Source organism: Sphingomonas sp. Leaf407 (assembly GCF_001425385.1).
Taxonomy (GTDB): Bacteria; Pseudomonadota; Alphaproteobacteria; order Sphingomonadales; family Sphingomonadaceae; genus Sphingomonas.
Window position 1 is genome coordinate 1 of record NZ_LMQO01000004.1, and the last position, 57,671, is coordinate 57,671.

At 66.1% G+C, this 57,671-nt stretch carries 47 protein-coding genes and 5 pseudogenes (1 of these 52 running past the window's edge); 27 read left to right on the forward strand and 25 right to left on the reverse strand.

The annotated features are described in order from the left end of the window. On the reverse strand, positions 1–219 hold a 219-nt coding region (locus ASG37_RS17365; protein WP_156460580.1), incomplete at its 3' end, for a serine hydrolase. 320 nt (positions 220–539) lie between these two features. On the opposite strand from ASG37_RS17365, the gene ASG37_RS12405 reads away from it, so the two are divergent. Continuing rightward, on the forward strand, positions 540–1,607 hold the full coding sequence (locus ASG37_RS12405; RefSeq protein ID WP_055760638.1) for an alpha/beta fold hydrolase: 1,068 nt from the start codon (positions 540–542) through the stop codon (positions 1,605–1,607). 340 nt (positions 1,608–1,947) lie between these two features. Beyond that, positions 1,948–3,070: pseudogene (locus ASG37_RS17380) on the forward strand (IS3 family transposase). A 349-nt stretch (positions 3,071–3,419) separates the two neighbouring features. Here the strand turns inward: ASG37_RS17380 and ASG37_RS12420 are convergent. The 3 genes from ASG37_RS12420 to ASG37_RS12430 form a co-directional block, all read right to left on the reverse strand. Beyond that, positions 3,420–3,743, reverse strand: a complete 324-nt coding sequence (locus ASG37_RS12420) for a hypothetical protein (RefSeq protein ID WP_055760641.1) — start codon at positions 3,741–3,743, stop codon at positions 3,420–3,422. A gap of 79 nt (positions 3,744–3,822) precedes the next feature. Continuing rightward, a complete protein-coding gene (locus ASG37_RS12425) occupies positions 3,823–4,269 on the reverse strand; it encodes a PaaI family thioesterase (RefSeq protein WP_055760644.1) in 447 nt (148 codons plus the stop codon). Then, a complete protein-coding gene (locus ASG37_RS12430; RefSeq protein WP_055760647.1) occupies positions 4,266–4,850 on the reverse strand; it encodes a TetR/AcrR family transcriptional regulator in 585 nt (194 codons plus the stop codon). The genes ASG37_RS12425 and ASG37_RS12430 overlap by 4 nt, the downstream gene beginning before the upstream one ends. Positions 4,851–4,955: 105 nt before the next feature. Here ASG37_RS12430 and ASG37_RS12435 point away from each other — a divergent pair, with 105 nt between their 5' ends. Genes ASG37_RS12435 through ASG37_RS12445 form a run of 3 tightly spaced genes read left to right on the forward strand, consistent with a single transcriptional unit; the run spans position 4,956 to position 7,877 of the window. Continuing rightward, on the forward strand, positions 4,956–5,735 hold the full coding sequence (locus ASG37_RS12435) for an SDR family NAD(P)-dependent oxidoreductase (protein WP_055760650.1): 780 nt from the start codon (positions 4,956–4,958) through the stop codon (positions 5,733–5,735). Positions 5,736–5,766: 31 nt separating this feature from the next. Then, positions 5,767–6,867: an alkene reductase gene (locus ASG37_RS12440; protein ID WP_055760653.1), complete on the forward strand. Its 1,101-nt coding sequence runs from the start codon at positions 5,767–5,769 to the stop codon at positions 6,865–6,867. Further along, positions 6,864–7,877 carry an NADP-dependent oxidoreductase gene (locus ASG37_RS12445; protein ID WP_055760656.1) on the forward strand — a complete coding sequence of 338 codons (1,014 nt, stop codon included), beginning with the start codon at positions 6,864–6,866 and terminating at the stop codon, positions 7,875–7,877. Before ASG37_RS12440 ends, ASG37_RS12445 begins: the two co-directional genes overlap by 4 nt. Positions 7,878–8,014: 137 nt before the next feature. Here ASG37_RS12445 and ASG37_RS12450 read toward each other — a convergent pair whose 3' ends face one another. Both ASG37_RS12450 and ASG37_RS18080 read right to left on the reverse strand, forming a co-directional pair. After that, complete coding sequence (locus ASG37_RS12450; RefSeq protein WP_156349189.1) at positions 8,015–8,218, reverse strand: porin; 204 nt, start codon at positions 8,216–8,218, stop codon at positions 8,015–8,017. A gap of 369 nt (positions 8,219–8,587) precedes the next feature. After that, positions 8,588–8,776 (reverse strand): hypothetical protein, encoded by a 189-nt coding sequence (locus tag ASG37_RS18080; protein WP_156349190.1) that lies wholly within the window; start codon positions 8,774–8,776, stop codon positions 8,588–8,590. Between ASG37_RS18080 and ASG37_RS17840 the strand changes: the two genes are divergently transcribed. Beyond that, positions 8,754–8,900 (forward strand): hypothetical protein, encoded by a 147-nt coding sequence (locus ASG37_RS17840; RefSeq protein WP_162233470.1) that lies wholly within the window; start codon positions 8,754–8,756, stop codon positions 8,898–8,900. The genes ASG37_RS18080 and ASG37_RS17840 overlap by 23 nt on opposite strands. A gap of 397 nt (positions 8,901–9,297) precedes the next feature. Here the strand turns inward: ASG37_RS17840 and ASG37_RS18085 are convergent. The 7 genes and pseudogenes from ASG37_RS18085 to ASG37_RS12470 form a co-directional block, all read right to left on the reverse strand. Beyond that, positions 9,298–9,685, reverse strand: a pseudogene (locus tag ASG37_RS18085) (recombinase family protein); the annotation flags it as partial. 180 nt (positions 9,686–9,865) lie between these two features. Further along, the gene (locus ASG37_RS17395) at positions 9,866–10,231 is read right to left on the reverse strand and encodes a hypothetical protein (protein WP_235525233.1); all 366 of its coding nucleotides are present in this window, start codon (positions 10,229–10,231) and stop codon (positions 9,866–9,868) included. Between the two features lie 54 nt (positions 10,232–10,285). Further along, positions 10,286–11,266 carry an L-lactate dehydrogenase gene (locus ASG37_RS12455; RefSeq protein WP_235525234.1) on the reverse strand — a complete coding sequence of 327 codons (981 nt, stop codon included), beginning with the start codon at positions 11,264–11,266 and terminating at the stop codon, positions 10,286–10,288. 577 nt (positions 11,267–11,843) lie between these two features. Continuing rightward, a pseudogene (locus ASG37_RS17400) lies at positions 11,844–12,005 on the reverse strand (recombinase family protein); the annotation flags it as partial. A gap of 158 nt (positions 12,006–12,163) precedes the next feature. Next, on the reverse strand, positions 12,164–13,258 hold the full coding sequence (locus ASG37_RS12460) for a site-specific integrase (RefSeq protein WP_055760665.1): 1,095 nt from the start codon (positions 13,256–13,258) through the stop codon (positions 12,164–12,166). Next, complete coding sequence (locus ASG37_RS12465; RefSeq protein WP_055760666.1) at positions 13,255–13,644, reverse strand: type II toxin-antitoxin system VapC family toxin; 390 nt, start codon at positions 13,642–13,644, stop codon at positions 13,255–13,257. Before ASG37_RS12465 ends, ASG37_RS12460 begins: the two co-directional genes overlap by 4 nt. After that, on the reverse strand, positions 13,637–13,885 hold the full coding sequence (locus ASG37_RS12470) for an AbrB/MazE/SpoVT family DNA-binding domain-containing protein (protein ID WP_055760669.1): 249 nt from the start codon (positions 13,883–13,885) through the stop codon (positions 13,637–13,639). Before ASG37_RS12470 ends, ASG37_RS12465 begins: the two co-directional genes overlap by 8 nt. Before the next feature lie 270 nt (positions 13,886–14,155). Here ASG37_RS12470 and ASG37_RS12475 point away from each other — a divergent pair, with 270 nt between their 5' ends. Both ASG37_RS12475 and ASG37_RS12480 read left to right on the forward strand, forming a co-directional pair. Further along, a complete protein-coding gene (locus tag ASG37_RS12475) occupies positions 14,156–14,434 on the forward strand; it encodes an AbrB/MazE/SpoVT family DNA-binding domain-containing protein (RefSeq protein ID WP_268795746.1) in 279 nt (92 codons plus the stop codon). Beyond that, positions 14,431–14,817, forward strand: coding sequence for a type II toxin-antitoxin system VapC family toxin (locus ASG37_RS12480; RefSeq protein WP_055760672.1), 387 nt, complete (start codon positions 14,431–14,433; stop codon positions 14,815–14,817). Before ASG37_RS12475 ends, ASG37_RS12480 begins: the two co-directional genes overlap by 4 nt. 77 nt (positions 14,818–14,894) lie before the next feature. Here ASG37_RS12480 and ASG37_RS12485 read toward each other — a convergent pair whose 3' ends face one another. After that, on the reverse strand, positions 14,895–17,138 hold the full coding sequence (locus ASG37_RS12485) for a TonB-dependent receptor (protein ID WP_055760675.1): 2,244 nt from the start codon (positions 17,136–17,138) through the stop codon (positions 14,895–14,897). Positions 17,139–17,393: 255 nt separating this feature from the next. Here ASG37_RS12485 and ASG37_RS12490 point away from each other — a divergent pair, with 255 nt between their 5' ends. The 5 genes from ASG37_RS12490 to ASG37_RS12510 are packed head-to-tail and all read left to right on the forward strand — an operon-like array spanning position 17,394 to position 24,523. Further along, a complete protein-coding gene (locus tag ASG37_RS12490) occupies positions 17,394–19,595 on the forward strand; it encodes a TonB-dependent receptor (RefSeq protein ID WP_055760678.1) in 2,202 nt (733 codons plus the stop codon). Then, positions 19,595–20,767 (forward strand): ABC transporter substrate-binding protein, encoded by a 1,173-nt coding sequence (locus tag ASG37_RS12495; RefSeq protein ID WP_055760680.1) that lies wholly within the window; start codon positions 19,595–19,597, stop codon positions 20,765–20,767. The genes ASG37_RS12490 and ASG37_RS12495 overlap by 1 nt, the downstream gene beginning before the upstream one ends. After that, positions 20,764–21,798, forward strand: coding sequence for a FecCD family ABC transporter permease (locus ASG37_RS12500; RefSeq protein WP_055760684.1), 1,035 nt, complete (start codon positions 20,764–20,766; stop codon positions 21,796–21,798). The genes ASG37_RS12495 and ASG37_RS12500 overlap by 4 nt, the downstream gene beginning before the upstream one ends. Then, positions 21,798–22,565 carry an ABC transporter ATP-binding protein gene (locus tag ASG37_RS12505; protein ID WP_055760687.1) on the forward strand — a complete coding sequence of 256 codons (768 nt, stop codon included), beginning with the start codon at positions 21,798–21,800 and terminating at the stop codon, positions 22,563–22,565. Before ASG37_RS12500 ends, ASG37_RS12505 begins: the two co-directional genes overlap by 1 nt. Further along, on the forward strand, positions 22,562–24,523 hold the full coding sequence (locus ASG37_RS12510) for a TonB-dependent receptor (RefSeq protein ID WP_082448428.1): 1,962 nt from the start codon (positions 22,562–22,564) through the stop codon (positions 24,521–24,523). Before ASG37_RS12505 ends, ASG37_RS12510 begins: the two co-directional genes overlap by 4 nt. 55 nt (positions 24,524–24,578) lie before the next feature. Here ASG37_RS12510 and mntR read toward each other — a convergent pair whose 3' ends face one another. Continuing rightward, entirely contained in the window at positions 24,579–25,010 is a 432-nt protein-coding gene (gene mntR / locus ASG37_RS12515) for a manganese-binding transcriptional regulator MntR (protein ID WP_055760690.1), read from the reverse strand. Positions 25,011–25,110: 100 nt separating this feature from the next. Here mntR and ASG37_RS12520 point away from each other — a divergent pair, with 100 nt between their 5' ends. Then, a complete protein-coding gene (locus ASG37_RS12520) occupies positions 25,111–27,138 on the forward strand; it encodes a TonB-dependent receptor (RefSeq protein ID WP_055760694.1) in 2,028 nt (675 codons plus the stop codon). Between the two features lie 86 nt (positions 27,139–27,224). On the opposite strand, the gene ASG37_RS12525 is transcribed toward ASG37_RS12520, so the two are convergent. Beyond that, a complete protein-coding gene (locus ASG37_RS12525) occupies positions 27,225–28,205 on the reverse strand; it encodes a DUF6607 family protein (RefSeq protein WP_055760696.1) in 981 nt (326 codons plus the stop codon). 11 nt (positions 28,206–28,216) lie between these two features. Next, the gene (locus ASG37_RS12530; protein WP_055760699.1) at positions 28,217–30,511 is read right to left on the reverse strand and encodes a TonB-dependent hemoglobin/transferrin/lactoferrin family receptor; all 2,295 of its coding nucleotides are present in this window, start codon (positions 30,509–30,511) and stop codon (positions 28,217–28,219) included. Between the two features lie 76 nt (positions 30,512–30,587). On the opposite strand from ASG37_RS12530, the gene ASG37_RS12535 reads away from it, so the two are divergent. The 7 genes from ASG37_RS12535 (at position 30,588) to ASG37_RS12565 (ending at position 35,398) form a co-directional block, all read left to right on the forward strand. Then, positions 30,588–30,821, forward strand: a complete 234-nt coding sequence (locus tag ASG37_RS12535; protein ID WP_055760702.1) for a hypothetical protein — start codon at positions 30,588–30,590, stop codon at positions 30,819–30,821. 11 nt (positions 30,822–30,832) lie between these two features. Beyond that, positions 30,833–31,297: a hypothetical protein gene (locus ASG37_RS12540; RefSeq protein ID WP_156349191.1), complete on the forward strand. Its 465-nt coding sequence runs from the start codon at positions 30,833–30,835 to the stop codon at positions 31,295–31,297. 47 nt (positions 31,298–31,344) lie between these two features. Then, positions 31,345–31,713 carry a hypothetical protein gene (locus ASG37_RS12545; RefSeq protein ID WP_156349192.1) on the forward strand — a complete coding sequence of 123 codons (369 nt, stop codon included), beginning with the start codon at positions 31,345–31,347 and terminating at the stop codon, positions 31,711–31,713. A gap of 322 nt (positions 31,714–32,035) precedes the next feature. Beyond that, positions 32,036–32,944: an ABC transporter ATP-binding protein gene (locus tag ASG37_RS12550; RefSeq protein ID WP_082448430.1), complete on the forward strand. Its 909-nt coding sequence runs from the start codon at positions 32,036–32,038 to the stop codon at positions 32,942–32,944. Next, entirely contained in the window at positions 32,941–33,693 is a 753-nt protein-coding gene (locus ASG37_RS12555) for an ABC transporter permease (protein ID WP_055760713.1), read from the forward strand. The genes ASG37_RS12550 and ASG37_RS12555 overlap by 4 nt, the downstream gene beginning before the upstream one ends. A 32-nt stretch (positions 33,694–33,725) precedes the next feature. After that, on the forward strand, positions 33,726–34,796 hold the full coding sequence (locus ASG37_RS12560; protein ID WP_200909804.1) for a sensor histidine kinase: 1,071 nt from the start codon (positions 33,726–33,728) through the stop codon (positions 34,794–34,796). After that, entirely contained in the window at positions 34,793–35,398 is a 606-nt protein-coding gene (locus ASG37_RS12565) for a response regulator transcription factor (protein ID WP_055760716.1), read from the forward strand. The genes ASG37_RS12560 and ASG37_RS12565 overlap by 4 nt, the downstream gene beginning before the upstream one ends. A 62-nt stretch (positions 35,399–35,460) precedes the next feature. On the opposite strand, the gene ASG37_RS12570 is transcribed toward ASG37_RS12565, so the two are convergent. Beyond that, positions 35,461–37,848 (reverse strand): TonB-dependent receptor, encoded by a 2,388-nt coding sequence (locus ASG37_RS12570; RefSeq protein WP_055760719.1) that lies wholly within the window; start codon positions 37,846–37,848, stop codon positions 35,461–35,463. Between the two features lie 175 nt (positions 37,849–38,023). Between ASG37_RS12570 and ASG37_RS12575 the strand changes: the two genes are divergently transcribed. Together ASG37_RS12575 and ASG37_RS12580 are read left to right on the forward strand one after the other, a co-directional pair. After that, positions 38,024–39,811: an arylsulfatase gene (locus ASG37_RS12575; RefSeq protein ID WP_082448432.1), complete on the forward strand. Its 1,788-nt coding sequence runs from the start codon at positions 38,024–38,026 to the stop codon at positions 39,809–39,811. Then, on the forward strand, positions 39,808–40,650 hold the full coding sequence (locus ASG37_RS12580) for an SUMF1/EgtB/PvdO family nonheme iron enzyme (RefSeq protein WP_082448435.1): 843 nt from the start codon (positions 39,808–39,810) through the stop codon (positions 40,648–40,650). The genes ASG37_RS12575 and ASG37_RS12580 overlap by 4 nt, the downstream gene beginning before the upstream one ends. A 254-nt stretch (positions 40,651–40,904) precedes the next feature. On the opposite strand, the gene ASG37_RS12585 is transcribed toward ASG37_RS12580, so the two are convergent. The 4 genes from ASG37_RS12585 to ASG37_RS12600 all read right to left on the reverse strand — a co-directional run bounded on the left by ASG37_RS12585 (position 40,905) and on the right by ASG37_RS12600 (position 47,957). Beyond that, the gene (locus ASG37_RS12585) at positions 40,905–42,905 is read right to left on the reverse strand and encodes a glycoside hydrolase family 97 protein (protein WP_055760724.1); all 2,001 of its coding nucleotides are present in this window, start codon (positions 42,903–42,905) and stop codon (positions 40,905–40,907) included. Between the two features lie 18 nt (positions 42,906–42,923). Continuing rightward, the gene (locus ASG37_RS12590) at positions 42,924–45,407 is read right to left on the reverse strand and encodes a TonB-dependent siderophore receptor (RefSeq protein ID WP_055760727.1); all 2,484 of its coding nucleotides are present in this window, start codon (positions 45,405–45,407) and stop codon (positions 42,924–42,926) included. 193 nt (positions 45,408–45,600) lie between these two features. Then, complete coding sequence (locus tag ASG37_RS12595) at positions 45,601–46,641, reverse strand: LacI family DNA-binding transcriptional regulator (RefSeq protein WP_055760731.1); 1,041 nt, start codon at positions 46,639–46,641, stop codon at positions 45,601–45,603. A 47-nt stretch (positions 46,642–46,688) separates the two neighbouring features. Then, entirely contained in the window at positions 46,689–47,957 is a 1,269-nt protein-coding gene (locus ASG37_RS12600; RefSeq protein WP_055760734.1) for an MFS transporter, read from the reverse strand. A gap of 264 nt (positions 47,958–48,221) precedes the next feature. Here ASG37_RS12600 and ASG37_RS18230 point away from each other — a divergent pair, with 264 nt between their 5' ends. Then, complete coding sequence (locus ASG37_RS18230) at positions 48,222–48,449, forward strand: IS3 family transposase (protein ID WP_082448441.1); 228 nt, start codon at positions 48,222–48,224, stop codon at positions 48,447–48,449. Here ASG37_RS18230 and ASG37_RS12605 read toward each other — a convergent pair. Then, positions 48,376–49,509: an ROK family transcriptional regulator gene (locus tag ASG37_RS12605; RefSeq protein WP_082448444.1), complete on the reverse strand. Its 1,134-nt coding sequence runs from the start codon at positions 49,507–49,509 to the stop codon at positions 48,376–48,378. The two genes, ASG37_RS18230 and ASG37_RS12605, sit on opposite strands and share 74 nt — an antisense overlap. A 218-nt stretch (positions 49,510–49,727) precedes the next feature. Between ASG37_RS12605 and ASG37_RS12610 the strand changes: the two genes are divergently transcribed. From ASG37_RS12610 to ASG37_RS12620, 3 genes and pseudogenes are all read left to right on the forward strand, one after another. Beyond that, positions 49,728–52,361 carry a TonB-dependent receptor gene (locus tag ASG37_RS12610; protein ID WP_055760740.1) on the forward strand — a complete coding sequence of 878 codons (2,634 nt, stop codon included), beginning with the start codon at positions 49,728–49,730 and terminating at the stop codon, positions 52,359–52,361. Further along, positions 52,343–53,491, forward strand: a complete 1,149-nt coding sequence (locus ASG37_RS12615; protein WP_156349193.1) for a hypothetical protein — start codon at positions 52,343–52,345, stop codon at positions 53,489–53,491. Before ASG37_RS12610 ends, ASG37_RS12615 begins: the two co-directional genes overlap by 19 nt. A gap of 17 nt (positions 53,492–53,508) precedes the next feature. Then, positions 53,509–54,204 (forward strand): annotated as a pseudogene (locus ASG37_RS12620) (Tn3 family transposase); the annotation flags it as partial. Between the two features lie 264 nt (positions 54,205–54,468). Here the strand turns inward: ASG37_RS12620 and ASG37_RS12625 are convergent. Both ASG37_RS12625 and ASG37_RS12630 read right to left on the reverse strand, forming a co-directional pair. Continuing rightward, positions 54,469–55,797 (reverse strand): annotated as a pseudogene (locus tag ASG37_RS12625) (IS701 family transposase). A gap of 371 nt (positions 55,798–56,168) precedes the next feature. Further along, positions 56,169–57,671, reverse strand: partial view of a TonB-dependent receptor gene (locus tag ASG37_RS12630; RefSeq protein ID WP_055760745.1) — the 3' portion only. 897 nt of this gene lie beyond the right edge of the window; 1,503 of the gene's 2,400 nt are visible here — the last part of the coding sequence; the start codon falls outside the window, past its right edge — the gene reads right to left on this strand; it ends in the stop codon at positions 56,169–56,171.

A 57,671-nucleotide genomic window follows, 5' to 3' on the forward strand; every position in this document is an offset into this window, starting at 1 on the left:
CCACCGGCGGCGGCAGGTGCTGCAACGGCAGGACACCAGTCGCAGGATGACCTCCGCCGTGAGCGGCTTCGTCAGCGAGGCGAGATTGTAGGGCGTGGAGGCAGTCGCCGCGCGGTTCGGCCCCGCCATGCCCCAAGCCCCGATCGAGACGATCCGTCCGTTGCGGATCACGGCGATCGACGCGCTCTCCACGCGCTGTTCGCGCAGGATTGGGGTCATATCCGGCAGCGCGGAGTTCGTTCCGGCGTCCGCCACAGAGGTGCAAGTCATCAGCGCGACCAAACCGCCGTACACTGCCTGCCTCAGCACACCGACTGTATTATTCATATGCAACAGTTAGCGGCGTCTAGGTTTGGCCGCAACCTGGATCATATTTTCCATCGACGTGACGGACGTGAGAACCGCCATGAGATTGTCGAAATACCATCCCAACGGAACGATGGACAGACTCCTCCGCTTGGAGGCGGCCGTATGATGGCGCATGATGCCGGAACGGTCGGTGCGGGGGGCGGAGCATGGCAGAGGGGAAACGTTCAGGGATGATCGCGCGGGCCCTGCTGCTGGTCCCGGCGGCCTGGATGGCAACCATCTTGCATGGGCAGATGCCCGGCACGCCCGGTGTCGTCCACGCCGGCAGCAGCAGCGTGCCGCCAAAGAGTCCGCACGAAGGGTGGTGGCGCGAGTATATGGTCGCACCGCGGGTCCGCCTGCCGGATGGTCGACGGCTGACCTTGTTCTGCCAGGGCAAGGGGAGGCCGGTGGTGATCCTGGATATTGGGCTGGGCGGAGGCGCCTGGGGCTGGGCCACGGTGCAAGGCGAGATGGCGAGGCAGACACGCGTCTGTTCGTATGACCGGGCGGGCTATTCGAACAGCGATCCGGCGAGGACGCCGCGCACCTTCTATGCGCTCGAAGCGGATCTGGCTGCGCTACTGTCGGCGGCGCGGCTTCGTGGCCCCTATGTGATGGTGGGACAATCGTTGGGCGGAGCGATCGTCGGCCTGTACGCGCAGCGGCATCCCGGGAAGGTGGCCGGGCTGGTGCTGGTCGATCCCGCGGTGGGTCGGCAGGTGGCGCGGATGGCGGCCATCGCGCCGGACGCCGACCCGACGGCCTCTAGGCTCGCGGCCGCGAGGGACTGCGCGCGGGCGGCGAACGACGGCACCCTCCTTCCGGGCAGCAAGGCGGAGACGTCATGCGTGGCGCCCGACCGGCCCGGCTTCGAGCCGCCCGTCTTTGCCAGCGATGCGTATCGCCGGTGGCAGCGCAGCTCCAACCTGCACGCGAAGCTGGCGGAGACCGAAGGGCTCGACTTCGCGACGCTGTCGTGGCCGCGCGGTGCGCGGACAGAGGCGCGCGTCCTTGTCCTGACGCGCTCGTTCAGCCCGACCGGGCATCCCAGGAGCCGCGCGATGTGGGCGCTGTGGAACACGATGCACGACGAGGTGGCAGCCAGTTCGGTCGATGGCGTGAATTGCGTCGTCCCGCGATCGACCCACAGCATGATGTCCTCCAGACCGGACGTCGTGATCGACGCGGTATCGACGATGGTCGACGCCGTGCGCGGCCACCGCCGGATCGGGACCCGCTGCCGCTATTCGGACTGAGGTGGGCCAGTGGGGCGCAGATGGCATGATCCCGCCAGCGACCCATGCTGCTCTTTCCCGTTTCCTGATCGCAACAGGAACGTCGTCAGTACGATAGGAACGCCGCCAGTGACGTTGCATCCGTAGCGCAGTGCCCGCCATAGAGCGGATGCCACTCGGTCCTGACGCCGCGTTTGCGCGCCACGTCGGCAAGCCGCTGTGTGCCTTCGAAATTGCCGTAAACATCATACAGGCCGTTCGACAGGTAGAGCGCCGGATGACCTGAGCCCTCCGGATTGGTCCATTCTTTGTGAGAAATTCTCGGTTAGGTTTGGCAGGTGCCGGACGAGGGAATCCGCCAATGAAGAAGTCGAGGTTCAGCGAGCAGCAGATAGCGTTCATCCTCAAGCAGGCCGAGGATGGAACAACCGTCGAGGAGGTTTGCCGGAAGGCCGGCATATCAATCCAGACCCCGGCCTTCGCCGGGGCAGGCTCTACTACCGATGGCGTAGCAAATACGGAGGGTTGATGCCATCGGAGATGAAGCGCTTGAAGGTGCTGGAGGAGGAGAACGTCCGGCTGAAGCGGCTGGTGGCCAACCTCAGCCTGGACAAGGAGATGCTGCAGGACGTCATCCGCCGAAAAATGTAGGGCCTGGTCGAGCCCGGGAGATCGTCGGCTATTTGCAGGCGAGCTACCAGGTCAGCGAACGGCGAGCCTGCGGCGCGTTTCCGATCAATCGATCGACCCAGCGCTATCAGTCCCACCGCCTCGATCAGGCCGGCCTTAAGATGCGGATCAAGGAGTTAGCTGCGACCCGTGTTCGCTACGGGTATCGCCGCATCCATGTGCTGCTCCGGCGGGAGGGCTGGGAGATCAACCACAAGCGCACTCATCGGCTGTATCGCGAACTCGGGCTGCAGCTGCGCAACAAGACACCCAAGCGCAAGGTGAAAGCAAAGCTGCGCGATGACCGGACGCCGGCGACGGCACCCAACGAGTGCTGGTCGATGGATTTCCTGTCGGATCAGCTCTTCGACGGGCGCAAGATCCGCGTGCTGTCGATCGTTGACAATTTCACCCGTATGTCGCCAGCGCTCGACGTGCGGACAAGCTACCGCGGCTCTGACGTGGTCGAGACGCTCGACCGCATTGCCGCGGTACATGGTCGCCCAAAGCGCATTCGTCTGGATAATGGCCCGGAATTCATCTCGAAGGATCTCGACCTGTGGGCGTATCAGCATGATGTGGTGCTGGACTTCAGCAGGCCTGGAAAGCCAACCGACAATGCGTTCGCGGAGGCGTTCAACGGCCGGGTGCGGGCCGAATGCCTCAACGCATAATAGTTCTTGAGCCTGGACGACGCACGGGTAAAATGTGAGGCGTGGCGGCGCGATTACAACGAGCACCGTCCACATAGCTCCCTCGGCAACCAGGCCCCGATGGAGCGCGCTTTTTCGTCAGGGCAGGCATGCCTGCCCTGACGAAAAGAGAGCCGGTTTTCTCATCAAGACCGGACCAGAGACGGGGTGAGGCTCAAGACAACAATGCACTAACTATCAACCCGGACCACCCGGTGGGGGCCACTCACCAGATCGAAGTGCAGAACCGCTCGTGGCTATTGAAAAGGCCTCACCCTCCCCCAGTCGGCCGTCTTGTAAGGAATCCTCATTGGGACTGCTGTTCGCGCTCTGGTTCGACGAGTGCGAGCCTTTTCGATCAATACTTGAACTGGCTGCCGTTCAGGCATGACCTGCATCGCTGAAGTGCCCACCGAACCACGGTAACACGGCCGTCTCGACCACCACGTACCCAAGGCACGACCGCTCATTCTTAATTCAGCGCGTAACATTCCGATGTCGCGACGTTCTGATCGGTCGCGGGGTTGGTCCCCTGCAACAGGCAGATCATGAACCTCTTGCGCAGGCGCAGGGTCACGACCGGTCCGGTCGGCGCGACATAGGAGCTGACGATCGTACCGCCGGCATCCAGCAGGGCGGTCAGCGACTGCGATACCGGTGCCAGCTTCGTCGGCATGGACAGCGCCTTGTCGGGCGACTTGCCCCCCTCGCCAAGCGGCCAGCGCGTCTCCTGCGCAGGGAGCGATGCCGCCGACAGGCCAAGGATCAACGCAAGAGCAAGAGGAAGCGGTTTCATGGACGGACTCCGTGGCGATTGTCGGCGGCTTGATCGTGGTTCGGGCCGGCATCGCCGTCCGTTGTCAGGCCCTGCTGGCTCACAGGGGAAAGATCAACAGGGTGGACGTCGCCGACGCACATAACCGTCCCTGCGCGTCGACCAGCCGCGCTTCGGAAAAACCGACACGTCGGCCCAGCGACACGACCTTTCCCTCCGCCCGCACCGGTCCGCTCGTGTCGGTCAACGCCCGGTGATACGACACCTTGAGTTCGAGCGTCGTATAGCCCTGTCCTGCGGGCAGGCTCGAATGCACCGCGCAACCGCAGGCGCTGTCGAGCAGCGTCGCGGCATAGCCGCCATGGACCGATCCGATCGGATTGAAGACCTTGCGCGAGGGCGAACCCTCGAACACCACGCGGCCGCGTTCCAGTTCGACCAGCGCGAATTCCAGCGTCTCGCCGATCGGGGGATGGCGATTGGCCGCCATCAGCGCCGCCAACTGGTCGTGCCCGTCCAGTCCGGCATGGTCGATCAGGACGTTCATGCGTCGGTTTCCTCCTTCTGTGGGGTGCGCGCATTCGGCTGCGTCGCCGCGATCCACGCGCGGGTTTCGCGCAACAGTTCGTCGGACAGCGCGGTGTCATCGACCGCGCGGGCCAGGACGACGGCGCCGACCATCGCCGCCCACCGCCCGATCGCGGAACGGCGCCGTGCCGCGTCGTCATCGCCGGGCAGTGCCTGCGCGAAGCGCTCGAGATGCGCGTCCAGCCCGCGCGCCATGGCGGCCCGGGCGTCGGACGTCTGGTGTCGCATCAATCCGGCGAGGCTGGCCATCGGACACCCCTGGTCCGGGTTCTCGCGGTGCAGCGGCGACAGATAGGTATCGGTCCACGCTTCGACGTCGGTCATCGCCGAGCCTTCCCCCGCCAGCGTGTCGGCGATGGTCGCGGCGATCAGCTCGTCCTTGGAAGCGAAGTGGCCATAGAAGCCGCCATGCGTCTGCCCGGCGGCCTTCATCACATCGGCCACGGTCACGGCGGCAAAGCCGCGGTCGCGAAACAGCCGACTGGCCTCCTGCAGGATGCGGCGACGGTTCTCCACCATCTGCTCGCGACTGACCTTCATCGAAATAATCTCCGTTCGCCCGTTGACGTTTCATGATGACCATCACATTTAGTCATTCATGACGACTGTCATCAATATAGTGACTCGATCCGAAAGGGCAATCCAATGACCAAGCCTGCCGTCCTCATCACCGGTGCTTCCTCTGGGATCGGCGCGACCTATGCCGATCGGTTCGCCCGTCGCGGGCATGATCTGGTCCTCGTCGCGCGCGATGCCGCCCGTCTCCACGCGCTGGCGTCGACGCTGACCGCCGAAACCGGCGTCGCCATCGACGTGCTGCCGGCCGACCTGACGAACCTCGATCAACTGGCGGCGGTTGAAGCGCGGCTCCGCGACGATGATCGCATCGGCATCCTCGTCAACAATGCCGGTGCCGCGCTGGGCGGCAGCTTCGTCGAGCAGCCAACCGAGGCGGTCGATCGTCTGATCGCGCTCAACACGACCTCGGTCGCCCGGCTCGCCAGCGCGGTGGCACCCCGGCTCGCGACACGCGGCGATGGCGCGATCATCAACATCGGTTCGGCCGTGGGGCTGGCGCCGGAATATGGCATGACCGTCTATGGCGCGACCAAGGCGTTCGTGCAGTTCCTGTCGCAGGGGCTGGCGATCGAGCTGGGACCGAAGGGCGTCTATGTCCAGGCCGTACTGCCCGCGGCGACCCGCACCGAGATTTGGGGCCGCTCCGGTGCCGACGAGGCGTCGCTGGGGCCGATGATGGACGTGAATGCGCTGGTCGATGCCGCGCTGGTCGGCTTCGACGCGCGCGAAGACGTGACGATCCCGCCGCTGCACGACGGCGAGTTGTGGACCGCCTTCCAGACCGCGCGGCAGGCGATGCTGCCGGGCTTTGGCGCGATCGACCCCGCGCCGCGCTACACCGCCTGATCCCGCGCCCCTTTCCCGAAAGACCTTCGTCATGTCCGATCCCGATTGCTTCTCGTCCTATCGTCTCGGTGCCGTCACGCTCGCCAACCGTCTGGTGATGGCGCCGCTGACCCGTAACCGGGCCGGTCCCGACATGGTGCCGACCGAGCTGATGGCGGAATATTACGGCCAGCGTGCTTCGGCGGGCCTCATCATCACCGAGGCTTCGCAGGTGTCGCGCCAGGGACAGGGCTATCAGGACACGCCCGGCATCTATTCCGACGCGCAGGTCGCGGGCTGGCGCAAGGTGACGGAGGCGGTCCATGCCAAAGGCGGCCACATCTTCCTGCAGCTTTGGCATGTCGGGCGCGTCAGCCATGTCGGCCTGCAGGAAGACGGCGCGGCACCGGTCGCGCCCTCGGCGATCCGCGCCGAGACCAAGACGGTGGTGGGCGGCGGCTTCGTCGACGTCTCCGAACCGCGCGCGCTCGAACTCGCCGAAATCCCCGGCATCGTCGACGACTTCCGCCGGGCGGCCGCCAATGCGATCGCGGCCGGCTTCGACGGGGTCGAGGTCCATGGGGCCAACGGCTATCTGCTCGACCAGTTCGCGAAGGACGGCGCGAACCACCGCACCGATGCCTATGGCGGCAGCATCGCCAACCGCGCCCGGCTGATGATCGAGGTGACGGCGGCGGTCGCCGCCGAGATCGGGACCGATCGTACCGGCATCCGCCTGTCGCCGGTATCGCCGGCGAACGGCATCGACACCAGCGATCCGCAGCCGCAGTTCGACCATATCGTTGGGCAGCTCGACGCGCTCGGCATTGCCTATATCCATGTCGTCGAGGGCGCGACCGGTGGCCCGCGCGACTCGGTGCCGTTCGACTATGCCGCGCTGCGCACCCGGTTCCGCGGCACCTACATCGCCAACAACGGCTTCGACCGGGCACTGGCCGAGGCGCATCTGGCCGATGGCAAGGCCGACCTGATCGCGTTCGGCCGCCCCTTCATCGCCAATCCTGATCTGGTCGAGCGGATGCAGGCCGGGGCGCCGCTGGCCCAGATCGATCCGCAGACGCTGTATGGCGGCGGCGCGAAGGGCTATACCGATTATCCGGCCTTGGCGAACGAACCGGAGCAGGTGGCATGAAGGCCTATCAGCTCGAACGCTATGGCAAGGGGCAGCGGCTGACGCTGACCAACCTGCCCGATCCCGTACCGGCAGCGGGCGAGGTGCTGGTCGAGATCCACGCGACCGCGATCAACCAGCTCGACGGCAAGATCCGCGACGGCGCGTTCAAGCCGATCCTGCCCTACAAGCCGCCCTTCATCCTCGGCCACGACCTTGCCGGCATCGTCGTCGCGACCGGACCGGGCGCGCACCGGTTCAAGATCGGCGACGCGGTCTATGCCCGGCCGCGCGACGGCCATATCGGCACCTTCGCCGAACGGATCGCGGTGGCGGAGGCGGACCTCGCTCCCAAGCCCGTCAGGCTGTCGATGGCGGAGGCGGCGTCGGTGCCGCTCGTCGGGCTGACCGCATGGCAGGTGCTGGTCGAGACCGCAGGGCTGAAGGCTGGCCAGAAGGTGCTGATCCACGCCGGTACGGGCGGGGTCGGCACGATCACGATCCAGCTCGCCAAGCATCTCGGCGCGATGGTGGCTACGACCGCCAGCGCCGCCAATGCCGACCTCGTCCGCAGCCTGGGCGCGGATGTCGTCATCGATTACCGGACGCAGGATTTTTCCGAGCTGCTGTCGGGCTACGATGTCGTGCTCAACAGCCTCGATGCCAAGACGCTGGAAAAGTCGCTCAAGGTGTTGAAGCCCGGCGGCAAGCTGATCTCGATCTCCGGCCCGCCCGATCCCGCCTTCGCCAAGGCACAGGGTCTCAATCCGGTCCTGCGTCTCCTGTTCCGCCTGCTCAGCACCGGCATCCGCCGCAAGGCCAGGCGCGCGGGCGTCGACTATTCCTTCCTGTTCATGCACGCCGATGGCAGCCAACTCGCGCAGTTGGGGGAACTGATCGACGCCGGCACGATCCGCCCGGTACTCGATCGCGGTTTCACCTTCGATGCGCTGAATGACGCGGTCGCCTATGTCGACAGCGGCCGCGCGAAGGGCAAGGTCGTCGTCACGGTCCGGCCCGACGCGGCATGACCGCGCCAGAGCGCTGGACGTCGGTCGCGGGTGCGGATCGTCTACCCCGATGCCGGGCATGGCGGCATCTCCCGGGATCATGAGGCGTTCGTGACCACGGCCCGGGGCGTTCCCTGCCCGGTAACGCGCCAGTTTTGTCAAAAAACGATCTCACCGCGCGACACGGCGCTGTAGCGTACCACGTTCAGTTTGAAACCCGCCCGGTCGATCAGATACCAGTTGGCCCCGAGCATCGCAAAGGTGCCCCGGCCGCCGAACGGGGCATCGGTCTGATCCTCGCCGTCGTAGCGCAACAACAGTTCGAACGCGCCGGACCTGCCGCCGGTGACGGGCGACAGCATGTCGGGGCGGTGCCACACACCCTCGCTGCCTCGACACCGAAGGCATCGATCGAACGCGGATCGCGAAGGATGCCGGACAGGATGGCGATGTTGCGGTTGACGTTGGAGCCTTCGACCAGTGCGTCGACATCGCGGTTGATCCGCTCGTGAAATCCCCAACCGCCCAGATGCAGGAAGCCGCGATCCGAGCGCAGCGAAGACACCGACGCCGTAGCTGCCGCCTTGCGGCGCGATGAGGTTGGCGACCGTGTCCCGTTCGGCAAATGGGATCGAGGTGAGCGAGGTTGCACCGTCGAGCGACCGGTCGTTGAGCTTTTTGCCGACAACCACGCTGAGTTCGCCAAGACCGGTCCTGCCCCGATAGCCAAGCTAGGCGTCGCGGATCGTGACCTCGTCACCGGCGAAGTCGATCTCGGTGCGATACGCTGCAGCCTGTGTCTGTTCGCGATGCCGTACAGCCCGGTGCTGTTGGTGGCGGCGAGCCTGCTCTGCCTGTTTCATCGCCGACAAGCAGGCAGAACAGGCAAAGGCGGCGGTGCGCGACGGCGTGGCGATCACGCATCTAGACCTGCCGACGCTGACCGGCAGCAAGCGGCAGATCGGTTGGGCGACCACCGTCCGTGCCGGGCGCCTCGCCGCATGGACGGCGAACCCGCCGCCCCGCACGTTGCGCCAGCACTGACGCTCCCGATCCCCCCATCGTCCGTCCCCCATGTGGAATACGCGTTGGAAGTGGCGCCGGCCGCAATGCTCGCAGCGACCCTTCGCGCGGACGAACCGGACGAAGTGGGAGATATGTCGTCAGTCGATCGGGTAGAGCAAGAGATGCTCAGGACGGATCGGCATCGGTCACGGCACCATGCGGACGGTCGGCCTGCGATGACAAGGGCTCGTTCGGGCTCGCTACCGACGTTGGCAGGAACCGATAGACGGTACCGCGCGATATGCGCGGGTCGTATGCCATCGGCGGCCAGCTTCCTGACGGCCTCCGGATCGATCCGCGGCTTGCCGCCCTTGTAGACGCCGCGCGCCTTGGCAGCGGCGATCCCTTCGGCCTGCCGTTCTCGTCGCAGGTTCGTCTCGAACTCGGCGAAAACACCGAGCATGTCGAGGAACGCCTTGCCCGCTGCCGTGGCGGTGTCGATCGGTCGCTTTCAGCGCGACCCCCCTGTCCTTCAGTTCATGGACGATGCCCTGCATATCCTTCATCGATCGCGCCAACCGGTAGATGCGGGTAACGACCAGCGTGTCGCCTTCGCGCAGGAAATCAAGCAGGACCTGCAACTCGGTGCGGGTGCGGCGCTCCGTGCCCGACTTCTTCTCCGACCGGATCGTCTGACATCTAGCAGCACGCAGCGCCGCTTCCTGAATGCCGAGATCCCGATCGGTCGTAGACACGCGCGCATAGCCGAAAAACGCCATCGAAACCCGAATCTGTTCCAGTAGCTTCCAGACCCAGCAGGCCATGTGTTCAATATCCCTGCGAACGACCCTGATCGAACGGAGAATGCGTCCGATCGCCAACGTCCGATACGGGTATGCTCCGTCGTTGTACTTGCAAGATCGCAGAAGTGCGTCGTTCTGGCGGAGACGATCCACGGTGATATCCGAGGGAGACCGGCAGTTCCAGATCAGTCTTGGTGTTCGTCAAGGATGTTTGAAGGTCCAGATTCTATCTGTAGCAGGTTCACCGTTCATAAGATATTGAATGTCGTCAATCTCACCGTTCGGCCAAACCACGAGTTCCTGACTGTTGATGAACTCGACTAGCATAGCATCGCCATCCGTGGGCATGTTCCAGCTAAGTGTCAGTTTGTCACCAGGTTCGAGTTCGAAGCACTTGGGCCAAGGCTCTACCGACACGTAGATTGGAACTTCGGTCCTGTTGGCAAAAGTCTGCTTTGTCGTTGGCATGCCCCGCCCTTTTCGATAACCGTTCCAGGAAGCATTCATCACGCCGTGAAAAACGGCGGACACTCCGTCCGCCGCGACGGCTAATTTTAGCTGCTTCATACAACGCTGATACCCGTCGCAGCGCGATGGATACCCTTCGTCCGCCCTCGTGGATCAGCGGATGCCGGAGCCTTGATGTCCCTTGTCGCTATCCAGCGTGGCAAAAGCCTCGGTCAGTTTCGCAGCAGACGCGCGTAGCGCAGCTTCCTCGTCGGAGTCGAGCGCCGGGAAGAGAACACGTTCGGTGCCACCAGCGCCGACAATGCAAGGCAGGCTTAGACATATGTCGCGCATGCCATATCCATGCTCGATCCATGCGGTAACGGGCAATACCGACCGTTCGTCCCGGACCACTGCCTCGCAAATGCGGACGATGGCGGTGGCAACGCCGAAGGATGTGAAGCCTTTGCCGGTGACGATGCGATAACCGGCATCGCGGACATGCTCGCCCAATGCCGGCAGATCGAGCGGGCTACCGGTATCGATGAAGTCACCTAGTGGCTGCCCACCAATCCGAACCGTCGAGAACGCCGCCACTTCGCTATCGCCATGCTCCCCCAGCACGTAACCGTCGATCGCTCCGGCCGAGAGGTCGAGCGCTGCGGACAGGCTCTGCTTGAGCCGACTGGTGTCGAGCAGAGTACCTGTACCAATGACCCTGTGTCGGGGCAGCCCGGCGTAGCGGATGGCAATCATCGTCATCAGGTCAACCGGATTCGACGCGATTACCAACACACCGGCAAAACCAGCGTCCGCCAGATGTTTTACGCAATCCTCGACGATAACCGCGCTGCGCGAGGCGAGCGACAGCCGTGTTTCACTCCCGTGTGAGGCCGCTCCGGCTGTAACCACCGCGATATCCGCTGTCGCGGCGTCATCGTAGGAACCGGCCCAAATCCGTGCAGGCCTGGCAAGCGCGTTCGCATCGGTGAGATCGGCAGCCTCGGCTGCCGCAAGAGCCGCGTTGCTGTCGACCAGCACGATCTCGCGAAACAGCGCTCTCAACATCATCGCATACGCAGCGGTTGCGCCGACGTGCCCTGCTCCAATGAATGCGACCCGACCCGAAGGCGGTGCCTGCATGGGTGGCGTCATGACGCGATCACCGCCGGGAACGGCGCCGCGCGCCCTGCTTCTACGGCACCGGCCGCCTCCAACAAGCGGTGCAAAACGGCCAGCTTGTCGTGACAAATGCGAGCAACGGCACTGTTCGCGACATCTGCCATCGTCTGTTCGGTTAGAGCGCGACGATGATGGTACGCACGTGTGCTCATAGCAATTCTCCCACAAAGCGGGAGCACTTGCGTCTCTCTGCCTCCGCTGCGCCGTGGCAGTGTGCGGGGGTATTGCAGCTATACCGCAGATTTACGGTTGTACCTAATCGGGCGCGCGTTGGCGAAAGCACGCTTTGCGGCACTGTACGGCATACCACTATTGCGTCCGCGCGGGACGCCCCCGCGACCGGCCGTTGCAAAAGGAATTATTCGCCCACACCGCAATCCGCGAGGGCACGTTTGCCTGCTGCAATACGAAAGAGCGGACACCCTGTCCGCCGCCTCGTCTCCGACCCCGCACAAATCCGCCAATCTAAAATTGCTGCGTGCGCCTTGATACCCTCACGATACCCTCATGCCCTTGCTCGAACAGCAGTTCAGCCTCGGGAACCGGCAAACGGCTGATCCGGTCGCGCGCCCGACGCCTTCTCGCGGTACACCGCCGCGACATAGCAGCCGGCTGCCCAAGCGCCAGCAACGATCGCATCCTGCCGGGCCAGATCTTGCTCGCCGGTACTCACGCGCAAATATACCCGCGCGGCTTGGACAATCGTGTTCATCTGCTGACTGGCATAGCTCGTTGACTCCGTCAGATATACTTAAGCTAGCCTGTGACACGATGGCGGGTCAGATGAATCCGAAGCAAGTCCAAATAGCCTGGCCAAAAATGCCGATCTCATCATGCCGTCGTAGTGCCAGAGTTCGCCGAGAAGTACGGTTACAGGAATTGTTGCCCGGCATGATCCCGAAACGCATCGTGGTTACGGACATAGGTGCTGAGGATGTCGAGCGACTTGTGCCGGCTGACCTCGCGCATCTTGAAGACATTGGCACCGGGCTGCCGTGCCGCCTCGGTAAGAAACCCGGAGCGCAGCGAATGACCGGAAAACAACGCCGGATCGAGACCGGCGGCTTGCGCCCGCGCCTTGACGACGAGGGCCACGCCTTGCGGGCTCATCGCCGCCGGCTGCACGCGATCCTCCACCCGGCACCACGCGGGCTTGCCATCGGCGGTTCTCACCCTTTCCTGCGAGGCCGGGTCCCGGTCGGCGACACGGATTTGTGCCAGCTTGCGGAACAGCGGCCCGTCGGTGACGCGGCCGACCCGTAACCATTCCAGTAACAGTGCCTTTGGCCGTATTCGTTTGCCCTCGGGAATGGCAATCCAGACGCCAAGGCCTGCCTGATCCGTTTTCGACCGGGCGATGAAGAGGCGCAAGCCTTCCGGCACGATCTGTACATCGGTAAAGGTCAAGGCGACGAGTTCGGACCGCCGCAGGGCCGCCGCCATGCCGATCGCCAGCAACGCTCGATCGCGGACACTGCGGACGTCGTCACCTGTAATGCCGGCGAGCATTCGGCCAAGCTGGTCGCCATCCGCCGCCGCCTTCTGCCGGGGGCGAGCCCCGTGGGTGTTACGGATACCGGCGAAGGTCCTGCGCAACTGGTGACCGCCGTCTTGGTCGCCGGGCGTGAGATAGCCTGCCTCGCGATGGCGGTCGTTGATCGCCGCCAGATAGCGCGAGAGCGTGGAAATCTTCTTGGGCAGACGCGGCGGGGATGCAGCAGGGTCACCATCTTTCATGCTGGAGATGAAGACGGCGACCGACGCGGGAGAAGCCGGTAAAGCGGACAGGCCACGCGCCGCGCACCAAAGGGCGAAGGTTTTCCAGTCAGCAGCATAGGCACGTCTTGTCGCGCTCGAGCGCGCGGCTTCCACATACATCCGCGCGCGTGCGACTTCTTCTTCCAGAAGACAGGGTACGAGCGCCTTCTCGTGCTGGGACCGTGCCTGCAACGCACTCCCACTCATCGCGCCTGCTCGACCGTGACGTCGATTTCAAGGTTCGACCAGACGCGATCCGTTGTCAGTGCCGTGGTCCGGCGAATCTGCGCCAATGCCAGGCAGGCACGATCGCCCAACGACAGACCAAGTCCTGCCGTCGTTGCCCGCATCAGCCCTGCAAGCTCCGCTTGCTGCCGATCGACCGGGACCACCTCGATGTCGAGATCGGCCATAATCGTGACAATATCGGCGGGCGGCATGCCGCGGTCGACCAGCTTGGCGACCACCTCTGCGTAGTTGCTGGCGCTGATCATCGCACCGGGCAGTCGCGCCGCGACATGCTCGGCACCCTCTTCTTCGAACATCACACACAACAGGGCGGACGAGTCCAGGACGTAACGCAGCTTATTCACCGGCAGCCTCGGCACGGCGATCCGCGATCAGTTCGTCCGACAGGTTGCCCTGTTCCGGACGGTAGCGGCGCAATTGCTCCTGTATGCGGCGCAGTGCGGACTTTGCCGATCGGACGCGCAGCTCGTCGCCCTCCACTGAAAAATAGACGGTATCGCCTTCAGCCAGCCCCAGGTGCTTGCGGACATCGGCGGGCAGCGCGATGCGGCCACCTGCGATAACCCGTCCCTTCAAGACGCCCATAGCTGCTTCCTCGTCTCGCTACACTAGACGCGACGAATACTGGTTATAACTATAGTGCGCTACTGGAAACGATGCTCCACCGAAACGCGATAAGCACACGTTATCGCTATTTGCATGAGGTAATGCCCTATCTGGGTATGCTCAGACAAAGGGGTTCGGTATGTCATGTTGTGCCGGTATGGCTCTAGCTAACCTTGTGCCACTTTTTATAATGTGACATATGGCCAAAACAGTTAAAGATAGGATATGTTGGCAATGGCAACACGGAGCATGGATGTAAAAGTGGCCGGAAATGGTCGCATGATCCTGCCGGCATCGGTACGAAAGGCGATGGGTCTGCATGGTGATGCGAAGGTCATCCTCACGGTTGAGGACGATCAGGTCCGCCTGTCCCCGATCGGGCATGGCGTGTCCCGTGCCCAGGCGCTTTATCGGGAACATGCCAAGCAGGCACGCTCGACCGACGACTTTCTGATGGACCGAAAGGTCGAGGCTGCCGCTGATCTAGGTGAGGGTACATCTGGCGAAATGGATCGAGACGTACAATGACATCCGTCGTTCTCGACGCGTCTGCGGTGCTCGCACTGGTCCGGGATGAACCCGGCGCCGACAAGGTCGCACCCCATATCGGGCGTGCTGCGATTTCTGCGGTCAACCTGCAGGAGGTCATCAAGGAACTGCTGCTCAGCGGTCTCGACGAAGGCACCACCCGCGAATTGCTCGACGAGCTTCGCCTTGATGTTTGTGCCCATGATGTCGAGGCAGCCTACGTCGCCGCTGCCTTGCATTCCCAGACGCGCCAATATGGCCGCGGTCTTGGCGATCGCTCCTGTCTTGCGCTGGCGGTGCAGCTTGGTGTCCCTGCCCTCACCGCCGATCGCGAATGGAAAAAGGTTCGGGTCAAAAATCTGAAGGTCGAGCACATCCGATAGGCCATCAGGCGATAGGCCATCAAGAAGAGTAACCTATTCCCCCGGCCGCATGCGAGACGCAAGCCGGGGGCAACGGGTCAGAACGCCGCGCGAACTCCCACCGCCACGGCGCGTCCAGGTAGCGGCGCGCGCAGCCGCAGGAACGAATTGTGCAACCGCGCTTCCGCGTTCGTCAGGTTGGCGACATCGGCGAACGCCTCGTAGCGCCCGCCCGTGCCGAAGCGCCAGGCGACATGCGCATCGACCAGCGTGAATCCGTCCGACACCGGCTCGTCCTTGGCGACATCGGTCTGCCGCAGATAGCGGACCGCGCCGAGCGAGGCGCGTAGTGCGCCGGCTTCCCAGCCCAGATCGCCGCCATAACGTGACATCGGCGTGCGCGGCAGGTGGTCGCCGTCGAGCCGCTGGCGGAAATACTGGCGGTCGAACGCCGCCGTCGCACCGCTCGCGAACGGGCTATAGCCGTCGGGCAGGGTGAATACCGGGCGGACCTGCACATAATCGCCGAAACCGTGCAGCGCGAACCGGCCGATGCCGGTCGTCGCGCGCAGCGTCGCCTCCCCCTCGATCCCGCGGAAGCGGGTATCGCCCTGTCGCCATTCGCGCACCGGCAGCGTCCGCGAGATGCCGGTATTGCCGAGATAGAGATAGTCCACGAACCGCGTGCGATAGGCGGACACCGCCGCCGACAGCCATGTCGTGTCGATCCCGCCGCCGGCCTCGATCGTTTCCGCCCGCTCCTTGCGCAACCGTCCGTCGCCCTGTTCCTCGGTCAGGATCGAGAAATGGTTGCCGTTGGCATAGAGCTCGTTGATCCCCGGCGCGCGTTCGGCGTGCGACCAGCGCCCGTGCAGATACAATATCTTGAACAGCGACAGCCGCGCGCCGGCATCGCCGCTCAGCAGGTGGAAACCGGCATCGCGGGCATAGGCCGCCCCCTGCCCCCGCCCGGCGCGCACGCTGGCTTCGTCGAGGTCGTAGCGTATCCGGTCATAGCGAATGCCACCGCTCAGCGTCAGCGGGGACAGCGTCAGCCGTTCGGCGAAGAACGCCGATCGCTCCGCCGTGGCGACGCTGGGCAGATAGGAGGTCGTCTCGACGGTACGCAGGCTGCGATCGGCGATCTGCCCGCCGATCGATCCGCTGAGCGGCCCGAGCGGGCGATGCGCGATCTCGACGCGCGCCTCTTCGCCATTGGCGTCGAACCGGCTCCAGTCGCGATCGGGCAAGCGTTCGCGGTCGCGTGAGCGGACATGCGCCGCGCGCAGCATGACCGCCGCGACGCCGGGCAGTGGATCATACAGCGCCCCCTTCAGGTCGAAACGGGTCTGCCCGACCATCACGTCGATCGGGCTGGCCCCGGATCGCGACGCCGTGATGAGGGTGAAGCCGGGCACGCCATAGCTGTTGTCGTAGCGACCGACCGACAGGCCGAGAAATCCGTCATCGACGATCACGCTGCCGCCCGCCGTCACCGCCGTGGTCCGGATCGCGCTGTTGGGCAGCCGCCCGTCGGCATCGCCCACGGAATCGAGGTTGGTGATGATCTGTCCCGACACCGGCGTCCGGTCGACGAAGCGTCGCGTCGCGGGATCGAATACAAAGGTCGGCCGCGCCAGACGGACTTGGCACAGCGCCTGTAGCGGCGTCGCCGCGACGAGTGACGGCCAGCTCCGACAGGTATCCGCCTTCGCACGACCCGGGATCGCCTGATCCCCCTGATAGCGGTACAGCCCGTCGAGATGCCATGCGAACGCGCGCTTCCCGCCGTCGATCCGGGCCATGGTCGTCACGCCGACATTGTCGCCGGTGCGCAGTTCGGCCCGCCCGGTCGGTGCTCCCGCATATCGCTGCGTCGGAATGCGGCCGTCGATCACGTTCACCGCGCCACCGATCGCGCCGCTGCCATAGGGGACGGCGGCACTGCCCTTGCGCACGTCGATCCGCTCGGCGAGGAACGGTTCGACCGCGGCGGCATGTTCAGCGCCCAGTCCCGATGCGTCCTGCGTGGGCAGGCCGTCGATCAGCACCGCGACCCGCCCGCCGGTCTGCCCCCGAATCGTCGGACGGCCGACCGCCGGACCGAAATAATCATTATGGATTCCCGGAACCCGCGCCAGCGTTTCGCCGAGAGTCGGCGCCTTGCGCCGATCCAGTTCGGCCCCGGCGATGCTCGTGCCGGTCGCGCTCGACAGATGGTCGGCATCGACCGGTTCGGGACGCTGCCCTTCGACGACGATCGTGGACGGCGACTTGCCCGGCTCGGGCTGTGCGGAAGCGGTTCCTGCGGCCACGGCCAGCAGGATCAGATCAGGTAACATCGGTAACGAACCCCCAAGTGAGGGCGCGTTCTGTGTCGTGTTATAACATAACAATCAAGACGGTATCTGACTGGGTCATGCTTCGGCTCGCCTGCCTGCGCGGGAACGACCGGAATGGAGGGCGATCACCGAGGATCGATCGGTCGCGGATCGCGACATATTCGCATCGTCAATTATCCGTTGCCAATACGAGTTATGTTATATCATAATGTTGATAGACGACACGTTATTGGGGGTGTGATGAGGGGAAGGGGGATGGGGCGGATCCGCCTGCTACGGCGGTTGCTTGCCAGCGGGACGGTAGCGGCGATCGTTGGAACGACAACACCTGCCCGCGCCCAGGCGGCGGATAAGGACGACGACCGCGCCGAGATCGTCGTCACCGCGACGCGCAGCGAACAGCGACTGGTCGACGTGCCGGCCGACGTGACGGTGAAGGACATCGACACGCTGCGACGCAACGGCTTCACCTTCGGAACCGACGAGTTCCGCGGCGTGCCGGGGGTGTCGTTCCGTCGTGGCGAGGGCGACGGCGACGAATTTCCGTACGTCTCGATCCGCGGATCGAACGGGACCGAGGGCTATCTGACGCTCATCGACGGGATGCCGTTCGATCTGAACGAGGAAGGCGCGCTGGGGATCCTCCCCTACCCCGCCCTGTCGCGGGTCGAGGTGGTGAAGGGGCCGGCGTCGGCGCTGTACGGTCGCGGCGCGCTCTATGGCGCGGTCAACTATATCACGCGCGCGCCGGGCGCCGACCGGATCGAGATGACGGCAACCGGCGGCAGCGACGATTACTACCGGGGCGAGCTGGCCGTGTCGCGGCGGATCGGCGACGATCTGGGGCTGATCGCGACGGCGGCATACGAGGATTACGGCGGTTGGCGCGCGAATGGCGCGCGGCGGCAGTTGAACCTGTTCGCCAAGCTTGTGTGGTCGCTGGACGCGCGCACCGACGTGTCGCTGTACGGCACCTACCTCGATCGCCGGTCGGAGACGCCGAGCGTCCTGCCGCTCGATGCGCGGGGCCAGCCGATCGATGTCGCTGGCGGACGGCGTGCGTTCAATGGGTATCTCGATCCGCGTTCGGTGGTCGAGGGCGGGCTGGCCGCGTTGCGCGTCGAGCATCGCGCGACCGATGCGCTGACGCTGACCGCGACCGGACAATATCGCCGGTTCGACTTCGACAACCGGCTGAACTTCTACGACCCGTTCGGCTTCGCCCCGGATCGCGGGATCTTCGGCATCAACGGCTTCTACGGCGCGCAGAAATTCGATGTCGCTTACGGCGAGCTGACCGCGCGCTACGAAGCGGGCGCGCACCGCATCGTCGCGGGCGTGACCGGCGAGCGCGCCTTGTCACGCGCCGACAATCGCTGGTCGGGGCAGAACGGCTTCACCCCCGCCTGCGGCTTCACCTTCTATTCGGTGGAGATCGATTACGTGCGCGGCGGCGTGGCGAATGCGGGTGCGCCGTGTTTCGTCATCGACGATCCGCTGAGCCGCAACCGGCTCGTCACCACCTATGTCTCCGCCTTCGCGCAGGACGAGATCGCCCTGTCGGACCGCTGGTTCCTGACGGTCGGCGGCCGCTACGACCGGTTCCGGCGCGAGGCGCGCTTCTTTCCCATCGCGGACAAGTTCGACGGATCGCGCGACGCGGCGACCGCCAGCGCCTTCTCGCCCAAGGCGGCGCTGTCGTGGCGCTATGGCGCGGGGCAGGTCTATGCCTCCTATGGCCGGGGGTTCAATTCGAACTTCGGGCCGACGTTCGAATGGAATGCCGACCAATATGCCCGGCCCGAACAGCGGCCGACGACGCTCGACAGCGTCGAGCTGGGCTGGAAAGGCCGCGCGCTGGACGACACGCTCGGCTTCGCGCTGACCGGCTTCTGGTCGACGCAGCGCAACCGCCGTTCGATCATCCCCAATCCGGCGGCGGCGAACGATTTTACCCAGCCATCGAACCTCATCACCTATGGCGACCGCTATGAGAGCAAGGGCGTGGAGGCGGCACTCGACATCCGCCCGCGCGACGGCACGTCGGTGCAGATCAGCTACACCCATGTCGCGCCGCGCTGGAAGGACTATGTAGTCCAGGAGTTCGCCGGCCCGCTCGATCTGTCCGGCACGACGCCGACGGGGATCGCGCCTAACATCGTCTATGTCGCGGGCGAGCAACGGGTCGCGTCATGGCTGTCGGCGCGCGGCATCCTCGAATGGTATGACGATTACCGGATCACCGCCGACAATCGCGTGGCAGGCGGCGGCTATAGTCTGGTCACGCTGGGCGCCCGGATCGCGCCGCCGCGCTGGCAGGGAATGGCGCTCGACCTCACGCTGCTGAACGCGCTGGACGAGCGCTATGGCTTCTTCTTCGGCGGGACGACCACCCCGACCTATGCCACGCCGGGACCGCCGCGCCAGTTCCGCGCGATGCTGCGGGCGGGGTTCTGATGCGGGTGTTGCTGCTGGTGCTCGCGCTGCTGGCGGGTTGCGACCGGCCTGCAGCGACGGGGCCGCGCGGACCGGTGGCGGGACGCGACGTCGTGATACCTTTCGCAAAGACCTTCCGCGTGGTCGAACGTGATGGCTACCGCGTCGTCGACCTGAAGGCGTCGGTGGTCGGTTGGGGCGGCGACGCGGTGGGCGAGGAGCAGTTCCAGCGGATCGTGCTGGTCCCGCGCACGGGCACGGCACCGCCGCTGACCGGCGACCTCGCCGGCGCGACGCTGATCCGCACCCCGGTGATGCGGATCGCCAGCAACACCGCGTTCCATGAGGCGATCACGAGGGTGCTGGGCGTCAACGACCGACTGGTGGCGGTGGGCGGCGTCAAGTCGTGGGACGATGCGTTGCGCGCTCGCGTGCGGTCGGGGGCGGTGCGGCAGATCGGCTATGGCTGGCACAGCCCGCCCGACCTCGACGCGCTGGTCGCCGCGAAGCCCGACGTGCTGTTGATGAGCATGGAGGACATGAAGAGCGTCGCCGCGATGCCGCGCATCGCGGCGCTGGGGGTGCCGGTCGTGCCGATCTTCCTCGACAGCGAACCGGATTACATGGGCCGGGTCGACTACGTCCGGCTGATCGGCATGCTGGTGGCACGCGAGCGGGAAGCGAACGCCTTCGCCGACATGGTCGCGCGCAAGGTCGCGGTGCTCAAGGCCGCCGCCGCCGCGCAGCCGACCCGCTCGGTCATCGCCGCGTGGTTCGGCGGCGGCGACCAGTGGAACCCGACGATCCGCAACGCCGATGCCAAACTGCTGCGCGACGCCAACGGCCGCAATTTGTTCGAGGGGCCGGACGATCCGCGCAAGGACAGCTTCAACCGGATCTCGACCGAACAGTTGATCGCGCAAGGCGCGGACGCCGATTGCTGGATCCTGCGCGACACCCATTCGATCCCGTATCGCGACATCGCCACGCTGCGCCGGTTCAGGGCGTATCGCGAGGGCTGCGTGTTCGCCGGCGACGGGATGCACAAGCCGGCGGCGGATGCGTTCGACTATTACGAAACGGCGGTGATCCGGCCCGATCTGGTGCTGGGCGACCTCGTGCGGATGCTGCATCCGGCACTCCGGACCGAGCCGTTCCGGTATATCCGCCCCGATACGAAGGTGCCGCGATGACCCCGGGGACGCGCAGCGCCATCGGCAGCGCGGTGCTGTTCGCCGCCGTGCTGGTCATGGGCGTGTTCGCGCTGTCGTGGGGAAGCATCGGCATCGGTTTTGGCGACGCGCTGCACGCGCTGGCCGGGAACGGCGACCCGGCGACCGTACAGATCGTCACCGGGCTGCGGCTGCCGCGTGTTGCCACCGCGATCGTCGCGGGCGGCGCACTCGGGCTGGGCGGCGTGCTGATGCAGGCGCTGTTCCGCAATCCGATGGCCGATGCCTGGTCGCTGGGGCTGACGGCGGGCGGGCAGCTCGGCGTCGCGCTGCTGGTGACGGCCGCCGCCTTTTCGGGACCGGAAGCGATCGCGTTCCTGCGCGCGTTCGAAGGGCCGTCGATCACGCTGGGCGCGATGATCGGCATCGGCGGCTTCGCGCTGGCGATGGCGTCGCTGGCGCGCCGGGTGGGAACGGTCACGCTGCTCGTCGTCGGGCTGATGCTGGGGTTCACGGTGCAGGGGATCGTCAGCGTGGTGCTGCATTTCGCCAATCGCGTCGGCGGGCGCGTCTTTTCGGGGTGGAACGACGGCAATTTCGCGACCGTCACCCCGGCGGACCTGCCGATGCTGGTGGTGCCGGTCGCCGCCGGGGTGGCGCTGGCGCTGTTCAACGCCAAGCCGTTAACCGCGCTGTTGCTGGGTGAAACCTATGCCAGAAGCCTCGGCACCGATGTCGCGCGATTGCGCCGCCTGACGCTGGCGGCGGTCGTGCTGCTGGTGGCGCCCGTCACCGCCTATTGCGGGCCGGTCACGTTCGTCGGACTGATCGTCCCGCATCTGGCGCGGGCCATCGCCCGCACCGCGCGGATTTTACCGCTGATGCCGCTCGGCGCGCTGGCGGGGGCGCTGCTGGCGCTGACGGCGGACCTCGTCGTCCATGCGCCGTGGGAACAGCATTTCCTGCACCTCAACGCGGTGCTCGCGCTGGTCGGCGCGCCGGTGGTGATCGCGCTGCTGGTCTTGTCGCCGACGATGCGGGGACAACGCTGATGCTGCGGCTCGATACGCTGTCGGTCGGCTATGGCGCGCCGCGCGGCACGGTGCTCGCCGATTTCGCCGTCACGGTGCCGCCGGGCAGCTTCGTCTGCGTGCTCGGTCGCAACGGCGCGGGCAAGTCCACGCTCATGCGCACCATCGCCGGGCTGCAACGCGCGGTTGCCGGTGCCGCGCTGCTGGAGCATGCGGACATCGCGGCGATGCGGCCGCAGACGCGCGCACAACAGGTGGCGGTGGTGCTGACCGAGCGTGCTGCCAGCCCTGGCCTGAGCGTTGACGACGTGGTGTCGCTCGGCCGCCAGCCCTTCACCGGTTGGCAGGGGCGGCTCACCCCGGACGACCGGCAGCGCATCGTCGCCGCGCTGGCACGGGCCGGTGCGACCGCGTTCGCCACGCGGCTGTTCGACGACCTGTCCGATGGCGAGCGACAGCGCGTGATGATCGCGCGCGCTATCGCCCAGTCGCCCCGGCTGATGATCCTCGACGAGATCACCGCCTTCCTCGACCTGCCCGGCCGGGTCGAGACGATGGCGCTGCTGCGCGATCACGCCCGTGCGACCGGCGGGATCGTGCTGCTGTCGAGCCACGATCTCGACCTGTCGCTGCAACTGGCCGACAGCGTGTGGCTGCTCGACGGCCATGGCGGGATGGCGGTCGGCAGCGCGGCGGACCTGATCGCCGCCGGCCATGTCGGGCGCGCGTTCGATACCGCCGCCGTCCGCTTCTCGCCCACGCTCGGCCGGTTCGAGCTGGTCGGATGAAGGCGGCGCTGATCCCGCTGGCGCTCGTCGCGGCCCCCGCATGGGGACAGGACGCGCCCGTCGCCCCCGTGCCGGTCGAACTGACCGCCCCGCCGACCCCGCCGGGCCGCGCGGGAGAGAATGCCGTGCGGCAGGCCGAGGATGCGTTCGGCTTCAGCGTGGGGCGCGAGAGCCTCGGCCTCTATTCCTCCGCCAACGTGCGCGGCTTCTCACCCTTCGCGGCGGGCAATGTCCGTATCGAGGGGCTGTATTTCGACCCCTTCCTCACCCTGATCCAACGATTGCGTCAGTCGACGTCGATCCGCGTCGGCCTGTCCGCGCAGGGCTATCCTTTTCCGTCACCGACCGGAATCGTCGACTACAGCTTCCGCAAGCCGGGCGACGCCAAGTCGCTGTCGATCCTCGTCAGCGGTGACAGCTATGGCAATGCCGGACTGGAACTGGACGGGTCATTGCCGCTGTCCCCGACCCTCAGCTTGGCGCTCGGTGCGCAGGGGTCGCGCACCAGCTATGCCGACGGCACCCACAACCGGTCGCATAACGAGGCGGCGTCGCTGCGCTGGCGGCCGTCACCCGATATCGAGGTGATCCCCTTCTGGGCGCGCAGTCAGGTGATCGACGACGAAGCCGGGCCGACCTATATCCCGGCCGGCCCCTATCTGCCCCCGCCCATCCCGCGGCGGCGCTATGACGGCCCGGCATGGAGCGACTATAATAGCGTCGGCGGTCTTCAGGGCGTGCTCGCCACGCTGTCGCCATGGCGCGACTGGAGGATCCGGGCCGGCCTGTTCCGCTCGCTGTACAACGACCGGTCGACCTTCGCGCATCTGCTGACCGATCTGACGCCGGACGGTCGCGCCGACCGGCTCCTCATCGCCGATCCGCGCAGCCGGTTCGTCTCGCTCTCGGGCGAACTGCGGGTCAGCCGCGCGCTGGCGGAGGGGCCGCGGCTGCATGTCGTCCATCTGTCGCTGCGCGGCCGCGACCGGCGGCAGCGCTACGCCGGGTCCGCCTATCTCGACTATGGCCCCACGCGGATCGGCGAAGGGTTCGATGCGGCCGAACCGGTTTTCGCCTTTTCCGCGCAGACCCGCGACCGGGTGCGCCAGTTGACCTATGGCGTGGCGTATGACGGCCGCTGGCGCGACGTCGGCGAACTGAGCTTCGGCCTATCGCGCGCCGCGTACCGCAAGCGGTTCGAAGCGCCGGGCGATGCCGCGCGCGAAACCCGGTCGCAGCCGCTGCTGTACAATGCGACGGTGGCGGGCTTCGCGGGACCGCGCCTCGCCTTCTATGCGGGGTACGCGCGCGGGCTGGAGGAAAGCGGCATTGCGCCCGACAATGCCATGAACCGCAACCAGCCCCTGCCCGCCATTCTGACGCGACAGGTGGATGCCGGCGTCCGATACCGGCTGACCGATACGATCAAGCTGGTCGCGGGCGTCTTCGACCTGCGCAAATCCTATTATAATCTCGACGCCAGCAATCGCTTCGACCTCTTGGGCGATGTCGTCAGCCAGGGAATCGAGTTCTCGGCGGCGGGGGCGATGACGTCGCGCCTGAACGTGGTGGCGGGCGGTGTCGTGCTGCGTCCCCGCGTCACCGGCGAGGGCGTGGCCTTGGGCCGGGTGGGGCGACGACCGGTCGGTCTGCCGACGCGCTCGCTCGACCTGAACCTCGACTGGCGGCCGCCGGTGGCGGAGGGTCTGTCGCTGGACGCGGGGGTGTCGCATGTCGGCAGCCTGCCCGCGACGCGCGACAACCGGGTTTCGATTCCGGCGCGTACCCTCGTCGATCTTGGTGCCCGGTTCCGGTTCCGGCTGTCGGAACGCGATGCGACGTTGCGATTGCAGATGAGCAACGTCGGCAATGCGAGCGGCTTCGACCTCGAAGGGGCCGGAGCCTATCGCATCATTCCGGGGCGCGTCATTTCGACCTACCTGACGATCGACCTGTGACGCCGATGATCGTCACGGGTGGGAAGCCGGGGGCCGGAATGCCGAAAGCCCCGTCCTACGTCGTCGGCCCATTCCGGTCCGCAACGAAGCGGCGCATCGCCGCCAATGTCGTGTCGCTGACGTGATGCTCCATCCCTTCGGAATCGATCGCGACCGTTTCCGGGTCGATGCCGAGCGCGAGCAGGAAGTCCGAGACGACGTGATGGCGGGCACGCGAACGGGCGGCCAGCGCCTCCCCTTCCCCGGTCAGGAAAAGGGCACGATAGGGGCGGTTCTCGACCAGCCCGAGTATTTTGAGCCGCTGGACGATCTTGGCGGCGGTCGGTTGCGACACGCCCATATGCGCCGCCAGATCGATCAGCCGCGCCTCGCCGAACTGCGTCATCAGGTCGCCGATCAGCTCGACATAATCCTCGGCCATCTCGGTGGCATGGGCCTCCCGCGTCGCGCGAAAGGCGGCGGCACGGCGCTGTGCATCGTCGGTCATGCGGCATCATGACAGTTTTGCCGGGCTGCATCCATCTTGCATCAAAATTAGCTTTGGCTAATATCTGTTGCATGAGGATATTCCGGTGAGCGTAGTAGCGATGTTGGGCCTGGCCTTCGGCGTTTCGACCGCCGGACCGTTTGCGCCGATGCCGGACAAGGAAACCCCGACGCACGCGCGCTCCGGCGATGCGGCACCGGTCGATCCACCGGCCGCGCCGGACATCGTCGTCACCGCACGGGGGGAACGGCGGATCGGTCGCGACCGGGCCGCGAGCGCGGGTGCGGTGTCGGGCGATGACATTCGCGCCCGCCCGTTGCTGCGCACCAACGAAGTGGCGGAGGCCGTCCCCGGCCTTCTGGCCGTGCAGCATTCCGGCGGGGGCAAGGCCGCGCAATATTATATCCGTGGTTTCAACCTCGACCACGGCACCGACTTCAGTATCGCGCTCGACGGCGTGCCGATGAACCTGCCGACGCAGGCGCATGCGCAGGGCTATCTCGACCTGAACGGCCTGATCCCGGAGACGATCGACCGGATCGACTATCGCAAGGGACCTTATGACGCGCGCGACGGTGACTTTTCGCTCGTCGCGGCGGCCGCGATGACGACGCTCGACCGTGCGCCGCCCTCGATCGCGCTGGAGGCGGGAAGCTATGGCTATCGCCGGATCGCGGGGGTCGGATCGGTGCCGTTCGTGGGCGGCGATCTCGTCCTCGCGGGCGAGCTGAAGGCGAACGACGGTGTCTGGGCCTTGCCGGAGCGGCTGCGCCATGCCGGCGCCTTCGCCAAATATACGGTGGCGACCAGCCTCGGCACGCTGCGCGCCAGTCTGTCGAGCTATGACGCCACATGGCGCCCGACCGAGCAGGTGCCGGTGCGCGCGATCGGGACGCTGCTGCCCGATCGTTTCGGGACGCTCGACCCGTTCCTGCGCGGGCGCACGTCGCGGCGGATCGCAACGCTGTCGATCGACGGGGAGCGGACGGCCGTATCGGCCTATGCCCAGCGATATGGGTTCGATCTCCTGTCCAACTTCACCTTCTTTCTCGACGATCCGGTACGGGGCGACGAGTTGCAGCAGACCGAGCGGCGCTGGACCTATGGCGGGCGGGTGCGACACCGCGTGCCGATCGGCACCCGGCTGCAATTGACGGTCGGGGCCGACGCCCGCACCGACCGGATCGACGATCTCGGCTTCTACCAGACCGAACGGGGGCGGCGGATCGTCACGCGAAGCCTCGCCGACGTGCGCGAGACGGCGGTGTCCGGCTATGCCGAGGCACGCTGGCAACCGGTCGCGCCGCTGACGATCACCGGCGGGGCGCGGGCCGATCACTTCCGCTTCCGCTCAATCGGTCGCGCCGGCAGCGCGGTCGACGGCGAAACCGGGGCGACCATCGTCACGCCCAAGGCCAGCGCCGCGCTGACCGTCGCGCCGGGTATCGCGCTCTACGCCAATTACGGACAGGGTTTCCATTCGAACGATGCGCGCGCCGTCGTGGCGCAGCGCGATCCGGTGCCCGCACTGGTCCGGGGCACGGGATATGAAGCCGGCACCCGTATCGAGCGCGGCCCCGTGGTGCTGACGATCGACCGCTGGTGGCTCCGCTCGGACGGCGAACTGGTCTTCCTCGGCGACAGCGGCACCGTGGAACCGCGCGGCCCGAGCCGTCGCCGGGGGTGGGAGACGACGCTGTACGTCCGTCCGCTGCGCTGGCTGTCGATCGACGCGATCCATGCGACCAACCACGCGCGCTTCGTCGGTGCGCCGGGCGCGGACCGTATTCCCAATGCGGTAGAATCGGCTACCTCGCTGGGCGTCACAGTAGCGACCGGCGTGTGGCAGGGTGCGTTACGGGTCCGGCGCATCGGTCCGCGTCCGCTGATCGAGGACGACAGCGTGCGCGGACCGGCCACGACGGTCGCCAATGCGCGTGTCGGCCGCACCTTCGGCACGGCCGAGGCCAGCATCGACATCCTGAACCTGTTCGACACCCGGCGGGCGGATGCCGATTATTTCTACGCATCGCGTCTGCCGGGCGAAGCGCCGGGGGGCGTGGAAGGCATCCATAGTCGGGCAGTCGAGCCGCGGCAGGTCCGGCTCGGGATCAAACTGCGAATGTGAGAGACAAGACCCTCGCCGCGTCGTCTCGCAACGCGGCGCATCCCGGGTCTTGCCATTCGTTCATGCTTGCGCCGGACTGGATATAGCTATGGCCGAGTCCCCGTCTCGATCAAGCCTGCCGCTTCGGCGCTGGCGCCAACGGATGTCGCCTCCCCGGATATAATATCGTCGGCCAGCAGCATCAATTCGTGCGCTGTCGACGAACCGACATCGGCGACCTCGCCGAGCGCAAGGCCCGACCGGCGGCGGATCGCCGCATCCCAGTCGGCACGGACCGACGCCCAATAGTCGTTCGTCTTGCGCCAATATTCGTCGGCGGCCTTGATCGGGAAGTCGGTGGCAGGGACGTAGGTGTTCACCACATACTCGTGGACGAACGTCGCCGACCGGCCGTCCTTCGTGCCGATCTTGGCATTGTCCTGCTCATGGACCCAGCCTGCCGGGGTCAGGACGTGCCGGTTGGTCCCGACATAATGGTCGTAGGGCGGATGGCGCGTGGCGTCGCGACGCGCGAGGGGCCGGCGGGTTTCGTCGCTGGTCCAGCGGGTGGCGCCATCGTCGTACCGCCAGCGGCCGATCCCGCCATAACGGGGTGAATCGTCGGTCTGCCACACGGTCTGCGACCACGCCCCGCGCCGTTCCTTGTCCGGCACCGGTCGCACGGCCCATCGCCCCGGACCGACATAGACCAGCACCGTCGCCGGTTGCCATGTCCAGTCCTGCCGCCAGTGCTTGACGACCATCGTCTTGCCGTTGCCGTCGCTCACCACCAGCAGATGCTGGAGGACGACATGGCCGGGCGTGTCGACGATCGCGCGCACCACTTCGTGCCCGCCGCTGACCTTGGCCGGATATGGCGTGTAGCCGGCGACCAGCGGCGTCGTCTCGCGCATGTCGAACGTCACCTTGAAGGTGCCGGCCATCTTCAGGATCGCGGCATGGTCGCGCGCCTGATCGCCATAGTGCGCCGTGGCGATCGGGGCCGGGGCGGCGGTCTGCGCCAGCGCGGGCGACAATATCAGCGAGGCAAAGCCCGCCGCAGCGAACAGGACATACGAAGCGTTCATCGAAACGGACCTCACAGGACGAGGGACAGGGAGACGCCGGCATTGCGGCCCGGCTGCGAAAAGGCGTCGCGGATGGTCGACGTGGACGTCAGCCCGCGCACGTCGCTCCACCAGAAATAGCGTTTGTCGGTGATGTTGAAGATGCCGACACGGATCGTCGCCGCGTCGCGGATGCGCAGCGACGCCGTGGCATCGAACACCCAGAAGCCGTCCGGCGTGAAACAGGACGTCCCGGGGACCGCCGGCCGCGTGCCCGCCGCCGGCTGCGCGGCGACGTTGCAACTGTTGTTGGTGTCGGACAGGTCCTTGCCGGCGGAATGCGTCGCGACGAACTCGGCGCGGAACGGGCCGTCGTCGGGCTGGTAGAACAGGCCGGCGACGACCTTGACCGGCTCGACGCTGTCGAGCGGCATGGTGCCGGCGACGCCGTCGGTGCGCATCCTGCCCTTTGCATAGGACGCGGCGGCCCGCACGCCCACGCCGACCGGCAAGCGGGCCTCGCCCCGGGCCTCCAGCCCCTCGATCGTCACCCGCCCGCGATTGATGAACTGGTACACGGCGGGATTGGCGGCGGTGAACGCGCCGGACACCTGCACCTGATCGATGAAGTCGCGGAAGCGGCTGCTGAACGCCGTTCCGCCCAGCGACCAGCGCGTACCGGTCAGGCGGATACCGCCCTCGACGCTCTCGCTCGTCTCGGGCTTCAGATCGGGGTTCGGGATCGAACGGTAATTGGCGACGATGTTGGCGAAGCCGTTGTTGATCTGGTTCGGCTCGGGCGGTTTGAAACCCTGGCCATAGTTGGCAAAGAGCCGGACGCCATCGGTCACCCGCGCCACCGCGCCCAGACGGGGCGTAACCCGCGATCCGCTCTGCCCACGGGGTACGAAGGTCGTGAATAGCGGGTCGCTCTGCGGATCGAGCCGGTAATGGTCGAACCGGATCGCCGGGAACAGCGTCAACGACCCGTCGGCGATCGCGATCTCGTCCTGCGCGAACACCCCGATCAGTTCGTAATCGGTCGTGGGAAAGGCACGGGTCGGATAGGTTTCGCCGGCCGGTGGCACCGTGCCGCCGCGCACGCCGGTCTGGCGCGTCTTCGAATAGTCGGCACCATAGGCGAACAGGTGCGTGGCCGGGCCGGTCGTCGCCCGGCTCTCCAACTGCAGCGTGCCGCCATATACCTCGTTGTCGAAGCGGTTGATGCGGACGCGGTCGGTGCCGACCCGGTCCTCCCATCCGGTCTGCACGGTATCGCTCTTCTGGTAATAGGCCGCGGCGCGCACCCCGTTGACCACGCCATCGCCGGCATAGCGATAGTCGATCGTACCGCGATTGCGCGCGGTGGTGTCGCGCGCCTGCAACCCCAGCACCGCCGTGGCCGATGGCGACGCGGAGGTTACCTTGGTGATCGCGCTCAGCACGTTCGTATCCACCACCGCGTCGAAGCGTTCATAGGTCAGCCGTACCCGGCTCGCATCGTTCGGGCTCCAGACGAGACGGCCAAGCAGCGCGTTCGAGGCGAGATCCTGCGGGTTCGGCGTGGTGCGGTCGGTATCGGCGCTGTCGTTGCTGCCCTTGGTATCAAGTTCGTGGCCGTCGCGCCGCGTATAGGCGAGCATCGCATGAAGATCGCCCTGCCGACCGGCCACGACCAGACCCTTGGTCCAACTGTCGTCCGACGAATCATAACCGACCCGGCCGCCGCCGCCGACCAGACGACCGGCATGCAGAAAATCCTGCGGGTCCTTGGTGAGGAAGCTGACCGCACCGGCCACGCCGTCGCTGCCGTACAATGCCGACGCCGGGCCGCGAAGGATTTCGACCGACTTCAGCAGGTCGAGATCGACATAATCGCCGCGACCGACCGATTGCGCACCGAAGCTGAAGGCGTCCGGCACCCGCACGCCATCGACGGTAATCAGGACGCGGTTCCCTTCCAGCCCGCGGATGTTGAAACCGCTGTCGCGATCGCGACCGGTCGAGGCACCCGCCGCGGTGAAGCGGGCCGGCGCACGGCGTACCGCGACGCCGGGTTCGTAGCGGACGAGATCCTTGATGTCGGCGATCAGCCGGTCGTCGATCGTCGCGGCGTCTATCACCGAAACGGTCTGCGGCACGTCTTCCACCCGTTTTTCGCCGCGCGTCGCGGTCACGGTGATGTCGCCGTCGTCCGACGTGCCCTTTCCGCCATCGCTACCGGACATGGCGGGTTGGATAACGGTCTGCGCCGGAGCCATCGTCGGCAGGACGCAGAGGTTCAGGGCCGCGACGGCAACGCCGCGCAGCAGATATGCGGATGTCATTAACGCTTCCCCTTCTCGCTCCGGTTCGTTAATGCGAGTCACTAGCGTTAGCAAGCGTTTGATTGAGAGGACCGGAATGCAGCATTCGATCGGGATCATCAGGGCGGCATCGGCAGCGCTGGCGCTGGCCCTTGCATCGACGGCAACCGCTGCGTTGGCGCATATCCCCTATGTCCTGCCAGCGCGGTTCGACGTCGGCAGTCGCACGCAGATCACGCTGGAAGCATCCTTCACCGAGGATGCGTTCCGGCCGGACGTCGCGGGCGGCTATGCCAGTTTCACGACGACGCTCGCCTTCGAAGCGGGGTGAGAGGAACCAACATGGCTTTCATGGAGCGTATCGAGCGTCCCGATACCGACGGCGAACAGGTCGTTGTCCGTTTGCTGCGACATTATCGTGGCCTCCACGATCGCGATGGAGGCGGTGTCACGCTGGCAAGCCTCGTCGCGCTAGGTCAGAACCTTCGCCTGCCCCCGGCCGGCAGCGTGGCGTTGGCAAGCGTCTTCCAGCTTACCGAGGCGCTGCTGCGAAGACGCCTCATCACCGAATGCTGCTGTTCGTGCGACTACAGCCCGGACGAGCGTGCCGTCATCCGCCTCCTTGGCGCCCGGCTGCCGCGCATGGCCGGCACCGGCACCGTCGAGATACCCCATGGGTTGCCCGGTGCATTGGCATGGGCCATCCTGAGCGTCCGGTCGCTGTGCGGCGCGATCCTCGTGGTGCCGTCGCACCCGTTGCAGATCGACGATCCGGCCTGCCCGTTCGACCGTCCTTTCGGTGCCTGACGGAGATGGCATCGTTATACGACTATCTCGATCAGCACGTCCGTGACATGGCCGATGATGACATTTTCGTCCTGTCCGCCGTCCGGACATGGGTCTTCGCCGTCCGCAACGCACGCTGTCCGCAGGCGATGCTGCGCAGCGGCTTCACCGTCCGCCGCGTCGGTGCCGCGCTGTTGCCCTTCCTGTGTTCGATGACCCTCATTGACCGATATGGTTACGGCACGATGCGGTTTGCTGCCGTCCGCTATTCGAACGTCAGCGACGACGAGGCGCGCATCCTGACGCTGTTCGGTGCGGCACAGGAGGGGGATCCGCGATTGATTCGGATCGCCACCAGCCTGGTGAGTGACGAAATGGCAATGCAACTCGCGGGTGCCGCCAGCAAAGTCGGCGCCGCGCTGTTGCCGACAAACTAGCTGGTGAAAGACGGTCAGAACCAATATTTGGTGCTGGCAGTGAAGTTGCGCGCCATCGCCAAATTGTCCGAATAGCGAACATATCTGTTGTAACTAGCCAACGATAGCAAATTGTGATCGCGACAAAGTGTCGAATCCCCGGGATGGAACGCCATTGACCCAGATCCAGTCGGTCATAGCTCATTCCAGCTCGTCAGCTTCGGCCATTCGTTCATCCTTCGCGCTACCATGACAAATGTCATCCCATTCGCATGACAGCCGGCACTGCACCCGCGCCGCCGCAACGCGCATCGTGGCGCCATGACCACAGGGAGCCGCAACGGTGCATGACGATCTTTCCGCCATCGCGACACTGGCCGACGTGTCCAAACATCTGGGGTCCACCGCCGTCCTCGACCGGTTCTCGTTGGCCATCCGCGCAGGCGAGGTCACGGCGCTGCTGGGGCCGAACGGCGCGGGCAAGACCACGACCGTCGGCCTGCTGACCGGCCGGCTGCAACCCGACGCCGGCACGGTGCGGCTGTTCGGGCTCGATCCGGCCCGCCCGGCGGCACGGATGCGGATGGGGGTGATGTTGCAGGCATCCGGCCTGCCCGACGTGCTGAGCGTGGCCGAGGTGGTGACGCTGCAATCGGGCTATTACGCCGATGCCCGTCCGGTCGCCGAGACGCTGGCGATCGCCGGGCTGGCTGATCTGGCGCAGCGGCGGTGCGGTGCCCTGTCGGGCGGGCAGGCGCGGCGCGTGCAATATGCGCTGGCGATCTGCGGGCGTCCGGCGTTGCTGGTCCTCGACGAACCGACCGCGGCGATGGACCGGGCGTCGCGGCAGGCGCTATGGATGACGGTACGCAGCGCCGCCGCCGACGGGGCCGCCGTCCTGCTGACCAGCCATGATCTGGAAGAGGCCGACGCGCTGGCCGATCGCGTGCTGGTGATGGACCATGGCCGGATCGTCGCCGACGACAGCCCGGCGAATCTGCGCGCCCGTGCCGGGGGATCGGTGATCCGTTGTCGCACCACATTGTCGCCCGCGCTGTTGCAGGCACTGCCCGGCGTCCGCGAGGCGCGCGACGACGGCGGCGACCGGCATATCGTTACCGCCGATGCGGTGGCGACGGTGCGCGCGCTGTGCGCCGCCGATTCCGCCCTGTCGCAATTGCGCATCGCCGATGCAGCGCTCGAAGATGCCATCGCCACCCTGCTCGCTTCGAACCCGAGGAACGCCGCATGACCGCCGCCACCCTTCCCGCCGGCATCTGGCGCCGCGAAGCCGTCGCCGAACTCAAGCGATCGTGGCGGTTGCCGCAATTCCTGTTGCCGACCATCCTGACGCCGGCGGCCTTCTATGCCCTGTTCACGCTCGCGATCGGTGCGGCGCCTTCCCCGGCCGCCGCCGCCGCCAGCCTTGCGGGGTACGGCGTGTTCGCGGCGATCGGCCCGGCGCTGTTCGGGTTCGGCGCGGGCGTCGCGATGGAGCGCGAACAGGGGCTGATCGAGCTGAAACGGGTGTCGCCGCTGCCCGCCGGGGCGTTCGTCGTCGCCAAGCTGGTCGCGGCGGTCGCGGCGGTCGGCGCCGCCGTCGCGCTGATCTATTGCGCGGCGATCGTTGCGGGCGTGCGGCTGTCGCCGGGGCAGTGGCTGGCGCTGGCGCTGCTGCACTTCGCCTCCACCCTGCCGTTCGGGTTGATCGGCCTTGGCATCGGGATGCGGATGAGCGGCAAGGGTGCCGTCGCCATCGCCAACGCGCTGTTCCTCGGATCGGCGGTGGTCGGCGGGCTGTGGATCCCATCGACGATGCTGCCGGGCTGGATGCGCGCGATCGGCGAGGCCGCGCCCTCCTACCACCTCGGCCAGTTGGCGCGCGGCATCGTCGGGGCCGACACGATCGGCAGCCCGGTGCTGCACGCCGCGATTGCCGTGGCGATGACGATCGCCGCCGCGCTCTGGGCATGGACCGGTTGGCGGCGGAACCCGGCTTGACGCCGCCCCCTTCGCCACGCGACGGTCGGTCGATGGTGGTTACGTCGCGCAGAAGCTGGATCGAGGGGCCGTTGCCGTGGCTCGCCTATCTGCCCTTCTACGCCATGCCGTGGTTCTGGAAGCCGCCGGGCAATACCGGGCTGATCTTGTCGATCGCCGGCATCGGGCTGTTCCTGCCGGTCTATCTGCTGGGCTACAGCGCCGGCCAGCGGGCGCGGACGATCGCCGCCGCGATCATCGTGGCGATCGGCCTCGTCCTCGCCCCGTTCGGCGGGAGCTGGACGGTGTTCCCGATCTATGCGGCGGCGATGGTCGGCTATCTGCAACCGCCGCGCCGCGCGATCGTCGCGATCCTGACCATCGCGATCGTGACCAGCGGCGTCGGTATCGCACTGGGGCAGATGACCCTGTGGTGGTTGCCGGGCGTGCTGTTGTCGATGATGACCGGGTTCGGCACCTTTTCGCGCGAGGCGTTCTACAAACGGACGCAGGCGCTGCTCGCCTCGCAGGAGGAGGTGCGCCGTCTGGCGGGCACGGCGGAGCGCGAACGCATGGCGCGCGACCTGCACGATGTGATCGGCCGCACGCTGACCCTGATCGCGCTGCGCGCCGACCTGGCGGCGAAGCTGGTGACGCCCGACGTCGCTGCGGCGCAGGCGGAGATGCGGGCGGTGGCCGATATTGCCCGCACCGGCCTGTCCGATGTTCGCGCCGCGCTGTCGGGGACCGCCGGGGGCAGCCTCGGCCATGAGCTCGACCTGTCGCGCGACGCGCTGAAGGCCGCCGGGATCGTTGCGACCGTGACCGGCGACCCCCACGCCATTCCACCCGACGCCGGCGCGGTGCTGGCCATGACGGTGCGCGAGGCGGTGACGAACGTCATCCGCCATGCCGGGGCGGGTGCGTGCCGCATTGACCTGACCACCGACGACACCATTGCCGGCATCCGGATCGTCGATGACGGCCGCGGCGGTGCGTTCCGCGAGGGACATGGCCTGACGGGGATGCGCCAGCGTCTTGCCGCCGCCGGGGGTACGCTGGAGGTCGCCTGGGTCGGACCGGGCACGTGCGTCGCCGCCCGGGTTCCGGTGGGGGCGGCATGATCCGGATCGTCATCGCCGAGGATCAGGCGCTGGTGCTGGGGGCTATCGCGTCGCTGCTGGCGTTCGAAGGCGACATGACGATCGTCGGCCGCGCGCTGGACGGCGATACCGCGCTGGCGCTGGTCCGCGACCTGGCACCCGACATCCTGCTGACCGATATCGAGATGCCGGGGCGCAGCGGCATCGACGTCGCCGCGCAGATGTCGGCCGAAAGCCTCGCCACCCGCGTCGTCATCGTCACGACCTTTGCCCGGCCCGGCTATCTTGCCCGCGCGCGGGCGGCGGGGGTGCGCGGCTATCTGCTGAAGGACACGCCGGTCGAACGCCTCGCCACCGCGATCCGCACCGTCCATGGCGGCGGCCGGGCGATCGCCGCCGACCTTGCCGCCGAAGCGTGGGAGGCAGGCCCCGACCCGCTCACCGACCGCGAACGCGACGCGCTCCGACTTGCCGAGGAAGGCCTGCCCAACCGCGAGATCGGCCTGCGCCTGTCGCTGTCGCCGGGCACGGTGCGCAACTACCTCTCCGAAGCTGCCGCCAAACTCGGTGCTGCCAACCGCATCGAAGCGGGCCGCATCGCTCGCTCCAATGGATGGCTTTGACCCGATTGTGGACGTTCCGACTACCGGTCATTCGTTCAGGATCGCGTCGGCGTGCGTTTCGGTTACAGCCGCGTGCGCAATGTAAGTCCATAAGTTCGCGGATCACCCAGCGTGCCCGTGATCGCCCCGGTATTGGCGGCGGCGCGCGAGAGAAAATAGGTCTCGTCGGTTACGTTCCGACCCCAGAGCTGGATGTCGAACAACCCGTCCTCGGTCCGGAACCCGAAGCGCAAGTTCAGCAGGTCATAAGCCGGAATCACCGAATAGCGGCTGAGGCTGGCGGTTGTGTTGGTGCTTGATCGATAGCTGTAATCGCTTCCAAAATAGACCTCGCCACTCCGCCCGGCCATGTTCGCGATCGGCGCGCGGACCTCGCCGCCCGCCGATGCCGCCCATTCCGATACGCCCGGCAATCGTTGCCCCGACAGGTCGCACAGCGTCCGGCCGGTGATCTCGATCGGGCAGGGCGCATTGGCATAGGAGATATAGCGCGCATCGTCATAGGTTCCCGACCCATAGAGTGTCAGCCACCGCGTCGGGGTCGCGCGCACATCGGCTTCGAACCCGCGTGTGCGAACCTTCGCCGCATTGGTGAAGAAGCTGACGCCGTTGCGTTCGATGTCGATGATCGTCGTCTGGTAATCGCGCACATCGGTCCAGAACGCGGCGGCATTGGCGGTCAGCCGCCCGCCGAACCACGTCGTCTTGATGCCTGCTTCGTAGCTGTCGATCGTCTCGGGCGCGATCACCGGATTGGCCGCGAACTGCCCGGTGGTGGTGATGTTGGCGAGGTTCAGCCCGCCGAACTTGTTGCCGCGCGCATAGGTGACATAGCCCAATACCGGTTCGGCGACCTTCCACGACAGCGTTGCCTGTCCCGACAGCCGCCCGGCCTTGGTCTCGGCTTCGTAGCGATTGGCGATGCCGTAGCGCGAGCGGATCGTCTGCGCCGTCGTCTGCTGTGCCGCACCCAGCGCCGCCAGCGACCGCCCGGTCGCAACCTGATCGAAATAGCCGGTCTTGGTCTCATAGGTATAGCGCAGGCCGGTGGTCAGATCGATGCCGGGCGCGATATGCCAAATCGTCTGCGCGAAGGCGGCATAGCTGTCGGTGACCGGGCGCGACTGGCTGACGACGTTGTACTCGTTCAGCGCGGCTGCGCCGACCGCGGCATTGGTCGTCGGCGGCAGGAACCAGTCGGCGGCGCGGGTGCCGTAGCGGTTCACCGCCTCGGCGCGGATCGACTGGTAAAGATAGTAGAGACCGGCAACATAATCGACCGTGCGGTCCCCGTTCGATGCGATGCGCAGTTCCTGGCTGAGCTGCCGCTGTTCGTTGCTCTGGTGGAAATCCGCACCGGCATCGATGCTGGTGCCGTCGCCGTCATTATGCGGATACCAGTTCCACGCGCGATAGGCGGTGACCGAGGTCAGCGTCGCCGCGCCGAGATCGAGATCGGCGGTCAGGTTGATGCCGTGCTGGTTCATCGCATAGCGCGGGTTGGCATCGACATCGGTGGTGCGCAGCCCGGGATCGGCCGGGACCGGGATGTAGCCCGATCGCGCCGCGCGGTCGTAATAATTGTTCGCGAAGTTGGTGCCGTTGTCATAGCTGCGGACCGCACCCAGCAGGATGCCGCCGGCGGTGAACGAATGCTGCCGCCCCCAATCGCCGATCAGCCGCAGCGTCAGCGCATCGGTCGGCTTGTACAGCAACTGCCCGCGCAAGTTCAGGTCATGAAAATCCTGTCCCAACCGCCCGTCGAACCGGTTGCGGGTAAAGCCGTCGCGATCAGTCTTCGACACGAACAGCCGCGCGGCGAGGCTGTCGGTGATCGGCCCCGAAAGATAGGCGTGGAGTTGGCGGAAACCGACATTGCCGAGCGACACGTCGCCGCCGGCTTCCGGTTCGAACGTCGGAGCCTTGGTCGTGACGACCACCGCGCCGGCCGAGGTATTCTTGCCGAACAGCGTCCCTTGCGGCCCACGCAGCACCTCGATCCGTTCGAGATCGGCAAGGTCGAAGACGCTCTGTCCCGGCCGCGCCAGATAGACGCCGTCGACATACACGCCGACCGCCGGCTCCAGCCCGTCGTTATAGACCGCGACGTTGTTGCCGAGGCCACGGATGTTGATGCTGGTGTTGCGCGGGTTGGTGTTGGTGACGACCAGGCTGGGCGTCAGTTGTTGCAGGTCGCGCAGGTTGTAGGTCCGCGTGGCTTCGATCTGTGCCGCGCCGAGCGCATTGATCGCGATCGGCACGTCCTGGCTGCGTTCGGCGCGGCGGCGCGCGGTGACAACGATGTCCTCGCCGGTTGCCGCTTCCTTGGGGGTCTCGGTGTCAACTTCGTCGGCCGTCGGCACCGGATCGGCGGCAAAGGCGGGCATGGCGAGCAGGGTGGCCCCGGCGAGCAAGAACAGGCGGCAGGCACGGGCGGGCGAAATCGGCATCAATGGTCCTTCGGTCACGAATGGCGGCGGCACCCGCCGGACCTCGCCTCGCTAGGTTAGGGACGCCATCGAAACGAACGCACTAATTCCCATTGAATTAATAGATATTCTTTATTGTTGGGTTCTGCATCTTGGCTATGCCGTGTGAGTAACCTTCGCCACCTCTGGAGAACCCATGCCGGCCAAGCCCCTGATCGCCGCTGCTTTCCCGGCGCTGCTGTTCGCGCTCCCCGCCACCGCCGCCCCCGAAACCCCGCCGGTCCCGCCCACGCAGGCGGTTGCTCCCAAGAACGCCCCCAATTTTCTGGTCATTGTCGCCGACGATCTTGGCTGGTCCGATATTGGTGCGTTCGGCGGCGAGATCGCGACGCCGAACCTCGATGCGCTGGCGCTCTCGGGCGTGCGCTTCACCGGCTTCCACACCGCCCCCACCTGCTCTCCGACGCGCTCGATGCTGATGAGCGGCGTCGACAATCACCAGGCGGGCCTCGGCACCATGGCCGAATTGCTGAGCGACGCCACCCGCGGCCATCCGGGCTACGAGGGGTATCTCAACGACCGCGTTGCCTCGATTGCCGAACTGCTGCGCGCCGGTGGCTATGCCACGCTGATGACGGGGAAATGGCATCTCGGCCTCACACCCGACCGCGAACCGGCCGCGCGCGGCTTCGAACACAGTTTCGCGCTGCTACAGGGCCTGTCGAACCACTTCGGCGCGGATCAGAATGCCGCGTGGCAGAAGGCCGGGCTCGATCCCAGCTACCGTGACGACGGCAAGCTCGCCGCCCTCCCCGCCGGCCGCTATTCGACCGATTATTTTGCCGACCGGCTGATCGGCTATCTCGATCAGGCCAAGCGTGCGGGCGACGACCGTCCGTTCTTCGCTTATCTCCCCTTCAGCGCCCCGCACTGGCCGCTCCAGGCGCCTGCCGATACGATCGCCAAGTACAAGGGACGCTACGACGCGGGCTACGAAGCACTGCGCGACGCCCGGCTTGCGCGGCAGAAACACCTGGGCCTCGTCCCCGCCGACGCCGTCGCCCACGCCACCGCACAGGTCCGCCCATGGACATCGCTATCGGCGGAAGAACGCGCGATCGAGGCGCGCAAGATGGAGGTCTATGCGGCGATGGTCGACCGGCTCGACGAGAATGTCGGGCGGGTCATCGCCGCGCTGAAGGCGCAGGGTCGCTATGACGACACGATCATCCTGTTCCTTTCCGACAACGGGCCGGAGGGCAATGTGATCGAACATCCCTCCCCCCGCTTCAGGATCGCCGATCCGAAGGCCCCGCCGATCGATCCCGACGCGCCGGCGCCCGCCGACCCGTCGCTCGGCATCGACAACAGTCTGGCGAATATCGGGAAAGCGACCAGCTATGTCGGCTATGGTCCGGGCTGGGCGCAGGCCAATTCAACCCCGTCGTGGCTGGTGAAAGGCTATCCGACCGAGGGCGGCATCCGCGTCAGCGCTTTTGCGGCCGGCAAGGGCGTGGCCGGCGGCGGACGCATCGCCACCGCCAATCTCGATGTGCGCGACATTGCGCCGACCCTGCTCGATTATGCCGGGCTGACCCAGCCCAAGACCTATGCCGGCCGCCCGATCATCGCGCATCAGGGGCATAGCCTGCGCCCCGTCCTCACCGCTACCGCGCCTGCGATCCGCACCGCAGACGAAGCCGTGGGCTACGAACTTTTCTACCGTCGCGCCCTGCGCAAAGGCGACTGGAAGGCGGTCTACCTTCCCGCCGGGACCAACCGCTATACCCGCAAGGGCGTCAGCACCGGCCGCTGGCAATTGTTCGACATCGCCCGCGACCCGGGCGAAACCCGCGACCTCGCCGCGGCTGAACCCGCGCGGCTCGCCGAACTGGTCGCTGCCTATGACGCCTATGCCAGTGACAAGGGTGTCGTGCCGGTTCCCGTCGCAGCAGCGTCGACCGCCGGCGGTGCCAGGCCATGAGGCGGACGACCGCGCTGCTCCTCGCTGTAGCCGGGCTTGTCTCAACCGGCGCGCACCGCCCCGCCCCCCGCTGCGACGCCACCGACCGTTGCGTCACGATCCCCGCCGGTACGGTGTTGTTCGGCGAGGACGGCGCGGGCCGGCCCGGCAAGGAAATTCCCGTCACCGGCTTCCGCATCGACGCGCATGAGGTGACCAACCGCCAGTTCGCCGCCTTCGCCGCCGCCACCGGCTACCGCACCCGCGCCGAACGCGATGGTGCATCGGCGATCTTCGTCGCGCCGACCGAACCGGTGCCGCTCGATGATGCCACGCGATGGTGGCGGTTCGTGAAGGGGGCGGACTGGCGCCATCCGCAGGGACCGGGTAGTTCCCTCCACGACAACTGGCAGGCACCCGTCGTCCATGTCGACCGTGCCGATGCCGCCGCCTATGCCGCATGGGCCGGAGGGTTTCTGCCGGGCGTCGAGCAATGGGAGCGCGCCGCCCGCGGTCGCCAGACGACCGCCCGCGACGCGATGGCGTGGGCGTTCGACCATGGCAAGGCCCAGGCGAATGTATGGGAAGGCGTCTTCCCAATGATCGACACCGCCGCCGATGGCTATGCCGGCATCGCCCCCGTCGCACGCTTTCCCGCCAATAGCTTCGGGCTGTACGACATGGTCGGCAATGTATGGGAATGGGTCGCGGGAGACAGTCCGGTCGGGCTGGTCAAAGGCGGCAGCTTCCTGTGCGCGACCAACTACTGCGCGAACTTCCGCCCCGCCGCGTTTCAAGCGCAGGAGCAGGATTTTCCGACCTCACACATCGGGTTCCGCGTCGCTTATCGCCTGCGATGATCTCCTGGACCCACTTGCGGACACGCAAGGCGTCACTGGATATTGGAGGCAGCCCACGTCGACTTCAATGCTCCGGAAGGTAATCTTGATCGACCGCTACTGGCCGTCTGTGGCTGCAGCAAGGTTGCAGGTGCTGGGCGACCAAAGGTTGCGTGAAATGCCATGGGGTAGGTGCTGAACCGGGATTGGATCCCACCCTCCCCGGTCATGGACGAGGAATTCGTCGACAAACCAGAGGATCCGACCGCCTTTTCCTATAACCGTCGGAACCGGATTGCCTGCCCGCCACCCGCCGCCAGCAGGATCGACAGTTGATCGGTCGATGTCACGATCCGCCGCGTGACTGCCACACGCTCGGGCGCGCTGCGCCAGTCGGCACCCGGACCATCGGCGTAGATCGTCGCCTCGTATCGGCGACCCGCTTCGAGGAAGTCGAGCGGCACGGCCACCGTACGCGCATCGTCGTTGGTGATCGCGCCCAGATACCAATCGGGCCCGGCCCGGTCCTGCCGTGCGACGACGGCATATTCGCCGATCTTTCCTTGCAGCGTGCGGCTCGTTTCCCAGTCGGTCGGCACGTCGCGAATGAACTGGAACGCCGGCAGGTTGCGGTCGTAATGTTCGGGCAGGTCGACCGCCATCTGCACCGGGCTGTAGAGCACGACATAGAGGGCGAGCTGGTTGGCCAGCGTCGAGGGAACGCGGTTGTCGGGCCGCGTCGCGCGGTAATCGAAGGCGAAGACCCCCGGCGTATAGTCGAGCGGACCCGACAACAGCCGGGTGAACGGCAGGATGGTGGTGTGATCGGGCGCATTGCCGCCATCGGGACTGCCGCCGTTATATTCCTGTCCGCGCGCGCCCTCGCGGCTCATCAGATTGGGCCAGGTGCGGCGCAGCCCGGTATCCTTGACCGGTTCGTGCGGGAACACCGCGATGCGGTGCCGTGCCGCCGCCTCGACCACCTTTTGCAGATTTTCGACCGCATATTGCCCGTCGGGCCATTCGGTTTCGTCGTGCCGGGTCCCGACATATCCCAGCTTGATCGAGCGCACGCCATGGCGATCATAATAATCGAGTGCCGGTTCGAGCTGGCGCAGATAATCGCGCACCTGCCCGCCGGTTTCGTGATGGCCGATCAGGTCGACGCCCTTCACCTTCGCATAGGCCGAGACCGCCGCCATATCGAAGGCGGGCTGCGCCTGATCGAAGGTGAATTTTGACCGGCCGTTCTTCCACCATTCCGGCACGTCCCACCCGACGTTCCAGCCCTCGACCAGCACCCCCTTGATGCCATGCGCCGCCGCCCAGTCGATATAGGCCTTTGCCCGCCCGGTCTTGGCACCGAGCTTCGGCCCCGGCTCCCACGTCAGCAGCCCGGTGTGCATCGCCCAGAAGATGCCGATGTATTTTTCGGGCCGCACCCACGACACGTCGCCGATCCGGTTGGGCTCGTTGAGGTTCAGGACGATCGTCGAGTCCGCCAGTCGCGCCGCGTCGGGGGCCACCATCACCACCCGCCACGGCGTCACCGCCCCGCCATGCGTGCGCGCCAGATCGCCGTTCGACCATGGCGACAGGTCGGCCTTCAACGTGCGGCTGTTTTCCTCGGGCATCCGCAGGTTCATCGAGGGGAAGTCGACCAGCGCCGCTTCATGCACCGCCATCGCGACGCCATCGCCCTCCAGCGTCAGCGGCGTTTGCGCTGTCTGGATCGCGGACAGCGCCGAGCGGCTGTACTCATATTCGCTGAACTTCTCGCGATAGGCGGGGATCGACCATGCCCGGTAATTCCGGGCGAAGTGGAACTCGGTGCGCTCGTCGCTGACGACCAGCGCCTGATCGCGGGTGCCCGGCAAGGTATAGCGAAAACCGAAACCATCGTCGAACACCCGGATCTCGACACCGAGTTGCCGCCCGTCCGCAGCCGCCACCGTCGCCGCCAGTCCCTGATACCGCTCGCGCATCGCACGCCGTTCGCCCCATGGCTGGGTCCATGCACGGTCCTGCGAGGTGCGGCGGCTGTCGACCAGCACCAGCCCGGCATCGCCCGGTCCGGCATCCCGGAACCGGAACCCCATGCGCGACCGATCTAGGATCGGCCTGCCGTCATAACGCGCCCGGTACACCGCCTCACCACGATCGACCGCCAGGTCGACGGCGATGCGCCCATCGGGGGAGCGCACCGTCTGCCATGCCTGCGCCAGTGCCGGGGTGGCGACCAGCAGGGCGGCGAGCGAAATCATCGTGCGGACCATGGTCGCCGCCCTTTCGTTTCAGAAGCTGTAGGTCAGGCTGGCACGGACGCGGCGGCCGAAGATCGGGCGGCCCTGGAACGCGGTTTCCTGTACCCCGATGATCGATCCGGCACGCGGATTGCCCTCGGTCAGCCCGACTTCGTTGAACAGGTTGGTCGCCACCACCTGCGCCTGCAACGCATCGCTGATCTTCCAGTTCGCGCCGGCGCGGACCTCGGTATAGCTCGGCAACACGATGGTGTTGGCGACATCGACATAGCGTTTGCCGGTATAGGCCGCCTCGCCGAACACGCTCACCCGGTCGCCCGGCAGGCGCAGCGTCGGGCGGACCGAGAACTGCACCTGCGGCTGTCGCACGATCTGGTTGCCGCTGAAGTCGAACGCGCCGGTCGCGCCCTGTCCGGCAAAGCTGGTATAGTTGATCTTCTGGTAGTTGCCGCTTGCCGAAATGTCGAAGAAGTCGACCGGGCGCAGCGACAGCTCCACCTCGACCCCCTTCGATTCCGCCGCCGCATTCTGGTTGACAGTCTGCGCCTGCCCGTTGGGACCGGCGACGATCGTCTGGAAGGCGACGTTGGGGAATTTGTTGTAGAACAGCGTGACGAACGCCGAGAAGGGCCGCGTCGAATATTTGAAGCCGCCTTCGACCAGATCGATGCGGTTTTCGACCGGAATGCCACCGAACCACTGAACGAATTCGGGGGTCACGCGGAAGCTGCGGCTGTAGCGCGCGAAGGCGGCGACGCGCGGGCTGAATTCATAATTGCCGCCGACCGAGAACGCCCATTGTCCGGTCTTGAAGCGATAGGGGGTGGTCCCGCCGGTGAACACCAGCACATTGTCGTCGGCCAGCGTCGATGTGTCGCCCAGGTTGCGGCGCGCCGTCTGCGCGATCGTTCCTTCCTTGGCGACATGGTGATAGCGCGCGCCGAGATCGATGCGTAGCTTCGGCGTCACCTGCCACGCATCGGTCAGGTAGAAGGCGTTGATCGTGACGTCGTCGTCGAAGCGTTGCAGATTGCTGTGCAGGTTAAGCAACCCGCCCTGCGTCAGCGCCACCGTCTGCTGCCCCGCGGCGTTCAGCCCGACGATGTCGAAATAGCGTGGCCGGTTGATCGCCTCCACGACAATGTCGTTCCAGTTCCAGTTCTGCGTCTGTTCGAAATGGCTGAAGTAATAGCCGCCGGTCAGCGTGTGGCGGCCAATGCCGGTGTCGAGCTTCTTGGTCACGCTCAGGTCGTTGACGACATTCTCGACATCGACGACCGTGTTGAAGATGCTTTGCGTCAGCGCGAGCTGGTTGCCGAGCGCCGAGGCTGCCACCGTCTGCCCGGTCCGCGCGTCGCGGTACACTGCTCGCACGGTGTCGGGACGGGCGGCGAGAATGCGGCTGAAGCCGTCGCTCAGGAACTGCTGCGACGTCGCGATACCCGAGCTGAACAGGCCGTTGAAGTCGACGAAGCCCTTGGTATAGCGCGCGCGGTTGTTGACCTCCCACCCGTCGCCCAGCGGCTTGTTCAGGATAGCGGTGAAGGTGTCGGTATCGGTATGGATACCCTGCGTCAGATCGACGCGCTTGCCGAACACGCCGTTGCCGTCGGGCAAGGTGATCCGCGCGAAATCGGTGTTGACCAGCGTGCCGGTGCCCGCATCCAGCCCCGGCAGTCCTTTGTCGGCACTGGCGAGCGGGATGGCGGTGTAGAAGATGTTCTTGTCGTCGAGCTTGCGATAGCTGACGAACAGCGACCCGCTGTCGGCGAAGTCGTAGTTCAGCCCAATGCGAAGCTGCCCGCCCTGGTTGCCGGTGAAGCCCGGGTTCCGCAGGCCGTTGTCCTCGCGGTAGAAGCCGCCGACCGAAAACGACAGCCGATCGGTCAGCGGGCCCGACACATTGGCATCGACGCGGTAATGATCCCAGTCGCCGACCTCGGCCTTGACCAGCCCTTGCAACGTACTGGTCGGACGCTTGGTCAGGACGTTGACGACACCGCCCGGCGCATTCGACGCGGTGATCGAGGCCGATCCGCCGCGCACGATCTGGAGCGAGTCCACCGTCGCGTCGACACGGAAGAACTCGTCGGCGTTGGTGAAGGCGCCCGCCCCCTCTTCCCACACCGGCAGGCCGTCCTCGAGCAGCGGGAGATAGCGGTAATTATCCGCCGGCAGCCCGCGCGAATAGACGTTGTTGCCGACCTCGCCGCCCGAGCTTTCGACATAGATGCCCGGCGTCGAGGCGATCAGGTCGGCGATGCCCAGCGGCGCCTTCTGCGCGATGGCCAGCGAATCCACCGTGGTGATCGCATAGGAGGTTTCGAACTTGCTCACGCCGGTGCGGGTGCCAGTGACGATGATCTCGTCGAGGCCGAGGTCGCCGCCCTCGGCGGCGGGCGCTTCCTGTTCGGCGGTGGCCGGTTCGGCGGGCACGGTCTGCGCCGCTGCCGGAGCCAACGGCAACGTCGCGGCAATCGAACCGAGCAGCACAAGGCGATAGGCACGCATCATATATCCCCTCCATGGACGCCGCGCCTGCGCGGTCGTTTGATGGGCAACAGATGCGAGCTTGCGCAAAGCAATGCAAATATAAACTGCAAACGATTGCAATTTACATGGAACGACGAGGATTCCGATCGATAATCTGAATTATATCAATCAGATGAAACGTATCGATCCACAGGATTTGCATGGAACCTTCGTGTCAACCGGCACAGGATTCGCGAATCACGAGATCGGTCGGCAGACGTTCGGACCGGACGCGATGCCCGTCGATGATCCGCAGCAATTTCGACACCAGCAGGCTGCCCGCCTTGATGACGTCCTGACGGATCGTCGTCAGTCCCGGTATCGCCAGCGCTGCCGCATCGATGTCGTCATAGCCGATCACCGCGACGTCGCCCGGGACGGACATGCCCCGCCGGTGAAGCGCCCGGATCGCCCCGAGCGCCACCACATCGGACGCGGCGACGATCGCGTCGAACGCGATGCCGCGCTCCAGCAGGTCATCGACCGCCTCGCCCCCGTCGAAGCGACCGGCGGCGGGCGTCTGGACCAACAGCGGATCGAACGGGACGTCATGCGCCGCCAGCGCGGCACGATACCCCTCCTGCCGGATCGCGATTTGCGAGAACGGCGTGCGCGCCGCCGCGATCGGCGGTGCCGCCCCCACAAAGGCGATCCGCCGCCGTCCGCTGCGCAACAGATGCTGCGTCGCCTGAAAACCACCGGCACGGTTGTCGCTGCCGATCGAACAATATTGCTGTCCGGCAACCTCCACGCCCCATGCGACCAGCGGCGCCCCGGCCGCGCCGACCCGGTTCAGCGTATCGTGAAACTGCGACTGGCCGAGGAAGATCGTGCCCGCATACCCGCTGTCGTCGAGGAACGCGGCGAGCGTCGCGTCGTCATGCGGCGTCTGCCACACGATCGATATGTCGCGCCGCCGCTCGCGCACCGCCGTGCCGATTCCACCGATCAACGCCAGTTCGAACGGGTTGGCCAACTGGCTGCCATGCGCCAGCGACACCGGCACGACGAGGCATAGCTGATCGGCCAGCATCGGCACGGACTGGCGGCGGCGCTGCGGAACATGGACATAGCCGAGACGATCGGTGGCGCGCAGGATGCGCTCGCGCGTATCGTCGCTGATCGCGCTGTGTCCGGTCAGCACCCGCGACACGGTGGCGATCGACACGTCGGCCGCCTCCGCGATGTCGCGCAGCGTGGGTCCGCTTCGCTTCATCCGGGTCATCGCGTCATGGTTCCTCGTTCGTTTTGCATTAAGTTGCGTTACGCGGTCCGTGTGGGTTCGTCCACCGCCGGCAGGCGCAGGCTGAGCCACGCGCCGGCCAGCATCGCCAGTCCGCCGAGCGGGAGGACGGGCACCACTGATCCCTGCAACGGATGGGCGATGATCCATCCCATCGTCAGCCCGGCGACCAGTTGCGGCACGACGATGAAGATGTTCATCACCCCAATGAACATGCCCGCCGTCGCGCTGGTCACGATCCGCCCCGCCAGCACGAACGGCGCGCTGAGCATCGAGGCATAGGCGATCCCGATCAGCCCCGCACAGCCCATCAGCGCCATCGGGCCGGTGCAGGATGCAAGCGCGGCGAGGCCGACCGCCCCCGCCCCCAGCGCCGCCGCATGGACGCGTCGCACCCCGAACCGGCGGAACAGGGCCGGTAACACGAAGGCGAAGATGCCCGCGACCCCGTTGTAGGTGCCGAACAATACCCCGACGAAGTCCGCGCCGCGGGCGTAGGCCGCATCGAAAGGCGACGTCGCGCCATAGACGTTGGCGGCGATAACCGGCGTGGCATAGACCCATAGCAGATAAAGGCCGAACCAGCAGGCGAACTGGATCGCGGCCACCGGCCGCAACACGCGCCATAGCCGCGCGACCGCCGCAAACCGCTTCGCCTTTGGCGCGGATACCGGGGGCGTGGCGTCCACACGCCGGGGTTCGCGCACCGTCGCCAGCGTCCATCCGACCGACAGGGCCACCGCCGCCGCCGCCGCGACGAAGGCGAAGCGGATCGACGGCGGCGTCTGTCCCGGCAGCGCGGCGTTCGACAGCCCCGCCTGTGCCAGCAGCATCGGCGCACAGGCACCCGCCAGCGCGCCCAGCCCGATGAACACCGTCTGCATCGCATAGCCACGCGCATGGTCCGCCACCGGCAGCGTATCGGCGACCAGCGCGCGATACGGCGCGTGCAGCGCGTTCATCGCCGCTTCCAGCAGCCAGATCGTTGCCACCGCCACTGCCAGCGACGCGGCGAGCGGCAATGTCACCAGCGCGGCCATCACGATCAGCGCGGACCCGAAGATATACGGCCGCCGCCGCCCGAACCGCGTGCCGTACCGGTCGCTGAGCGCGCCGACGACTGGCTGGATCAGCAACCCGGTCACTGGCCCGGCAAGCCACAGCAGCGCCAGTTGCTCGACCGGTGCCCCCAGCCCCTGAAAGATACGGCTGAGACTTGCGCTCTGGATGCCGAACGCGATCTGCAACCCCAGATAGCCGATGCTGATATTGATCGTCCGTGGACGCATGCCCCTGGGCCCCCTCCCCGATATGATCCATTTGTTCTGGACCATCGGCAGCCGCGAGCGGTCACGCAATGGTGGTTTGAAGCGTCCCGGGTTTTCGCATGAGTTCCGCGACCGCGCGGTGCGGATGGTTGATGAGCATCGAGGGATTATCCGTCCGGGTAGGCGGCGATGACCTCGATCGCCGGGAAGATCGGCTGCACCACCGAGACACGGCGCCGCTGGTGCCTTTGAGGAGGCGAGCCGACGAGCAGGACCAGCGACGAAATACGGGCGCAGATTAAGCGCGTCCATGATGCCAGCTTTGGTATCTATGGCACGCGCAGGGTCTGGCATCAGTTGCGGCGCGAAGGCGTGGCGACCGCCAAATGCACCGTGGAACGGCTGATGTCGACCATGGGTCTGGCCTTCGCCTATGCTATCAATCGAACAGCGTCCGATGGAAGACCAGCGACGCCGCGCCCAACGGTCCGGCGAGATCGGGTTCCAGGCTAGCGACATCAAGTAACGTCATCGGCGCGCGTGTCGCACGCCGGTCGGTCAGCGTCGTTTCCGGCCATTCCGCCGCGTCGACGATCCGACGCGCCAGCATGCGCGGCAAACGGCCCCCCAGGATCAGCGCCTCGCAGTCCAGGGTGCGGCGAAGCACGCCGAACAGATAGGAGAAGCTTGGTTGGTGCTCGGTCAGCCATGCTTCGACACCGGGCCATGCCGGATCGAACCGCGCGACCATGTCGGCGATCCCGGTGGTCGATACGCCGTGATCGGCGAGGCAGCCGCGCAGCGTCGCGAGATTGGGAGTGGCCCGTCCCGCCATTGGAAAGAGACCCGCGATCTCCCCCGCATTGCCGTGTCGACCCCGCATCAGCACCCCATCGACGATGATCCCCGCACCGAACCCCGAAGCGACGTTGACGTAGCACGAACTCGCATAGCGCGAGCCGACGCCAAGCAGGCGTTCACCCAATGCTGCGGCGCTGGCGATGTTCTCGACGACGACAGGCATCGTCAGCCGACGCGATGCGTCCGCGCGCAGATCGACCAGCGCCCAGTCTTCCAGCTCTTCGGCCGGGTTCACCATGTCGGGCGCGACAAAAAAGCCCGCGACGGCAATGCCGAGGCCATTCAGCCTGTCCGGTTCGATACCCAGGGACGACAACGCCCCGGTCCCGAACGACGCGGCTGCGTCCAACAGGTCGCCACGCGGCATGCCCGGCATCGTGATCTCGGCGCGCGCCCGCACGCATCCGGCCAGGTCGAGCAGGGCGACGTCGGCGCGATCGGTCATTACCGACAATCCAAGCGCAAAGGCCGCATCCGGCACGATATGGATGATATTGCTGGGTTGCCCCCGGCCTTCCGCAACGGTTGCCCCGGCGCGGACCAGGCCGGCCACCTCCAATTCCTCGGTCGCACGAAAGATCGCGGTCCCGGAAAGGCCGGTTTCACGGATCAGCACCGATCGCGAAACGCTACCGTGCCGCCTGATCGCGGCGAGCACCGTGCGTGCGCGCACAGAAACGCCTGCGGCTTTGATCAAACGCCCCTTCATCATGCTCCATGGCTACCGACTGCGGCGAAAATCCACCAGTAGCGACCCACTGTCAAATTAATATCATACAACACGATATATAAAGGCGGGAGATAATGGGGGACTGATTCGAGATGCGTTGCCAAATCCGTTGGGTTCACGGCCTGCTGGCCGGCACGATGCTGACAAGCACTACCGCGCTGGCGCAGTCGCAAGCATCTGCTGCGGCTGCAGAGCAGACTGTGGCAGAAGGCTCCGAAGAGGGTCAGGAGATCGTCGTCACCGGCTTTCGCGCCTCACAGCGTTCGGCGACCAAGGCGAAGCGCGACTCCGCCGTCATCCTCGATGCCGTTTCGCAGGATGATGTGGGGCGGCTGCCCGACCTCAACATCGTCGAGGCCAGCCGGCGGATCACGGGTGTGTCCGTAGTCGGCGGTGCCGATCCGACCAAAAACCGCGACATCTATCAGCGCGCCACGATCCGCGGGCTCGATCCCAGATACAATCTGGTGACGATCGACGGGATCCCGCTGGCCTCGCCCGACTGGGTGTTCCGCGGCGCGCGGCTCGACATGCTGCCGTCGTCGCTCGTGTCGCGGATCGAGGCGGTCAAGAGCGTCACCGCGCAATATGATCCGCACGCGCTGGGCGGCCGGATCAACATCGTGTCCAAGAGCGCCTTCGACGGACGCGGCGACCGATTCTTCGTCATGAACGCCAATGGCGGCTACAACGACACCGCCGGCAAGCTCATCCGCAAGGGCGGAGCATCGGTCCGTGCGGATGCGACCAGCGCGATGCGCTTCGGTGCCGATCATACGTTCGGAATCGTCGCATCGGTGGAATATCAGCGGTTGCCGTCCAGCGCGCGCGCCGAACTGCCGGGCGACAGCAATGGTGCGGGCTGGTCGTACTTTACCGCGGCGGGTGCGCGAACGCCGTTCTCCAATCGGTCGACCGGATTCCTCGTGCCGGTGCGCAACCAGGATTATTTCTTCGAGAACATGCGAACCCGGGTGAGCGGCAATCTGAAGCTGGAATGGCATCCCGACGATGCGACGGAGGTTTCGCTGTTCGGCGGCTATTATCACGACAAGGATACCGAGACGCGGTACGAGATCCTGACGCTGCCGACCGGCGCGCCGACGGCGGTCACCGCGACGAGCGGCGCGTTCGCGCAGGGCGATCTTCAGCAGGGGCTGACCTATCAGCCGGTCACGCGCGATACCTGGCTGATCGATGCCAAGGGGCGCCATGATTTCGGCGACGGCATCGTGCTCGACACGACGCTGGCGCGCTCGAAGGCGGAATACCGCGAACTGCGCGAGATGATAAAGTACGACACCAATCCGCGCGCCGGTACGTCCTCGGCCGGGTTCCTGCCGGCGTTCGGTTATGGCTATACCATCACGGACGGCCGTCCGCGGCTTACGATCAACGATACTGCGGCTGCCAACAATCCCGACAGCTACCGCGCGCTCTATTATCGCAGCATCAACCGGGATCTCGATTCCACCGTCGATTTCGGCAAGGTCAACCTTGGCATCAACGCGACCGCCGACGATCGGGGTTTCGGGGCGAACGTGGGTGCGGCGGTCACGCGGACCGACCTGTCCTACGACCAGCGCTACACCGAATATGTCCCCGTCAATGTCGCAGGGCAGGTAACCGCCGGAACGCTGCGCGGCATCCTCTACGACAAGAACCCGACCGCCTATCTGACGCCGGCCGTTCGTTATCTCCTGATCGATCGGCAGGCGGCATGGCAGCGTTTCGAAACCAGTCGCAGCGCGTTCACCACCACCAACCAGGTCGCCAACAACGCGGCCGACGATTTTCGCGATCTGGAGACGACGAAGGCGATCTATGCGCAGGGACTGTTCCGCGCCGATCGCTTCGATGTGCAGGCGGGTGTCCGCTACGATGCGACGACGCTGGTCATCGACACGAACCAGGCGCCCACGACACGGGGTTCGACCGCATATGAGCCGGTCCGTCGGACGACCGACTATGCCTATTGGCTTCCCTCCGCGCTGGCAACGTACCAGCTCGGCGACGGAATGCGGGTGCGGGCGGGCGTATCGAAGACGATCGGCCGACCCGATTATAGCCAATATGCCGCCCGCACCTCGTTCGGAATCGGCACGGACGGGACGCTGACGATCAACACCGGCAATCCCGATCTGAAACCGCGCGAGGCGTGGAATTACGACCTGTCCTACGAATGGTACATGGGCGCTGGGATGCTGTCGGTCGCCGGTTTCGTGAAGGACATCAGGAACGAGATTTTCACGAGCAGCCAGCAGGGTCCGGTCACCACCTTCCAGGGCGTGACGTATCAAAGCGTCTTCGTCAGCACGCCGCGCAATGCCGCCGGGGCGACGGTGAAGGGACTTGAGGTCGGCTATACGATGGATCGTATCGCCGCGCTGCCGGGCTTGGGCTTCAATGCGAACTTTACGCTCCTCGACGGATCGTACCGGCAGCCGGTCAGCGCCGCGGGGATTGCATCGGGGCTGTCTGCGACCCGCAAGACGAGCGGGCTGATCCAGCAGCCGGACTACATTGCCAATATGACGCTGTTCTATGCGACCGGGCCGGTCGAACTCCGCGCCTCGTACAACCGCATCGGCCGCGCGCTGCAATCGGCCGACGGCGACACGCCGACGCGCGATCTCTACCAGGAACCGCGCCAGCAGGTCGACGTGCAGGTGCGCCTGGCCGTGCGCGAAGGCGTGGAACTGGTCGGGCAGGTACAGAATCTGACCAAGGAACCGTTCGTCGTCCGCCAGGGTACGGGTCGCGACTATCTGAACTACTTCTTCCCCGTGGGCCGGACGTTCTGGCTGGGTCTGTCGTGGAAGCCGAACTGGTGAGGGGGTTTTCCCGCATCCTCGCGCTGGCGGGCATGTGCATGCCCGCCCCACCGGCGCTGGCCGATGGCGCGCGGCCGGCCGATACCGTGCGGATCGTTTTGAAATTCGTGAAGCTTGGCGTGGCGGACATGCCAGTCGCGCGGTTCGATCCGGCATCGTGCCCGTCCTGCACGGCTGTCACTGAGCCGTTGTTCAATGCGGAGAATGCGCGCGAGACGGTGATCGCGCTGAGCGTGCCGCGTCGGCGGTCGCTGGAACTTGCCTTCCAAGGGCCGGGCAAGGCTGTTCGTCGGGTCATTCTGGAGGGCGGCGACCTGCCGTTCCGATACGATGCGGGACGCCTCGTCGTGCAGGTGCCGCCGGTCGCTGCAGATGCCGTCACCGCGGCCGAAGTGGCGACGCATATCGTCGAACCGGGCATGGTCCTGCGCTTCGAACATGCCGATCCGGTGCGACGTGCCGGTTTCTATGCAACGGGGCCGTTCCCCGACGTGCAACGCCGGGCCGCCAATGTCCTGGAGTTCGCGCAACGCGAAGTTATTCGCGAACTGGGGTTGGGCGAACAGGTCGAACGTGAGCATCTGGGGCGGATCCAGATCATGGGGTTCGATACCAACGCCCCCCACGGCCATACCGACGCCCCGCCGCACATGCACATGCACCTGCGCTGGCCAGGCAATAGGGGGACACAGATCGGGCATTATTATATCGGTGCCGACGGTCTGCTGACCCACAATCAGGTGGGAGTGAAGGATATTCCCGGCAGGGAACGCCGTTTCGGGCGTGGCGAGCCTTTCACGACGGTCGGTCCCAATGACCGTGGAATCTATACCCACCGGATCACGACCGAAGGTTGGCTGGAGCTTGGTCGGGCAGGAGAGAAACCATGTCTGATCCAGCCCGATGGCAGCACCGGCTTTCAGTCGGGTGCGACGATCCGGTGTCCCGGACACCCTGTTACACGTATCGGGGTTGAGGACGATCGATCGCGTGGCGTCATCACCGTTGCAACCGGCGCTGTAACCGAAACCTTCCGGTACGACACCGACACAGGGGAGTTGACCTCACCCGCTGCGGTCACGCCACCGGGGCCTTCCGTCTATCAGGACGAACCGATCAATCCAGCGTAGTCCGGTTGACGGGACATGTTGGCAAACGGCTCATTCCCACCCCTTTGTTTGCCGCAATGCGCGACGCAGGGCCGTTGCCCGTGCCCGTCGCCGACACGGCCATGGCTGGCTGTTCCAACGCAAGGCGTTGCTGGCGCGTCGATTGGCAGAGGTCGAAGCGAAGATTGCAGCCGATGCGCTGGAGGACGTGCTCGCCCCGCTCGTCGATCCGGATCACCGATCTGCTCGCCGACGTAGGTCGCTGGACCGGCCTCACTGGCTGTTTCACCCATCTAACGACGGGGCGGGCGCAAGCGACTGGCGCGATCAGCCCGCACAAGGGCAGCGAACCGGCCACCTCTTTCTACACGCACGTCTCCGACCGCTATGCGCCGTTCCATTCCGGGGTCATCTCCGCCGGGGCCGGCGAGGCGGCGCATGTCCTCGACGGTCTGCTCCATCACGGTGCCGATCTCGCGATCGAACGCCACCATACCGATGGGGGCGGCGTCTCCGATCATGTCTTTGCACTATGCCACCTGCTCGGCTTCCGCTTCGCGCCGCACATCCCCAACATTGCCGTCCGGCGCCTGCACCGGTTCGCCGACATGCGGCTTGGACCGGACATCGCCCCGCTCGCAGCGCAGCCGATCGACGAGGCGCTGATCGCCGACTACTGGAACGACACGATCCGGCTCGCGACCTCGATCCGCACCGGCGGCACCAGCGCATCAACCTGACCGGCGACTATCTCTCGGCCGGCCCCGGCGCACCAAACGGTAAGCTGCGACCCCTGCGTCAGATCACCCGGCTGCCGGCATGATCGTCGCTACCGTATGTCTGTGCCCCTTCTACGTGACGCTCCCTTGCCGTAGCGTTCGCGGTCGCCAGCAATGACACCAGCGCTGGCGCCATTCGGCGCGAATAGGTCAATATGAAGATCCCCCGATCAACGATATGATGTTACATTCTACTAGTACTACCTGGGCACTTTGACATCAGAGGGCAGTCGAAGGCGTTTTTGGCAGTGTGGGCATAGGACGGGTGGAACGAGGCGCTCGAAGAGTTTGCCGATGATGGCTTGTCGGACCGTGGGCAGGCTTGGCGCTGGCGGTGGTCCCGGTAGTCGGGTGGTTATTTTTTCCCCGCCCCGTCCGACGATATTCGGCGAGGTGCAGATGCTGGAGATAGGCACAGGCAATGCATGCCATCAGCGCATGTCGGTGCAGGCCGGTCCATGAGCGCCCTTCGAAATGGTCGAGGCCCAGTTCCTCCTTCAATTGCTGGTGACCCTGTTCGCATACTCAGCGCGCCTTGGTCGCTCCTGCCAAGTCACGGCGCGTCGTGTCGGCCGGCAGGTTCGACAGATAGTATTTGCGCTCGCCCGACGAGCGCCATTCGCCGACCAGCCAGACCTCCGCGCCGGGCAGGTGACGGTTGTTGCCCCAGGTCGGGCCATCGCCGACGCGCACCCGGCACATCGCAAACCGGGCCGTCAGCTTGCCCCTGGTCCCGTGCCGCCACGCGACATGTCGCCACTTCAGCCCGGCCAACAGCGTCTCGGCGTCGCATGGCTCCCTGTCCGGTGTCGGCTTGCAGGCACGTCCAACACGAGCCACGATCCGCACATCGGCGTCGTATATTTTCTGGTTCTTCGCGATGCCTACCGCCCAGCGTAGCCCGCGTGCATCCAGTCCGTGACGGAAAGCCGCGCTGGTACCGCAGCCGGCATCGGCCAGTACGGTACCAAAGCGCACACCGGCTGCCTGGATACGATCGATCTCCGCCAATGCGATCTTGCCTTTCGTCCACGGCATCATCGCATCTTCGGGCACACCCCCCTGCAAGCAGCGGCCTGGCTCGTTCGTCCATGCTTCGGGCAGGAACAGCCGTAGCCCGAGCGGAACCGGCACCTCGCCTTGCGCCAGCGTCGAGGAAACCAGCGACTGGCAGTTCGCCTGTTTGCCCAGTGCGCCGCAGTATTGCCGCGCCACCCAGACCGACAGCACTCCCTTCTTCGGCAAGGCCGTGTCGTCGATTACCAGATAAGCGTCAGGCCCGCCCACCAGGCGATCCGCTTCGTGCGCCAGTTGCGTCCAAAGCGGCGCATCGTCCCAGGCCGGGCTGGCAATGAAATGCTGGAGCTGATCGTGACCCGGCAGCCCCAGTCGCGCCACCATTGGCGACAGGCTCTTGCGGTCGCCCGGGCCCAACAGCCCCCGCAGGTACAATGGTGCCCACACCCGACGCGTCTTGCGCCCCGTCACTGCCAGAAACGGCGCCGGCCACGCATCCAGTTCCTGCACCCTCTCACGAACGCCAGCCATCGCTACCTCGCATGCCAGCAGGGGTAGCACCCACGCTACGTTAAACTGCCCAGGTAGTGCTAGGGCCGATCGACATTCCTTCGCGCGTCGTCACCCCGGACTCGTTCCGGGGTCCACCTGGCCGCAAATGCGGTCAATGGAGGCTCAAGGCATACCGATTGCCGAGCCGTGGACCCCGGAACAAGTCCGGGGTGACGAAAGGGGCGGCTGTGTCGGCCGAAGATGACGATGACTGGCCGGAAATGCTGAATGTCGATCGACTCCAGTAGAATCGTTCACCAACTGGACCCCGGCCTTCGCCGGGGTACGCCGAGCCTCAGCAATCGACGGCACTTTCGCAGAGGAATCCTTGTCAGGGGGGAGCAGTACGATCAGAAACGTGCGCCGACCTCGACGCCGTAGAAGCGCGGCTCGCCCCGGATATAGGTGGGCACGCCGAAGCCGCCGCCGGTGTTGCCGCCATCGATCAGATAGCGCTCGTTGGTCAGGTTGCGGGCGAAGCCGCCGATCAGGAAGCGTCCGTCGCGGCCGATCTCGACCCCGGCACGCGCGTTGACCAGCGTATAGCCGCCCTGCGCGATCGCCGGATTGTTCGGCAGTTCGAAGAACACGCGCGAGCGATAGGTGACGCTCGGCACCGCATACAGCGTCAGCCCGCCCAGCGGCACCCGCAGGTTCGCGCCGCCCGAGGCGGTCATATCGGGCTGGAGACGGAAGCGATTGCCGGCGAACACGCCGTTGGTCGCGTCCTTTCCGATGCCGCCGTCGAGATAGGCGAAGGTCCCGAACAGCGACAGGACGCGCCCGATCGCGAGATTGCCTTCCAGCTCGACGCCGAGGTTGTCGGCCGACCCGGCCGAACGGGTGGTCGTCACACCGTTCTCGGTCCCGCTCACCTGAAACCCGTCATAGCGTTGGTAGAAGACCGATGCCGCGCCGCTGAACGGCCCGACCCGTCCCTTGATGCCGCCTTCGTAATTCCACACCAGCTCTTCGGGCACGATCTGCAGCGCGGGAATGACGGCGGCGGTCGCCGCCGTGCCGGTCCGCGCGGCGGCCAGTTGCACCACCGGCGAGCGGCGGCCCTTGCTGACCGTCGCGTACAGGTTCACCGCATCGCTCAGCCGGAACAGCGCGTTGAAGCGCGGCAGCACGGCGGCGAAGCTGCGCTCGGCCTCGAACTTCGCACCCCCGGTGCTGGCGGTGCCGAGCAGGCTGGTGAACACCCCCGCCCCGGCAAGGATGCGCGAGAAGGGCTGGACCGAGCTGTATTGCGACTGGCGATTTTCGATCAGTACCCGCGCGCCGGCGGTCAGCTCCAGTTGCGGCAGCGGCAGCCATGTCGCGTCGGCGAACACCGAATAGGTATCGTTGTTGCCGTAATTGGCGAATTCCGACGCATAGGGCAGCACGGTGGCCCCCCCCCGCGTCAGCAGCGCGGTGGCGCGCGTCGCCGGAATCGTGCCGTTGGCGGCAACGCAGCCCGCGCCGGTAGGCACGCCCGCCGCATTCAGCCCGGCACGGACGCCGGCATAGGCCCCGGCGACCGAACAGGCGAGATAGGTGCCTTCCTCGGTCGAGAAGGGGACGCGCTGATAGCCGTTCTCGAAAAAGGCGTTCCAGCCGAACGACGCGCGTGCCTTTTCACCGGTGAAGGCGAAGCGGCCTTCGTGGCTCCACTGGTCGCCCTTCGCATCCTCGGCGAATTCGAGATACCATGCCGGTCCGCCATCGGCGTCGAACGTTTCGAGGCTGTTGAAGCGGCGATAGCCGTTGACGGCGGTGAAGACGACGCCCGGCGCGACGTCGACCTGCACGGTCAGGTTCGCGTCATACACGTCGCGGTCGAGCCCCAGCTTGCGCTTGCCCAGCAC

Bases quoted from the DNA above. Each gene is read 5' to 3' on its own strand.
- ASG37_RS12545 (WP_156349192.1), top strand. From the start codon at position 31,345: ATGGCCGATGATGACATTTTCGTCCTGTCCGCCGTCCGGACATGGGTC.
- ASG37_RS12425 (WP_055760644.1), bottom strand. From the start codon at position 4,269: ATGAACGTCCTGATCGACCATGCCGGACTGGACGGGCACGACCAGTTG.
- ASG37_RS12535 (WP_055760702.1), top strand. From the start codon at position 30,588: ATGCAGCATTCGATCGGGATCATCAGGGCGGCATCGGCAGCGCTGGCG.
- ASG37_RS17395 (WP_235525233.1), bottom strand. From the start codon at position 10,231: ATGAAGCAGCTAAAATTAGCCGTCGCGGCGGACGGAGTGTCCGCCGTT.
- ASG37_RS12540 (WP_156349191.1), top strand. From the start codon at position 30,833: ATGGCTTTCATGGAGCGTATCGAGCGTCCCGATACCGACGGCGAACAG.
- ASG37_RS12575 (WP_082448432.1), top strand. From the start codon at position 38,024: ATGCCGGCCAAGCCCCTGATCGCCGCTGCTTTCCCGGCGCTGCTGTTC.
- ASG37_RS12555 (WP_055760713.1), top strand. From the start codon at position 32,941: ATGACCGCCGCCACCCTTCCCGCCGGCATCTGGCGCCGCGAAGCCGTC.
- ASG37_RS12565 (WP_055760716.1), top strand. From the start codon at position 34,793: ATGATCCGGATCGTCATCGCCGAGGATCAGGCGCTGGTGCTGGGGGCT.
- ASG37_RS12500 (WP_055760684.1), top strand. From the start codon at position 20,764: ATGACCCCGGGGACGCGCAGCGCCATCGGCAGCGCGGTGCTGTTCGCC.
- ASG37_RS12405 (WP_055760638.1), top strand. From the start codon at position 540: ATGATCGCGCGGGCCCTGCTGCTGGTCCCGGCGGCCTGGATGGCAACC.
- ASG37_RS12435 (WP_055760650.1), top strand. From the start codon at position 4,956: ATGACCAAGCCTGCCGTCCTCATCACCGGTGCTTCCTCTGGGATCGGC.
- ASG37_RS12475 (WP_268795746.1), top strand. From the start codon at position 14,156: ATGGATGTAAAAGTGGCCGGAAATGGTCGCATGATCCTGCCGGCATCG.
- ASG37_RS12570 (WP_055760719.1), bottom strand. From the start codon at position 37,848: ATGCCGATTTCGCCCGCCCGTGCCTGCCGCCTGTTCTTGCTCGCCGGG.
- ASG37_RS12525 (WP_055760696.1), bottom strand. From the start codon at position 28,205: ATGAACGCTTCGTATGTCCTGTTCGCTGCGGCGGGCTTTGCCTCGCTG.
- mntR (WP_055760690.1), bottom strand. From the start codon at position 25,010: ATGACCGACGATGCACAGCGCCGTGCCGCCGCCTTTCGCGCGACGCGG.
- ASG37_RS12510 (WP_082448428.1), top strand. From the start codon at position 22,562: ATGAAGGCGGCGCTGATCCCGCTGGCGCTCGTCGCGGCCCCCGCATGG.
- ASG37_RS12590 (WP_055760727.1), bottom strand. From the start codon at position 45,407: ATGATGCGTGCCTATCGCCTTGTGCTGCTCGGTTCGATTGCCGCGACG.
- ASG37_RS12560 (WP_200909804.1), top strand. From the start codon at position 33,726: ATGGTGGTTACGTCGCGCAGAAGCTGGATCGAGGGGCCGTTGCCGTGG.
- ASG37_RS12600 (WP_055760734.1), bottom strand. From the start codon at position 47,957: ATGCGTCCACGGACGATCAATATCAGCATCGGCTATCTGGGGTTGCAG.
- ASG37_RS12445 (WP_055760656.1), top strand. From the start codon at position 6,864: ATGAAGGCCTATCAGCTCGAACGCTATGGCAAGGGGCAGCGGCTGACG.
- ASG37_RS12595 (WP_055760731.1), bottom strand. From the start codon at position 46,641: ATGAAGCGAAGCGGACCCACGCTGCGCGACATCGCGGAGGCGGCCGAC.
- ASG37_RS12530 (WP_055760699.1), bottom strand. From the start codon at position 30,511: ATGACATCCGCATATCTGCTGCGCGGCGTTGCCGTCGCGGCCCTGAAC.
- ASG37_RS12605 (WP_082448444.1), bottom strand. From the start codon at position 49,509: ATGATGAAGGGGCGTTTGATCAAAGCCGCAGGCGTTTCTGTGCGCGCA.
- ASG37_RS12495 (WP_055760680.1), top strand. From the start codon at position 19,595: ATGCGGGTGTTGCTGCTGGTGCTCGCGCTGCTGGCGGGTTGCGACCGG.
- ASG37_RS12420 (WP_055760641.1), bottom strand. From the start codon at position 3,743: ATGAAACCGCTTCCTCTTGCTCTTGCGTTGATCCTTGGCCTGTCGGCG.
- ASG37_RS12505 (WP_055760687.1), top strand. From the start codon at position 21,798: ATGCTGCGGCTCGATACGCTGTCGGTCGGCTATGGCGCGCCGCGCGGC.
- ASG37_RS12490 (WP_055760678.1), top strand. From the start codon at position 17,394: ATGGGGCGGATCCGCCTGCTACGGCGGTTGCTTGCCAGCGGGACGGTA.
- ASG37_RS12480 (WP_055760672.1), top strand. From the start codon at position 14,431: ATGACATCCGTCGTTCTCGACGCGTCTGCGGTGCTCGCACTGGTCCGG.
- ASG37_RS12485 (WP_055760675.1), bottom strand. From the start codon at position 17,138: ATGTTACCTGATCTGATCCTGCTGGCCGTGGCCGCAGGAACCGCTTCC.
- ASG37_RS12520 (WP_055760694.1), top strand. From the start codon at position 25,111: ATGTTGGGCCTGGCCTTCGGCGTTTCGACCGCCGGACCGTTTGCGCCG.
- ASG37_RS12455 (WP_235525234.1), bottom strand. From the start codon at position 11,266: ATGACGCCACCCATGCAGGCACCGCCTTCGGGTCGGGTCGCATTCATT.
- ASG37_RS12440 (WP_055760653.1), top strand. From the start codon at position 5,767: ATGTCCGATCCCGATTGCTTCTCGTCCTATCGTCTCGGTGCCGTCACG.
- ASG37_RS12450 (WP_156349189.1), bottom strand. From the start codon at position 8,218: ATGCTGTCGCCCGTCACCGGCGGCAGGTCCGGCGCGTTCGAACTGTTG.
- ASG37_RS12580 (WP_082448435.1), top strand. From the start codon at position 39,808: ATGAGGCGGACGACCGCGCTGCTCCTCGCTGTAGCCGGGCTTGTCTCA.
- ASG37_RS12585 (WP_055760724.1), bottom strand. From the start codon at position 42,905: ATGGTCCGCACGATGATTTCGCTCGCCGCCCTGCTGGTCGCCACCCCG.
- ASG37_RS12430 (WP_055760647.1), bottom strand. From the start codon at position 4,850: ATGAAGGTCAGTCGCGAGCAGATGGTGGAGAACCGTCGCCGCATCCTG.
- ASG37_RS12470 (WP_055760669.1), bottom strand. From the start codon at position 13,885: ATGGGCGTCTTGAAGGGACGGGTTATCGCAGGTGGCCGCATCGCGCTG.
- ASG37_RS12460 (WP_055760665.1), bottom strand. From the start codon at position 13,258: ATGAGTGGGAGTGCGTTGCAGGCACGGTCCCAGCACGAGAAGGCGCTC.